Source organism: Rhizobacter terrae, from assembly GCF_003852895.1.
Classification (GTDB): domain Bacteria; phylum Pseudomonadota; class Gammaproteobacteria; order Burkholderiales; family Burkholderiaceae_C; genus Albitalea; species Albitalea terrae.
Genome location: NZ_QUSW01000002.1, coordinates 1 through 56,648, shown reverse-complemented (window position 1 = coordinate 56,648; position 56,648 = coordinate 1). Strand labels below are relative to the sequence as shown.

The window sequence follows — 56,648 nt, the reverse complement described above, 5'->3', positions numbered from 1 at the left end:
GGAGCCGGGCAGCCATCGATGACGATGTGTCATTCCACCGACGTTTCCACCTTCGGGAGCATCGCTGGAATGGCATCGCGCCAGGAGGCTTGGGTTCCGGGGACAAGGGCACACCCGAAAACGTGCTCCGCATAACCGGAGATAAGAACCATGAGCATGTTCAACAAAGTCACCAAGACCTTCCAATGGGGTCAGCACACCGTCACGATGGAAACGGGCGAGATCGCCCGCCAGGCGTCGGGCGCTGTCATCGTCAACGTGGAAGACACGGTCATCCTCGCCACCGTGGTGGGCGCCAAGAACGCCAAGCCCGGCCAGGACTTCTTCCCCCTGACCGTCGACTACATCGAGAAGACCTACGCCGCCGGCAAGATCCCCGGCAGCTTCTTCAAGCGTGAAGGCCGCCCGAGCGAACTCGAGACGCTGACCTCCCGCCTGATCGACCGCCCGCTGCGTCCGCTCTTCCCGGACGGCTTCTACAACGAAGTGCAGGTCGTCATCCACGTGCTGTCGCTGAACCCTGAAGTCGCGGCCGACATCCCCTCGCTGATCGGCGCGAGCGCGGCGCTGGCCATCTCCGGCATCCCGTTCAACGGCCCCATCGGCGCGGCGCGCGTGGGCTACCTCAACGGCGAATACGTGCTGAACCCGACCAAGGCCCAGCTCGAACAATCGCAGATGGATCTCGTCGTCGCCGGCACGCAAGCCGCCGTGCTGATGGTGGAATCCGAAGCCCAGCAGCTCAGCGAAGAAGTGATGCTCGGCGGCGTGGTGTTCGGCCACGAGCAGGGCAACATCGCCATCGCGGCGATCAACGACCTGGTGCGCGACGCCGGCAAGCCGGCCTGGGACTGGCAGCCGCCGGCCAAGGACGAAGCCTTCATCGGCAAGATCAACGCGCTGGCTGAAGAAAAGCTGCGCGCGGCCTACCAGATCCGCTCCAAGCAGGCTCGCACGCAGGCCACGCGCGAAGTGGCGGCCTTCACCGTCGCCGCGCTGACCGAAGAGGGCGTGGAGTTCGACAAGGTCAAGGTCGACAACGTCCTGTTCGACATCGAAGCCAAGATCGTGCGCAGCCAGATCCTGTCGGGCGAGCCCCGCATCGACGGCCGCGACACCCGCACGGTGCGCGCCATCGAGATCCGCAACGGCGTGCTGCCGCGCGTCCACGGCTCGGCGCTGTTCACCCGCGGTGAAACGCAGGCCCTCGTCGCCGCCACGCTGGGCACCGACCGCGACTCGCAGAAGATCGACGCGCTGGCCGGCGAGTTCAGCGAGCATTTCATGCTCCACTACAACATGCCTCCGTTCGCCACCGGCGAAACCGGTCGCGTGGGCAGTCCCAAGCGCCGCGAGATCGGCCACGGCCGGCTGGCCAAGCGCGCCCTGGTCGCCGTGCTGCCGGGCCGCGACGAGTTCCCGTACTCGATGCGCGTGGTGAGCGAGATCACCGAGTCCAACGGCTCCTCGTCCATGGCGTCCGTCTGCGGCGGCTGCCTGGCGCTGATGGATGCCGGCGTGCCGCTGAAGGCACACGTGGCGGGCATCGCCATGGGCCTGATCAAGGAAGGCAACCGCTTCGCCGTGCTGACCGACATCCTGGGCGATGAAGATCACCTGGGCGACATGGACTTCAAGGTGGCCGGCACGACCACCGGCGTGACCGCCCTGCAGATGGACATCAAGATCCAGGGCATCACCAAGGAAATCATGCAGGTCGCACTGGCCCAGGCCAAGGAGGCGCGCATGCACATCCTGGGCAAGATGGTGGACGCCATGGGCGGCGCGAAGACCGAGGTCTCGCAGTTCGCTCCGCGCCTGTACACCATGAAGATCAATCCGGAGAAGATCCGCGACGTCATCGGCAAGGGCGGCGCGACCATCCGCGCTCTTACGGAAGAGACCGGCACCACCATCGACATCGCCGAAGACGGCACCATCACCATCGCCTCGACCGATGCCGGCAAGGCCGAAATGGCCAAGAAGCGCATCGAGGAGATCACCGCGGAAGTGGAAGTGGGCAAGGTCTACGAAGGCCCCATCACCAAGATCCTCGACTTCGGTGCGCTCGTGAACCTGCTGCCCGGCAAGGACGGCCTGCTGCACATCAGCCAGATCGCCCACCAGCGTGTCGAGAAGGTCACCGACTTCCTCAAGGAAGGCCAGATCGTGAAGGTCAAGGTGCTCGAGACCGACGAGAAGGGCCGCGTCAAGCTGTCGATGAAGGCACTGCTCGACCGCGAACCGCAGCAACCGTCGCACGAGTAAGGCCGACAAGGCCGGCTTGCGGATTGCTCCGCATGCCGGTCATGCCACCTTGCCCGGAGCCTGCCGATGAAAGCCATCGAGATCACCCAATTCGGCGCACCTGATGTGTTGCGCGCCGCTGTTCGCCCGGACCCGGTTGCGGGGGCTGGCGAGGTGTTGATCCGCGTGGCGGCGTCAGGCGTGAACCGGCCGGACGTGCTCCAGCGCAAAGGGATGTACCCCGTGCCGCCGGGCGCTTCGGATCTGCCGGGGCTGGAGGTGGCGGGTGTCATCGAGAGCGGTGACGCTGCGGCCATGGCTGAAGCGGGGCTGAAGGTCGGCGATCGCGTTTGCGCCCTCGTGGCCGGCGGCGGCTATGCCGAGCTGTGCGTGGCGCCTGCGGGCCAGTGCCTGCCGGTGCCTGCCGCGCTCAGCGACATCGATGCCGCAAGCCTGCCCGAGACCTTCTTCACCGTCTGGTCCAACGTCTTCGACCGTGCGCATCTGCAAGCGGGCGAGACGCTGCTGGTGCAAGGCGGCAGCAGCGGCATCGGTGTCACGGCGATCCAGCTCGCGAAGGCGGCCGGCGCCAGGGTGATCGTCACCGTGGGCTCCGACGACAAGGCCGCGGCCTGCCGGGCCCTGGGTGCTGACGAAGCCATCAACTACAAGACCCACGACTTCGTGGCCGAGGTCAGGCGCATCACCGGCGGCCGCGGCGTGAACGTGGTGCTCGACATGGTCGCAGGCGAGTACGTTGCTCGGGAACTCGACTGTATGGCCGACGATGGACGTATCGTCATCATCGCCGTGCAAGGTGGTGTGAAGGCGCAGTTCGACGCCGGCATGGTGCTCAGGCGTCGCCTGACCATCACCGGCTCCACGCTGCGTCCTCGCTCGGTGCAGTTCAAGACCGCCATCGCGCAGTCTTTGCGCGAGAAGGTCTGGCCATGGCTGGAGAGCGGTGCCGTCAAGCCCGTGATCCACCAGGTGTTCCCTGCGCATGAAGCTGCTGCAGCCCATGCGCTGATGGAGTCCAACCGCCACATCGGCAAGCTCGTTTTGCAATGGTGATTGAGGAGAACCACGGAATGCGTCGCAAGCTCGTCGTCGGCAACTGGAAGATGAACGGCAACCGCCTGGCCAACACCGAACTGCTGGCCGGCATCGAGGCCGCCGGTCCCTTCGTGGCCGACGTGGCCGTGTGTGCCCCGTTCCCGTACCTGTCCGAGGTGGCACTCGCCCTGCAGGGCAAGCGCATCGCCTGGGGCGCACAGGATTGCTCCTCGCACGAATCGGGCGCCTTCACCGGCGAGGTGTCGGCTGCCATGCTGGCCGAGTTCGCCTGCAAGTACGTCATCGTGGGCCACTCGGAGCGCCGTGCGTACCACGCCGAATCCGACCAGCTCGTGGCGGACAAGGCCAAGGCGGCGCTGGCGCATCACATCACGCCGATCGTGTGCGTGGGCGAGACCCTGGCCGAGCGCGAAGCCGGGCAGACCGATGCGGTCGTGAAGCGCCAGCTGTCGGCGGTGATCCACACCCTGGGGCACTGCATTCCGCAGATCGTCGTCGCCTATGAGCCGGTGTGGGCCATCGGCACGGGCAAGACCGCCACGCCGGAGCAGGCGCAGGCGGTGCATGCCGTGCTGCGCTTGCAACTGCGCGCGGCCACCCCCAAGTCGGACGACATGCAAATCCTCTACGGCGGCAGCGTCAAGCCCGACAATGCCGCGACCTTGTTTTCACAGCCCGACATCGACGGCGGGCTGATCGGGGGCGCGTCCCTCAAGGCGGCGGACTTCGCTGCCATCTGCCGTGCGGCGGCCTGAAGCCGTCGCACTCAAGAACTTTTCCAAGAGCTGAGAGAAACAATGAGCTGGTTGCATAGTTTGGTGGTGGTGATCCAGATCCTCGCGGCACTCGCGATGATTGGCCTGGTGTTGGTGCAGCACGGCAAGGGCGCCGACATGGGTGCGTCCTTCGGCAGTGGCGCATCGGGCAGCCTGTTTGGCGCCACCGGCAGCGCGAACTTCCTGTCGCGCTCCACGGCGGTGTGTGCTGGCCTCTTCTTCATCTGCACGCTGAGCCTGGCCTTCCTGTCCAGCAACTCGGTGCGCAGCACCGGCGGCACCGGCAGCGTGCTCGACCGCGCACCCGTGACGGCACCCGCACCCGCGGCCAGCAGCAACGTTCCGCAGATCCCAACGGGCGTGGCGCCCGCAGGTGGTGCCTCTGCCGCGGGCGCGGCACCTGCCGCCGCTGCGTCCACGGCCCCCGCGATCCCGACCAAGTAAGCCGTCAAAACGTTGACACAAGAGGCGTTCGCCAATCGGTGCTGCAGTGCAGCGCTCACATTGAGAAACGCCTTTCTTTGCGGTTAGAATGCGAGGCTGTTCAGAGAGCAACTCCTCACGCAATCTGGATCATCCGCTTTACAAGTGGCCGTCGTGGTGAAATTGGTAGACACGCTATCTTGAGGGGGTAGTGGCGAAAGCTGTGCGAGTTCGAGTCTCGCCGACGGCACCAGTGTTCTAGAAGGGGGCTTTCACAGCCCCCTTCGACCGCCAAGCCAAGCCACCATGAATCTGGAACCCTACCTGCCCGTCATCCTCTTCATTCTGGTGGGGGTGGCAGTCGGAGTGGCTCCGCAGGTTCTGGGCTTCCTGCTCGGCCCGCGCCGTCCCGACACGGCGAAGAATTCCCCTTACGAGTGTGGCTTCGAAGCCTTTGAAGATGCGCGCATGAAGTTCGATGTGCGCTACTACCTCGTGGCCATCCTGTTCATCCTCTTCGACCTCGAGATCGCCTTCCTCTTCCCGTGGGCCGTCTCGCTGAAGGAAATCGGTGCCACCGGCTTCTGGGCCATGATGATTTTCCTGGGCATCCTCGTCGTGGGCTTCGCTTACGAGTGGAAAAAAGGCGCCCTGGACTGGGAATGACGGAGTACTAGAAGATGGGCATCGAAGGCGTTCTCAAGGAAGGTTTCGTCACCACGAGCCTTGACTCCCTGATCAACTGGTCGAAGACCGGCTCGCTGTGGCCGATGACCTTCGGCCTGGCCTGCTGTGCGGTCGAGATGATGCACGCGGGCGCCGCGCGCTACGACATCGACCGTTTCGGCATGCTGTTCCGGCCGAGCCCCCGCCAGTCCGACCTGATGATCGTGGCCGGCACGCTGTGCAACAAGATGGCGCCGGCGCTGCGCAAGGTGTACGACCAGATGGCCGAGCCGCGCTGGGTGCTGTCCATGGGCTCGTGTGCGAATGGCGGCGGCTACTACCACTACAGCTACTCCGTGGTCCGCGGCTGCGACCGCATCGTGCCGGTGGACGTGTACGTGCCCGGCTGCCCGCCGACCGCCGAAGCCCTGCTGTACGGGATCATCCAACTGCAGGCGAAGATCCGCCGCGAAAACACGATCGCGCGGTGAACGGCATGACCAGACTCGACACACTGAAGGCTGCGCTCGAAGAAGTCCTGGGCGACAAGATCAAGAAGCTCGTCGCGGACCGCGGCGAGATCACCATCACCGTCTCGGCGGGCGACTACGTCGCTTCGTCGCTGGCGTTGCGCGACGACCCCTCGCTGCACTTCGAGCAACTCATCGACCTGTGCGGCGTGGACTACGCCAGCTACAAGGACCAGGCCTGGGACGGCCCGCGCTTCTGCGTGGTGAGCCACCTGCTGTCCGTGCAGAACAACTGGCGCGTGCGCCTGAAGGTCTTCGCGCCTGATGACGACGTGCCCACCGTGGCCTCGCTCGTGGATGTGTGGAGCGCCGCCAACTGGTTCGAGCGCGAAGCCTTCGACCTGTACGGCATCATCTTCGACGGCCACCTCGACCTTCGCCGCATCCTCACCGACTACGGCTTCATCGGCCACCCGTTCCGCAAGGACTTCCCGGTGTCGGGTCACGTCGAGATGCGCTACGACCCCGAGCAAAAGCGCGTCATCTACCAGCCGGTCACCATCGAGCCGCGCGAGATCACGCCGCGAATCATTCGTGAAGACAACTACGGTGGTCTCCAGTAATCATGGCTGAGATCAAGAACTACACCCTGAACTTCGGCCCGCAGCACCCGGCCGCGCACGGCGTGCTGCGACTGGTGCTCGAGCTGGACGGCGAAGTCATCCAGCGCGCCGACCCCCACATCGGCCTGCTGCACCGCGCCACCGAGAAGCTGGCCGAGACACGCACCTACATCCAGTCGCTGCCGTACATGGACCGTCTCGACTACGTGTCGATGATGTGCAACGAGCATGCGTACTGCCTGGCCATCGAGAAGCTGCTGGGCATCGACGTGCCGGTGCGCGCGCAGTACATCCGCGTGATGTTCAGCGAGATCACCCGCCTGCTGAACCACCTGCTGTGGCTCGGCGCGCACGGCCTGGACTGCGGTGCGATGAACATCTTCATCTACTGCTTCCGCGAGCGCGAAGACCTGTTCGACATGTACGAGGCCGCATCGGGCGCCCGCATGCATGCGGCCTACTTCCGTCCGGGTGGCGTGTACCGCGACCTGCCGGATTCGATGCCGCAGTACAAGCACTCGAAGATCCGCAACGCGAAGGCGATGGCGAAGATGAACGAGAACCGCCAGGGTTCTCTGCTCGACTTCATCGACGACTTCGTGAAGCGCTTCCCGACCTACATGGACGAGTACGAGACGCTGCTGACCGACAACCGCATCTGGAAGCAGCGCACGGTGGGCATCGGCGTCGTCTCGCCCGAGCGCGCGCTGAACCTGGGCTTCACCGGCCCCATGCTGCGCGGCTCCGGCATCGCCTGGGACCTGCGCAAGAAGCAGCCGTACGACGTGTACGACAAGATGGACTTCGACGTCCCCGTCGGCGTCAATGGCGACACCTACGACCGCTACCTGGTCCGCATCGAGGAGATGCGCCAGTCCAACCGCATCATCAAGCAGTGCGTGGACTGGCTCAAGGCCAACCCGGGCCTGCCGGTCATCACCGACAACCACAAGGTGGCGCCGCCTTCACGCGTGGACATGAAGTCCAGCATGGAAGAGCTGATCCACCACTTCAAGCTCTTCACTGAAGGCTTCCACGTGCCCGAAGGCGAGGCCTACGCGGCGGTGGAGCATCCGAAGGGCGAGTTCGGCATCTACCTCGTGAGCGACGGTGCCAACAAGCCGTACCGCCTGAAGATCCGCGCCCCGGGCTTCCCGCACCTGGCGGCGCTCGATGAAATGGCCCGCGGCCACATGATTGCCGACGCGGTCGCGGTCATCGGCACGATGGACATTGTGTTTGGAGAGATCGACCGATGATTTCCGAGTCGACCAAGGCGCGCTTCGCCCGCGAAGTCGCCAAGTTTCCGGCGGACCAGAAGCAGTCCGCCGTGATGGCTTGCCTGGCCATCGTCCAGCAGGAGCAAGGCCACGTCTCGCAAGAGAGCGAACTGGCCGTGGCCGACTACCTCGGCATGCCGCCCATCGCGGTGCACGAGGTGACGACCTTCTACAACATGTACAACCAGGCACCGACTGGCAAGTACAAGCTCAACGTCTGCACCAACCTGCCGTGCCAGCTGCGCGACGGCGAGAAGGCGCTGGAGCACGTGTGCTCGCGCCTGAACGTGGAAGAGGGCGGCACGACGGCCGATGGCCTCTTCACCGTGCAGAAGAGCGAATGCCTGGGCGCCTGCGCCGACGCGCCGGTGATGCTGGTCAACGACCGGCAGATGCTGAGCTTCATGAGCAACGAGCGCCTCGACGAGCTGCTCACCCTGCTCAAGAACTCGAAGTAAACAGAGAGCACCAACGACATGCTGGACCTCTCCAAGTTCCAATCGACAGGCAACGAGACCTGTTTCCACGGCCGCCACATCAACCCGCAGATTTATGCAGGGCTGGATGGCAAGAACTGGTCGATCAAGGAGTACGAGGCGCGCGGCGGCTACAAGGCGCTGCGCAAGATCCTCGGCAAGGATGGCAGCGAGGGCATGACGCCCGACCAGGTCATCGCCGAGGTGAAGACCTCCGGCCTGCGCGGCCGCGGCGGTGCCGGCTTCCCGACGGGCCTGAAGTGGAGCTTCATGCCCCGCATGTTCCCGGGCGCGAAGTACCTCGTCTGCAATTCGGACGAAGGCGAGCCGGGCACCTGCAAGGACCGCGACATCCTGATGTTCAACCCGCACATCGTCATCGAAGGCATGGCGATCGCGGCGTACGCCATGGGCATCAGCGTGGGCTACAACTACATCCACGGTGAGATCTTCGAGGTGTACGAACGCTTCGAAGCCGCCCTGGAAGAGGCGCGTGCCGCCGGCTACCTGGGCGACGGCATCATGGGCTCGGGCTACAACTTCCAGCTCCACGCCTCGCACGGCTTCGGTGCCTACATCTGCGGCGAGGAAACCGCGCTGCTCGAATCGCTGGAAGGCAAGAAGGGCCAGCCGCGCTTCAAGCCGCCGTTTCCGGCCAGCTACGGCCTGTACGGCAAGCCCACGACGATCAACAACACCGAGACCTTCGCCGCGGTGCCGTGGATCATCAACAACGGCGGCCAGCCTTACCTGGAGATCGGCAAGCCCAACAACGGCGGCACCAAGATCTTCTCGGTGGTGGGCGACGTGCAGCGTCCCGGCAACTTCGAGATTCCGCTGGGCACGCCGTTCAGCAAGCTGCTGGAACTCGCCGGCGGCGTTCGCCCCGGCCGCACGCTCAAGGCGGTGATCCCCGGGGGATCGTCGGCGCCCGTGCTGCCCGCCAGCATCATGATGGACACGACGATGGACTACGACGCCATCGCCAAGGCCGGCTCCATGCTGGGCTCGGGCGCGGTCATCGTGATGGACGACACGCGCTGCATGGTCAAGAGCCTGCTGCGCCTGAGTTATTTCTACCAGCACGAATCCTGCGGCCAGTGCACGCCCTGCCGCGAGGGCACGGGCTGGCTATGGCGCATGGTCGACCGCATCGAACACGGCAAGGGAAAGATGAGCGACATCGACCTCTTGAACTCGGTGGCCGACAACATCCAGGGCCGCACCATCTGCGCCCTCGGTGATGCGGCGGCGATGCCTGTGCGCGCCATGATCAAGCACTTCCGTGATGAGTTCGTGCATCACATCGAACACAAGACCTGCGTGGTGTCCGCTCATGCTTGAAATCGATCTCGACGGCAAGAAGGTCTCGGTGCCTGAAGGCAGCATGGTGATGCATGCGGCCGACAAGGCCGGCACCTACATCCCCCACTTCTGCTATCACAAGAAGCTGTCCATCGCGGCCAACTGCCGCATGTGCCTCGTTGATGTCGAAAAGGCGCCCAAGCCGATGCCGGCCTGCGCGACGCCCGTCACCAATGGCATGATCGTGCGCACCAAGAGCGACAAGGCGCTCAAGGCCCAGCAGTCGGTGATGGAGTTCCTGCTCATCAACCACCCGCTGGACTGCCCCATCTGCGACCAGGGCGGCGAATGCCAGCTGCAAGACCTGGCCGTGGGCTACGGTGGCTCCTCCTCGCGCTACGAGGAAGAAAAGCGCGTGGTCTTCCACAAGGAAGTCGGCCCGCTGCTGTCTCTCGAGGAGATGAGCCGCTGCATCCATTGCACCCGCTGCGTGCGCTTCGGCCAGGAAGTGGCCGGCGCGATGGAGCTGGGCATGGTCAACCGCGGCGAGCATTCCGAGATCACGACGATTGCCGGCGACACGGTGGACTCCGAGCTGTCGGGCAACATGATCGACCTGTGCCCGGTCGGCGCCATCACGAGCAAGCCCTTCCGCTACCAGGCACGAACCTGGGAACTCTCGCGCCGCAAGAGCGTGAGCCCGCACGATGGCACGGGTGCCAACCTGATCGTGCAGGTGAAGTCCGGCAAGGTGTTGCGCGTGGTTCCGCTGGAGAACGAGGACGTCAACGAGTGCTGGATCGCCGACCGCGACCGCTTCTCGTACGAGGCCGTGAACAGCGACGCCCGCCTGACCTCGCCGATGGTGAAGCAGGGCGGCGAGTGGAAGGCCACCGACTGGACGACTGCGCTCGAATACGTGGCGCGCAGCCTCACGCAGATCAAGGCGGACCATGGCGCGGCCAGCATCGGCGCGCTGGGCTCGGCCCACAACACTGTGGAAGAGCTGCACCTGCTGGCCAAGCTGGTGCGCGGGCTGGGCAGCGAGAACATCGACTACCGCACCCGCCACGCCGAATTCGCGAAGGCCGAGGGCGTTCGCTGGCTGGGCACGTCCATCGCGTCGCTGTCCACCCTGCAGCGCGTGCTGGTGGTGGGTTCCTTCCTGCGCAAGGACCATCCGCTGTTCGCGGCGCGCCTGCGCCAGGCCCAGAAGAAGGGCGGCAAGATCCACAGCATCCATGCAGTGCAGGACGACTGGGCGATTCCGCTGGCGAGCAGCGTGAGCGTGGCGCCGAGCGGATGGGTGAATGCGCTGGCCTCCGTGGCTGCTGCCGTGGCTTCTGCCAAGGGCGTGGCGGCACCGGTGCAAGCCGAAGCCACCGCAGATGCGAAGTCCATCGCGGACTCGCTGCTGTCCGGCGAACGCAAGGCCGTGCTGCTGGGCAACGCTGCCGCGCAGCATCCGCAGGCGTCCAGCCTGCTGGCGCTGGCAAACTTCATCGGCGAGCAGACCGGCGCCACGGTGGGCTACCTCACCGAAGCCGCCAACACGGTCGGCGCGCAGCTCGTGAACGCGCTGCCTGGCGCCAACGGATTGAATGCGGCCGACATGCTGGGCGGCAAGCTCAAGGCGGCCATCCTGTTGAACGTGGAGCCGGCCTTCGACGCTGCCAACCCGGCAGGCGCCATCGCCGCGCTGAACAAGGCCGACATGGTCGTCGCGCTGACGCCGTTCAAGGACGCCGCGCTCGACTGCGCCGACGTGCTGCTGCCCATCGCGCCGTTCACCGAGACCGCGGGCACCTTCGTCAATGCCGAAGGCCGTGTCCAAGGTTTCCACGGCGTGGTGAAGCCGCATGCCGACACCCGCCCCGCGTGGAAGGTGTTGCGCGTGCTGGGCAACATGCTGGGCCTGCAGGGCTTCGACTTCGAGACCTCCGACGAGGTGAAGGCCGAAGCGCTGAAGGGCGACATCACGGCACGCCTGAGCAACAAGACGGGTGCTGCCGTCACCTCGGCGGCTGCTGCGCAAGGCCTGGAGCGTGTCGCCGACGTGGCCATCTACGGCACCGACTCGCTCGTGCGCCGCGCCACCTCGCTGCAGCTCACGGCCGACGCCAAGCCGCCGGTCGTGGGCCTGCCGCAAGCCGTGTGGACGCAGCTCGGCCTGGCCGACGGTGCCAGCGTGCGCGTGACCCAGGGCGACGCCAGCGCCGTGCTGCCGGCCCGCCTGGACACGACGCTTGCGCCCACCGCTGTGCGCGTGACCGCCGGACGCCATGAAACCGCCGCGCTGGGTGCCATGTTCGGCCCCATCGCCGTTGCCAAAGCCTGAGGCCGCCGATGATCGACACCCTCTACAACTTCGGCAGTGAGCATCTGGGCGGCGCCTGGCCGGTGGCCTGGTCGCTGATCAAGATCGTCTGCCTGGTGCTTCCGCTGCTGATCTGCGTGGCCTACCTCACGCTGTGGGAACGCAAGGCCATCGGCTGGACGCAGATCCGTCCCGGTCCGAACCGCGTGGGACCGCTCGGCCTTCTGCAACCCATCGCCGATGCGGTGAAGCTGATCTTCAAGGAGATCATCGTTCCCACGGCGGCCAACAAGGGCCTGTTCTTCCTGGGCCCGGTCATGACCATCATGCCGGCGCTGGCCGCCTGGGCGGTCGTGCCTTTCGGCCCGGATGCGGCGCTGGCCAATGTCAACGCCGGCCTGCTGTTCCTGATGGCCATCACCTCGATGGAAGTCTATGGCGTGATCATCGCCGGCTGGGCATCGAACTCGAAGTACGCCTTCCTCGGCGCGCTGCGCGCCTCGGCCCAGATGGTGAGCTATGAAATCGCCATGGGCTTCGCGCTGGTGGTGGTGCTCATGGTGTCGGGCACGCTGAACACCTCCGAGATCGTGCTGGGTCAGGGCAAGGGCACCTTCGCCAGCATGGGCCTCACGTTCCTGAGCTGGAACTGGCTGCCGCTGCTGCCCATCTTCGTCGTCTACGTCATCGCCGGCATCGCCGAGACCAACCGCCACCCCTTCGACGTGGTGGAAGGCGAATCGGAAATCGTGGCCGGCCACATGGTGGAGTACTCGGGCATGGCCTTCGCCATGTTCTTCCTGGCCGAGTACGCCAACATCATCCTCGTGTCGGCGCTCGCCTCGGTGATGTTCCTGGGCGGCTGGCTGGCGCCGGTTTCGTTCTCGGTGCTGGGCATGAGCACGCCCGAGTGGATCGTCAAGACGTCCTGGCTCTGGAACTGGTTCTGGCTGTTCGCCAAGACCTTCGTCATCTGCACGCTGTTCCTCTGGGTGCGTGCCACGTTCCCGCGCTTCCGCTATGACCAGATCATGCGCCTGGGCTGGAAGATCTTCATCCCGGTCACACTCGTGTGGCTGGTGGTGGTGGGGCTGTGGATCCAATCGCCCTGGAACATCTGGAAGTAAACGCACATGGCTGCTGCAACCACCTTCAAGGATTTCTTCTCGAGCTTCTTCCTGCTCGAGCTCGCCAAGGGCATGAAGCTCACGGGCCGCCACTTCTTCCAGAAGAAGATCACCGTGCAGTTCCCGGAAGAGAAGACGCCGCTGTCGCCGCGCTTCCGTGGCCTGCACGCGCTGCGCCGCTACGAGAACGGCGAAGAGCGCTGCATCGCCTGCAAGCTGTGCGAGGCGGTGTGCCCGGCGCTGGCCATCACCATCGAATCCGATGTGCGTGACGACGGCTCGCGCCGCACCACGCGCTACGACATCGACCTGACCAAGTGCATCTTCTGCGGCTTCTGCGAAGAAAGCTGCCCGGTGGATTCCATCGTCGAGACGCACATCCTCGAATACCACGGCGAAAAGCGGGGCGACCTGTACTTCACCAAGGACATGCTGCTCGCCGTCGGCGACCGCTACGAAAAGGAAATCGCGGCCAACAAGGAGGCTGACGCCCGCTACCGCTGAAGCCTTTCGTGCTTCGCGTGTTCGGCCCGACCAAGCAGTCCGAGGGCCAGGCGCTTCACTACACATGCACACCACCACCGCGCTCTTCTACGTCTTCTCGGCCGTGCTTCTGTTCGCCTCGTTCAGGGTGATCACCGCACGCAGCCCGGTCTATGCCGCGCTCTACCTCGTACTGGCCTTCTTCTCGGCCTCGTGCGTGTGGATGCTCCTGCGCGCCGAATTCCTCGCCATCTCGCTCGTGCTCGTCTACGTGGGCGCAGTGATGGTGCTGTTCCTGTTCGTCGTGATGATGCTGGACATCAACGTGGACAGCCTGCGCGTGGGTTTCTGGAAGCACTTCCCGGTGGCCGCCGCCGTGGGCGTGGTGATCGCGCTCGAAATGGCGCTGGTGCTCATGCCCGGCTTCGACGTGCGCACCGCCCCCGAGGCCGATGCCGCGGCGCTCAAGCTGGGCAACACCAAGCTGCTGGGCATCGAGATCTACACCCACTACCTGTACCCGCTGCAGATCGCGGCGGTGCTGCTGCTGGTGGCCATCGTGGCGGCCATCGCGCTGACCCTGCGCCGCCGCAAGGACTCGAAGTACCTCGACCCGTCCGAGCAGATCAAGGCGAAGAAGGCCGATCGCATGCGCCTGGTGAAGATGGCGCCGACCGTCGAGCTGCCGCCGGCGCCTGAAGCCGCCACTGGAGAGAAAGCATGAGCGTCGGACTCGGCCACTTCCTGTCGCTGGGCGCGATCCTCTTCGCGCTGTCGGTGATCGGCATCTTCCTGAACCGCAAGAACCTCATCGTGCTGCTGATGTGCATCGAGCTGATGCTGCTGGCGGTGAACCTGAACTTCGTCGCCTTCTCGCACTACCTGCCGGTGGGCGCCGACAAGATGGGCGGGCAGGTCTTCGTGTTCTTCATCCTGACCGTGGCGGCGGCCGAGTCGGCCATCGGCCTGGCCATCCTCGTCGTGCTGTTCCGCAACCGTTCGTCGATCAACGTCGATGAACTGGACGAACTGAAGGGCTGAGGCAAAAAGAATGTCTGCACAACTGTCTCAAACGCAGCTCCTGTGGGTTCCGCTGGCGCCGCTCATCGGCGCCGTGGTGGCGGGCTTCTTCGGCAAGACCGTCGGTCGCCGGGGCGCGCACACCGTCACCATCCTGGGCGTGCTGGTGTCCTTCATCCTCTCGGCCATGGTGCTCAAGTCGGTCGCGGCCGACGGCGCACGCTTTTCCGGCACCGTCTATGAATGGATGGTGCTGGGCGGCCTGAAGATGGAAGTCGGCTTCCTGGTCGACGGCCTCACCGCCATGATGATGTGCGTGGTGACCTTCGTGTCGCTGATGGTGCACATCTACACCATCGGCTACATGGAAGAGGATCCGGGCTACCAGCGCTTCTTCTCGTACATCTCGCTGTTCACCTTCTCGATGCTCATGCTCGTGATGAGCAACAACTTCCTGCAGCTGTTCTTCGGCTGGGAAGCGGTGGGCCTGGTGTCGTACCTGCTGATCGGCTTCTGGTACACCAAGCCGACGGCGGTGTTCGCCAACATGAAGGCCTTCCTGGTGAACCGGGTGGGCGACTTCGGCTTCATCCTGGGCATCGGCCTGATCGTGGCCTACGCCGGTACGCTGAGCTACAGCGAAGCCTTCGCCAAGGGGCCGGAGCTGGCCAAGCAGCTGTTCCCAGGCACCGGCTGGCTCATCATCACGGTGACCTGCATTTGCCTGTTCATCGGCGCGATGGGCAAGAGCGCGCAGTTCCCGCTGCACGTGTGGCTGCCTGACTCGATGGAAGGCCCGACGCCGATCTCCGCGCTGATCCACGCCGCCACGATGGTGACGGCCGGCATCTTCATGGTGGCGCGCATGTCGCCGCTGTTCGAGCTGTCGGACACCGCGCTGAACTTCGTGATGGTGATTGGTGCCATCACGGCGCTGTTCATGGGCTTCCTGGGCATCATCCAGAACGACATCAAGCGCGTGGTGGCGTATTCCACGCTCTCGCAGCTGGGCTACATGACGGTCGCGCTGGGCGCGTCCGCCTACTCGGTGGCGGTGTTCCACCTGATGACGCACGCCTTCTTCAAGGCGCTGCTGTTCCTCGGCGCGGGCTCGGTCATCATCGGCATGCACCACGACCAGGACATCCGCAACATGGGCGGCCTGCGCAAGTACATGCCCATCACCTGGATCACTTCGCTGCTGGGCTCGCTGGCGCTGATCGGAACGCCGTTCTTCGCGGGCTTCTACTCGAAGGACAGCATCATCGATGCGGTGCACCTGAGCCACCTGCCGGGCGCGCAATTCGCCTATGCGGCGGTGGTGATCGGCGTGTTCGTCACGGCGTTCTACTCCTTCCGCATGTACTTCCTGGTCTTCCACGGCAAGGAACGCTTCCATCACAAGCCCTTCCCGGGCGAGCATGACCACCACGACGACCACGGCGAGCACCACGACCCGCACGAGTCGCCCTGGGTCGTCACCGCGCCGCTGGTGCTGCTGGCGGTGCCTTCGGTGGTCATCGGCTTCCTCACCATCGGCTCGCTGCTGTATGGCGACTTCTTCAAGGACGCGATCTTCGTCAACGGCGAACTGCATCCGGCCATGGAAGAAATGGGCAAGGAATTCGGTGGTGCCGTGGGCATGGCCGTGCACGGCCTGATGTCGCTGCCGTTCTTCCTGGCGCTGTCCGGCGTGGTCGTCGCGTACTTCTTCTACATGGTCAAGCCCGAGATCCCGGCCGCCATCAAGGCGCGCTCCGGCCTGGTCTACAAGATCCTCGAGAACAAGTACTACATGGACTGGTTCAACGAGAACGTCCTCGCTGCAATGGCACGCGGCCTCGGCCGTGGCCTGTGGAAGGGTGGCGACCAGGGCCTGATCGATGGCATCGCCATCAACGGCTCGGCACGCGTAGTGGGCGGCGTCGCTGCCATCGTGCGCACCTTCCAGACTGGCTACCTGTACTGGTATGCGCTGGTCATGATCCTCGGCGTGATCGGGCTGCTGACCTGGCAGCTCGCACCCTACCTGCGCACCTTCTTCAATTTTGGCCCCTTGCTGGGCGGCTAACGAAGCCCGGAGAACAAGAACATGGGATTGTTGAGCCTTGCCATCTGGCTGCCGATCGTCGCGGGCGTGATCCTGCTGGCGGTCGGCCGTGACGAACATGCGAACACCGTGCGCTGGATGGCGCTGGTGGCTGCGCTGGCCAGCTTCTTCGTCACGCTGCCGCTGATCATCAACTTCAACGCCTCCACCGCTGCGATGCAGTTCGTGGAGAACCTTGCCTGGATCGACCGCTTCAAGGTGCGCTACCACCTGGGCGTGGACGGCCTGTCGCTGTGGTTCGTGCCGCTGACGGCCTTCATCACCGTCATCGTCATCGTCTCCGCCTGGGAGGTGATCGAGGAGCGCGTGAACCAGTACATGGGTTCGTTCCTCATCCTCTCGGGGATCATGGTCGGCGTGTTCACCGCGCTGGACGGCCTGCTGTTCTACGTCTTCTTCGAAGCCACGCTGATCCCGATGTACATCATCATCGGCGTGTGGGGCGGCCCCAACCGCGTGTACGCGGCATTCAAGTTCTTCCTGTACACGCTGGCCGGCTCCTTGCTGATGCTGGTCGCGCTGATCTTCCTTTACTACAAGTCGGGCGGCAGCTTCGAGATCCTCGAATGGCACAAGCTGCCGCTGACGATGAAGTCGCAGGGGCTGCTGTTCTTTGCCTTCTTCGCGGCCTTCGCGGTGAAGGTGCCGATGTGGCCGGTGCACACCTGGCTGCCGGATGCCCACGTGGAAGCGCCCACCGGCGGTTCCGTGGTGCTGGCAGCCATCATGCTGAAGCTGGGTGCCTACGGTTTCCTGCGCTTCTCGCTGCCCATCACGCCCGATGCCTCGCATGAATATGCCTGGTTCATCGTCGCGCTGTCGCTGATCGCCGTGCTGTACATCGGCCTCGTGGCACTGGTGCAGCAGGACATGAAGAAGCTGGTGGCCTACTCGTCCATCGCGCATATGGGCTTTTGCACGCTGGGCTTCTTCATCTTCAACGAGCTGGGCGTGTCCGGTGGCATCGTGCAGATGATCTCGCACGGCTTCATCTCCGGCGCCATGTTCCTGTGCATCGGCGTGCTGTACGACCGCGTGCATTCGCGTGAAATCGCGGCCTACGGCGGCGTGGTCAACACCATGCCCAAGTTCGCGGCGCTGGCGGTGTTCTTCGGCATGGCCAACTGCGGCCTGCCGGCCACCAGCGGCTTCGTGGGCGAGTGGATGGTCATCCTCGGCACGGTGAAGTTCAATTTCTGGCTGGGCGCGCTGGCGGCCACCACGCTGGTGTTCGGCGCGGCCTACACGCTGTGGATGGTCAAGCGCGTGTACTTCGGCGCCGTCGCCAACGACAACGTGCGCTCGCTGACCGACGTCAATTCCCGCGAGTTCGTGATGCTGGCCGTGCTGGCCATCGCCGTGCTGTGGATGGGCGTGTACCCGAAGCCCTTCACCGACGTCATGCACGTGTCCGTCACCGAGCTGCTCAAGCACGTGGCGATCTCCAAGCTCCCGAGCTGACCCGAGGCGGCCCACCCTATGAACTCTTCCATCCTCGATCACTGGCTCAAGGTGGCTCCCAATGCCACCGCCATCGGGCCCCTGACGCTGCTGCTGATCCTCGCCTGCGTGGTGGCACTGGCCGACCTGTTCATCGACGACCCGCGCAAGGTCGTCACCTACCGCCTGACGCAGCTGTCGCTGGCCATCGTGGCCGCGGCCAACCTCTGGTACTTCGACCACGGCTTCACCATCTACGCGATGGACCGCATGGTCGTGGCCGACCCGATGGGCCACCTGCTGGGCTTCTTCGCCAGCGTCGCCACCATGGTGACGCTCGCCTATGCGCGCCCCTATGCCGCGGTGCGCGACATGCTCAAGGGCGAGCTGTTCACGCTGTCGATGTTCTCGCTGCTGGGCATCGGCGTGATGCTCTCGGCCAACAACTTCCTGGTCATCTACCTCGGCCTGGAGCTGATGAGCCTGTCGCTGTACGCGCTGACGGCGATGCGCCGCGACAACCTCAACGCCACCGAAGCGGCGATGAAGTATTTCGTGCTGGGTGCGCTGGCCAGCGGCTTCCTGCTGTATGGCCTGTCGATGATGTACGGCGCCACCGGCTCGCTGGAAATCGGCAAGGTCTTCAAGGCCATCGGCAGCGGCCAGATCAACGAGGCGGTGCTGACGTTCGGCCTCGTGTTCATCGTCGCCGGCCTGGGCTTCAAGCTTGGTACCGTGCCGTTCCACATGTGGGTGCCTGACGTCTATCAAGGCGCGCCCACGGCCATCACGCTGCTGATCGGCGGCGCGCCGGAGTTCGCGGCCTTCGCCATCTGCATCCGACTGCTCGTCGAAGGCATGCTGGGCCTCGCGGTGGACTGGCAGCAGATGCTGGTCGTGCTGTCCATTGGTTCCATGGCGCTGGGCAACCTCGCGGCCATCGCGCAGACCAACGTCAAGCGCATGCTGGCGTACTCCACCATTGGCCAGATGGGCTTCATGCTGCTGGGCCTGTGCTCAGGCGTGGTCAGCGGCAACACCATTTCCGCGGGCAACAGCTACAGCTCGTCGATGTTCTACATCGTGACCTACGTGCTGACCTCGCTGGGCACCTTCGGCACCATCATGCTGCTGTCGCGCCAGGGCTTCGAGTCGGAAGAGATCGACGACTTCAAGGGCCTGGCCAAGCGCAGCCCCTGGTATGCGGCCGTGATGTCCATCTTCATGTTCTCGCTGGCCGGCCTGCCGCCGACGGTGGGCTTCTATGCCAAGCTCGCGGTGCTGCAGTCGCTGGTGTCGACCAACGTGCCGGGCTACCTGTGGCTGGCCATCGCCGCGGTGGTGTTCTCGCTGATCGGCGCGTTCTACTACATCCGCCTGGTGAAGGTGATGTTCTTCGACGAGCCGCGCGAGACGGCGCCCATCGTGGCGACGGCGGACGTGCGCACCATCCTGTCCATCAACGGCGCGGCCGTGCTGATCTTCGGCCTGCTGCCCGGCGGCCTGATGGCCATGTGCGTGGAAGCGATCGTCAAGGCGCTGGCCACCTGACGCTGGCGCCGTGAACCCGCCCATCCCCGACGGCGACGACCACCTGCGCGAAGACCCGCTCGGTTCCGAGCAGGTCTTCAAGGGCAAGCTGCTGGACGTCCGGCGCGACAGCGTTCGACTGCCCGACGGAAGCACCGCGACCCGCGAGTACATCAAGCACTCGGGTGCGGTGCTGGTGGTGCCCATCCTGGATGACGGCTCCCTGGTGGTTGAACGCCAGTACCGCTATCCGCTGTCGAAGGTGATGCTGGAGTTTCCCGCCGGCAAGATCGACCCGGGCGAGTCCACGCTGACCTGCGCGGTGCGCGAGTTGGCGGAAGAGACCGGCTATACCGCGGCCGAATGGGCGAGGGCGGGGCTGCTCAACAACGCCATCGCGTACTCGAACGAAGGCATCGAGATCTGGTTTGCTCGCGGCCTCACGCGCGGCGAGCAGGTGCTCGACGCCGGCGAATTCCTCGACGTGCACACCGCCACCTTCGACGAGCTGATGGCCATGTCGCAGCGCGGCGAGATCACCGACGCCAAGACGCTGATCGCCCTTCTGTGGTTGCAGAATTGGCAGAGCGGCCGCTGGACGCTGGACTGGCGGCCTGCTCCCTGAGCCACACGTGCTCATAATGAGGCCATGAAGGTCCTGGATCTGCGCTGCACGCATGGCCACCGTTTCGAGGGCTGGTTCGCCTCGGACGCGGACCTGCAATCGCAGATGGACCGTGGCCTGCTGGAATGCCCGGTCTGCGCAGACAAGGCGATCACACGGCTGCCGTCGGCCCCGCGCCTGAACGTCTCTGGCGCCCGCGAGCCTCAGCCTCCGGCGAAACCGGCCGAGAAGGCACCCCAGGGTGACCAACCCATCGAGATGACGATGCAGGCCGCCTGGCTTCGTGCGGTGCAGCATGTGATGAACAACACCGACGACGTGGGCGACAAGTTCGCCGAGGAAGCCCGCAAGATCCACTACGGCGAGGCCGACGAGCGCGCCATCCGTGGACGGGCCACGCCGGACGAGGCCGAGGCCCTGCGCGACGAGGGGATCGACGTGATGTCGCTGCCGGTGCCGGCCGCCCTGAAGGGCCCGGTCCAGTAGCTACAGCAGCCGGCCCGGGTTCATCACGGCCTGGGGGTCCAGCGCGCGCTTGATGGCGCGCATCATGCCCAGGGCCACAGGCGATTTGCGTTGAGCCAGCTCATCTCGCTTCAAGGCACCGATGCCGTGCTCGGCCGAGATCGAGCCGCCGTGGGCCACCACCGCGTCGTAGACGATCTCGTTCGCTTCAGCCTCGCGCTCACGCAGGAAGTCGGCGGCGGACCTACCTTCCGGCGCCTGCACGTTGTAGTGCAGGTTGCCGTCGCCCAGGTGCCCGAAGTTCACCAGCCTCACGCCCGGCAGGGCGGCCTGCAGCGCCGCGTCGGTGCCGGCGACGAAAGCCGGGATGCATGACACCGGCAGCGAGATGTCGTGCTTGATGTTCAGGCCTTCCTCGGCCTGCGCCAGCGGGATCGACTCGCGCAGGTGCCACATCGCATGCGACTGCGCGATGTTCTCCGCGATGGCGGCGTCGCTCACCAGTCCCGATTCGAAGGCCGTCTCCAGCAGCGCCTCGAAGAGGCCGCGCGCATGGGCCTCGCTCTGCGCATCCGACTGCTCCAGCAACACGGTCCATGGCGACGCGGGCAGCGGACGGGGCAGGTGCGGGAAGTGCTTGTGCACGAGCGAGAGCGCGAGCTCGCCCATGACCTCGAAACCCGTCAGCCCCGGCCCAAGCCTCGACTGCGCCAGCTGCAGCAGCGAGACCGCCGCCTCCATGGTCGGCACCGAGGCCAGTGCCGTCATCACGGCAGCCGGTGCCGGATACAGCTTCAGTGTCGCGCCGGTGATGATGCCCAGCGTGCCTTCGCTGCCGATGAACAGGTCGCGCAGGTCGTAGCCGGTGTTGTCCTTGCGCAGGCCGCTCAGGCCGTCCCAGACCTCGCCTTGCGGTGTCACCACCTCCAGCCCCAGGCACAGCTCGCGCGCGTTGCCGTAGCGCAGCACCTGCGTGCCGCCGGCGTTGCTCGCCAGGTTGCCGCCGATGGTGCAACTGCCTTCGGCCGCCAGGCTCAGCGGGAACAGCATGCCCTGGGCCGCCGCCGCCTCCTGCACGTGCTGCAGCACGCAGCCGGCGTCCACCGTCATCGTCGAGTTGGCCGCATCCAGCGAACGGACGCGATTCATGCGCGTGAGGCTCAGCAGCACCTGGGTCCCGGAATCGTCAGGCACCGAACCGCCCACCAGCCCGGTGTTGCCGCCCTGCGGCACGATGCCCACGCCGCGGCGCGCACAGGCGGCCACCACCGCTGCGACTTCGGCCGTGCTGCCCGGCTTCACCACGGCAAGGGCGCGGCCTCGCCAGCGCTTGCGCCAGTCCTGCTCGAAGGCCGACAGGTCCCCGTCGACCAGGACATGGCGTTCACCCAGCGCCGCACGCAACTCGTCGATCAGTTCATTCATGGAGCACTCGCTGTCTGTTCATTCGCATGGGCATGCTTGAGGCGCCAGCGCACGTGCGCCGCGCAGGCAGCGAACAGCACCAGGCACAGCACCACTTCCAGCATTGCCAGCCACACTCCCGTGCCGCGGTCGCTCGTGGCCCGCACCACGCCTTCGGTGAAGTACAGCCACACCAGCAGGCTGACCCAGCGGTAGGTGTACATGCGGTTCTTGAGGATGCCCGCCAGCGGGATCGCCAGCGGCAGCACCTTGAAGGCCAGCGTGCCGCGTCCGGTGGGTGCGAGCCACAGCTCCCAGGCCAGGCCCAAGACGATCAAGCCCAGCAGGCTGGCGACGGCCAGGGCTCGCGTGAGCGCAACGACGGGAGGCACAGGGGCGGGCGAGACGGATTCCATTGCTGGCATGATAGCCAGCGCTTTTGCCCCGACCCATGAACCTGAGAACGACCTCCCTGCGTGCGACCTGGCACGGCCACGTCACGCGCCTGCTGCAGACCCTGCACACCTGGCCCTGGCTGGAGACCCTGAAGACCCTGCGCCAGCGCTTTCGCGAAGACCGCCTGGGCGTGACCGCCAGCAGCCTCACCTTCACCACGCTGATCTCGCTGGTGCCGCTGGTGACGGTGATGCTTGCCATCTTCTCGGCCTTCCCGATGTTCTCGAGCTTCCAGGGCGCAGTCGAGAAGTACTTCCTGCAGACGCTGGTGCCCGACACCATCGCCAAGCCGGTGCTGGGCGCGCTCACGCAGTTCGCGAGCAAGGCCAGCCGGCTGGGTACGGTGGGCCTGGTGTTCCTGCTCATCACGGCCATCGCGCTGATGCTCACCATCGACCGCACGCTCAATGCCATCTGGCGCGTGCGCACGCCGCGGCCCATCGCCCAGCGCGTGCTGCTGTACTGGGCCGGCGTCACGCTGGGCCCGCTGCTGCTGGGCGCGAGCCTGTCGGCCACGTCCTATGCGTTCGCGGCGTCCAAGGCGCTCATCGGCGACAGCAGCATCGTCAGCGCGCTGTTCGGCGTGCTGGTGTTCGTGCTGCTCGGCCTGGGCATGGCCAGCCTGTTCCGCTACGTGCCCAACACCAGCGTGCGCTGGACCCACGCCATGGGCGGCGGCTTCTTCGTGGCCATCGGCTTCGAGCTCGCCAAGCGCGGGCTGGGCTGGTACCTGCGGCAGATTCCCACCTACTCGGTGGTGTACGGCGCCTTCGCCACCTTGCCGATCTTCCTCGTGTGGATCTACCTCGGCTGGGTCATCGTGCTGCTGGGCGCGGTGGTGGCGGCCTATGCACCCAGCCTGCAGATGCGCGTGACGCGCCTGCCCGACCTGCCCGGCGCGCGCTTTCAGCTGGCGGTGAACATCCTGCGCAGCCTGTCGACGGTGCGCGAGACGGGCACGCATGGCTACACGCTCACGCAGATGTCCGAGGTGCTGCGCATGGACCCGCTGCAGATCGAGCCCATCCTCGAAACGCTGGTCTCGCTGGACTGGGCCGGCCGGCTCGATGAGTCCGGCTCGCCGCGCTACGTGCTGCTGTGCGATCCGGCGGTCACCAAGGTCGAGCCCTTGCTCAAGCAGACGCTGCTGATGCCATCGCAGACGCTGTCGCGCTTCTGGCAGCAGGCGAGCTTTTCTCAGATGACGCTGCAGGCGGTGATGGACGACGGCGTGGCAGCTTGAGTGGGCCGCAAGGCGCTCAAGGCAGCAATTCCTCCAGGACGACGTCGACGCTTCGAGGCGGTGCGTCCTTGCGCTGGACGCCCAGCCGCACCGTCGTTCCCACCGCCTGCGTCACCTTGGCGAAGAGCTCGCGTCCACCCAGCGTGGATGCGCTCGCGCCATCCACGGCCGTGATGCGGTCTCCTGCCTCGATGCCTGCCCGGGCCGCCGGCGAGCCTGGCGTCACCAGCACCACCCTGAACGCCTCGGGGCCGTCCTTCATCGCCCGCATCCCGGCCCGGTTGAACGGTGGCGGCTGATGCCCCGGCCGGTGCGCAAACCAGATGACGTGCCGCGAGTAGTCGATGTCGACCACGAAGTTCGCAAGCAGGTCAGTGCCGATGTTGGCGGCTTCGGTGCGTGACGAGAATGCCCCTGCGGCATCCTCGGCATAGCGGGCGATCTGGCGATGCACGGCTGTGCCGCCCACCTCGATGCTGTCCACGCGGCTCGCCCAGTTGCGGGATGCGCCGCCCGCGCCGTACGACACGGTTTCCACGCCCCGCTTCATCGTGTCGGCCAGGCCGTTGGCCTTCGCCCACTGGGCCTGCACCACCGTCGTGCCGCTGTTGCCGGTGTCCAGCGCGAAGAGTCCGTCGCGCCCGTTGATGCGGCCCATCAGCAAGGGCATGTCGTCGTCGAACACGATGGGCACGGCCGAGCCCTTGTCCTTCGGGGATTCCTTGCCGGCATCGTCGAACGAACGCAGCGTCATGCGCTGGCCCGGGTAGTCGATGCGCACGGCCAGCCGCTCGAACAACTCCAGGCCGATCAGCCCAGCCAAAGGTTCGCGCTGGCCGCGCTCCGTCGTGGCGTAGGAGAAGGGCAGCACGTAGAAGTGCTGGTCACGCATCAGCGCGTCGCCGATCTGCAGCCTGTCGATGCGCACGTACTGCTGGGCGAGCGTGTCGGCCCCGGCACCACCACTGGCGCCCGAGCCCACCGGCTTCACGCCCAGCGCCTTCGCGGCATCTGGCGTGATGATGTTGTGGCCGCCGGTGTCGAGGATGAAGTCGAAGGCCCGGCCGTTGAGTTTCGCGGTGACCACCACCATGCCGTCGATCTCCAGCGGCACGGTGGTCGCGCCGGCGAGCTGAGTGTCCTCGGGCGGCGTGGGCGCGGCGTAGGTGCTGGCTGGCAGCGCGCGCAGCTTCGTCCATTGGCTGATCTTCAAGGTCTCGGCATCCGGGCTGCCGGAATCGCGCGTTTCGATGGTGAAGGGCAGGCGCAGGCCGCCGACGTCGCGGTAGTCGTCCAGGCGCACCGTCTGCACCGAGATCGGCATCTGCCGCACCGTGCGCGCCAGGTGATGGCTGCCGGTGTCGAACCACAGCTGCACCGGCTCGCCGCCGGGCGGCACGGCCTCCAGCACGGCGTAGCGATTGCCGTCTTCGGTGCGCAGCTCCACCCGGCCCAGCCGCGCATGGGCGGCCTGTGGGCGCAGCCAGCCGCGGCGTGTCAGCCAGGACTCCGTCACCAGTGCGCGCCGCGAGAACGGCGCATCGAGGTGGTGGATGCCCTCGGACGCATCCATGCGCCAGTGGTGCTGGCCGTCGTGCCCATCGCCGACGCGGAAGACGCCGACGTCGGCGTGCAGCGTCCAGCGGCCCGTCTTCAGGTCCTCCGTCTTGCGCCAGCTGCCCGGCAGGCCCGAGGTGATGATCTGTCCTTGCGCCTGCAGCGTGGCCACCTCGTCCCAGGCCTTGCCGCCTGCCGCGGTGCGTGCCTGCGAGAGGACGCTGTGGGCCGTCGGTGCATCGGCGGCATGGCGGGCCACCGCCACCGACCAGGCGCCGCTGCCCAGTGCCGCGCCCAGGCCCCAGGCCATGGCCCATGCGAATCGTTTCATGTGCGTGCTCCGTCGGGTTGGAATGCGCGCAGCGTAGGCACGCCGGCCGGCAGCGTCTTGAACGCTGCAGCGGGTTTTAGAACGGGAGCTGCATCTCGCGCCGCCGCGCACCGGGCGACACGCCGAAGTGCTGGCGGAATACGCGGGTGAAGTGCGCCTGGTCGGCGAAACCCGCCGTGGCGGCGATGTCGGCCAGCGACAGCGACGGATCCGCCAGTGCCCGGGCCGCCTGCTCGACCCGGCGGCGTCGCACGTACTCGCCGAGGGTCTGGCCCTGCGCTTGCCGGAAGGCGCGCGACAGGTGGGCCGGATGCACGCCCACCTCACGCGCCAGTTCGCTCAGCGAGGGCGCATTCGCGAGGTCCGATTCGATGCGATCGAGGATGCGCTGCATCCACTTCGCGCTGGTGGGCACCGCGCCGGCACGCATCGCATCGGCCAGCAGTTCGATGGCCGCCGAGGCCACCGCGAGCGATGCGGCTTCATCGTTGGCGCCCATCTCCAGGGCCAGCCGCCGCAGCGACGGCGCCTGCGCGCCCAGCCGGGTGTGGCGGAAGTCCGCCAGCCAGTCGCGCACGGCACGCTGCGCCGTCCAGGTCGAGCCGACATGGATGTTCACGCAGCGCCCCGGCCGGTCGCTGAACCGGTTGGCGTGCCCGTGGCCTTCGGGATGCGCGATGACCGATCCGGCGGTGCAATCCTGGCTCGTGCGCGCGTTCAACTCGAAACTGCCGGCCACCACGATGCACAGGTAGGCGTTGGCATGCACGTGGTGCGGCACCACCATCCCCGGCGTGTGGTCCGCCGCGTTCACCAGCAAGTCGTTGCCCTGCACGGCATGCGTCATCGCGCCGAAGTTCTGGCCGGGGTCCAGCCGGTCATGCAGCGCCGTGTCCGCCAGTCGCGAGGGGACGAGGATGGTCATCGGCGGATGATAGGTGGCTGGCAAAGTCCCCGCTAGGGCAGCGCCAGCCGTTCGATGCGCTGGCGCAGCGATTTCTCCGGCAACTCCATCTTCAGCGCCTGCATGCAGCGCTTCAGGCGTCCGGGGCGTTCCAGTAGGCCGGTCTTGGCCTTGGCAAAAGCGTCAGCAATGCTGCGTCCGTAGGCTCGTTCCGCCTTGGCCACGCCTTGCGCATCCAATTGTCCGTCGGCGCTGCTCATGGCGAGGTCGATCAGATCCCGGCTCATGACCGCATCGTCGGCCCAGCGGTCGGCATTGGCCATCAGCTTGGTGGCGACGCGGTCGGCAGGGGACAAGGTCCAGATGCCGCAGATGCGTTCGCTCTCCATGGGCGGATCCAGCTCGATCCTCCCCTCGAACACGATCTCGAATTTGACCGCCACCTCGTCCACCAGGAATGCGCAGCGAATGCCGTATTGGTCCACGCGCGGCTGCCTGAGCAGCGGCATCGATTGGGCCATCAAGGGACCGAGATCGTTGCCGTTGATCGCATTCCTGAGTTCACGGTAACCATCGACGAACGAGCAGATGAAGTCGATGTCGACCGACTCGCGGAATTCGTCGTGGCTCAGCGAGATTGCGGTGCCGCCGCCGAACAGGCATCGGAACCTGACGAGGGTGTCGGCGTCCAAGGCTTCCAGCACGCGGGCGATGCGCTGGTGATGGGGCCGCTCAAACAAGCAGCACCCCTCGGCCCACGGTGGCGGTCAAGTGATCCAGCAGGGCCTTCTCATGTGGTTCCATGGTGTCGGGGCTGACGTGACGCCAGTTGCGCTCGTACAGGGCCAGCGCCTCAGCCGGGCTGAGAGTGTCGGCCGGGTCCAGATGCCATGCGATCTGCCGAAGCTGTGGGTAGCTGTCCAGCGCGATGCGTCGCTCGCGGCGAGTCCGGCGAATGGGCAGGCGTTCGTCGGGGATGGTGTCGCGCAACGGCTGGTCCGTGGCGAGGTGATTCAGGTCGTCGTCCAGCCCAAGCACGGCAAGGACCTTTGCCAGGTTGCCGATGCTGATTGCGGGTTCACCGGCCTCTGCACGATGCAAGGTGACTCGGGTGATGCCGGCCTGCTTGGCAACCTCCTGAGCGCTCCACTGCCGGCGAAGCCGTGCCTTGCGCAGGCGCTCGCCCAGGGCGACAAGGGTCTGCGCCTGCTGATCAGGGAGTGCTGCGGGCTTGGCGGGCATGTATCACATTATATGCAATCACATCCGGCGCCACCTCGGCCAATCACCCTCACGCCAACGACACCGGCGCTCCTCGCCCGCAATGCATCACCCGGTTCTTCCCCTGCCGCTTGGCCTGGTACATCGCGTCGTCGGCCAGTTGCACCAGTTTCATCGGATGCTGTGCATCGGCCGGCGCCAGCGCGTAGCCGATGCTCGCGCTGATGAGCGATGAAGAACCCAGCGGCGTGGTGACTTCGCGCACGCCGTCCAGCAGGTGCAGTGCCAGCGCCTCCGCGCCGTGGCTGTCTCGCACCGGTGCCAGCACCAGGAACTCGTCGCCGCCGAAGCGGCCCACCGCATCCTCGGCGCGCACGGACTGCTGCAGCGCAGCGGCCACGTTGATCAGCACCTTGTCGCCCTCGCGGTGCCCCAGCCGGTCGTTCACCTCCTTGAAGCCGTCCAGGTCCACGAAGAAGAGGGCGGACGGCACTTCCGAGGCTTCCAGCATGGCGGCTTCGATGCGGTCCATCATCGTGCGGCGGCTGAGCACGTCGGTGAGCGAGTCGCGCTCCACGCTGCGGCGCAGCTTTTCCTGCGCCATGGTGAGTTCATGCACGTCGATGGTCACGGTGTACAGGCCGCGCACGAATCGGCGGGCGTCGAAGTCGGGCACGTAGCTGGTGCGCATCCAGCGCGGGCCGTTGGGCATGCGGTCCACCAGGCGGGTGTACTGCACGGTCTGGCCGCGCAGGGCTCGCTCGAAGTAAGGCTGGTGCTCGGCCCAGCGCTTGGCGCCGCGCGCCTCGCCAATGTGCCGGCCCAGCAGGTCTGCCGCCTTCTGCCCGGTCACCTCGCAATACGCCTTGTTGACGAAGCGCAGCACGAAGCCGCGGTCCACGTAGGTGAGCGGGTAGGGAATGTTCTCGGTGAAGCGGTCCAGCCGTTCGCGCGCGGCTTCCAGCGCTTCGCGGGCGATCACGTCCTCGTGGATGTCGAAGGCGATGGTGAACACCGCCTCGACGCGGCCGTCGGGCGCCACGTCCGGGAAGACCTGCACGCGCGCCCAGCGGTTGCTCTTGTGGCCGTGCGACAGCTGCCGTTCGTAGTTGACCGTGCGGCCTTCGAAGGCCTGCCGGAATGCGGGCTCGGCGCGTGTCCAGGCGTCGTCGCCGTAGATCTCGCGCAGCGTCTTGCCGATGAGTTCCTCGCGCGGACGCTCCGCCCAGCCCAGGTAGGGCTCGTTGCAGAAGACCAGCCGGCTGTCCCTGTCCCAGCGGCCGATGGGCAGGTCGATCACGTCCACCAGGCGCTCGATGTGCGAGAGCCGGTGTGCCTGCGGAAACTCGCTCTCGGACATGGTGCGTGCTGCCTGGGCGATGGACGAGGCTCCGCTCAGAACGGAATCCGGCCGAGCCAGATGTCGCGGTACATGAACCAGTCGCCGATGAAGCTGTACACCGGCCGCTTGAAGGTCGCCGGTTTGTTCTTCTCGAACACGAAATGCCCGACCCAGGCGAAGGCGTAGCCGCAGACCAGGGCGTACAGCCCATACTGCGGCCGGCCGGTGGCGATGAGCATTCCCAGGCACACCAGCGCCAGCGTCGAGCCGATGAAATGCAGCCGGCGGCAGATGCGGTTGCTGTGCTCGCTGAGGTAGAACGGATAGAACTCCGCGAAGGTCTTGAAGGACCTCGGATCGGCGGCGGTGGTACTGCTCATGGCAATCTCCGTCAGCTCACGCGAGTGTCGCGCGAACGGCATTCAACACCCCGTCCGGCACCTCCTGCATCAGGGAATGCCCACCGGGAAGCGTCACGATCCGGGCCTTCAGCGCCGCGGCGATCTCCTGGGTCGCCTTGGGCGAGGTCATCTGGTCGCGCTCGCCCAGTATGAAGCTCACGGGGCAGCGAACCTGGGCAGCCGCCTCCAATCCGTGCGCATACCGGTCGCAGAGGGTGAAGTCGTGCAGGAAGAGGTTGGTCGAATCGTCCAGCGCCTGCATGCGGCGCATCAAGGCCTGGTTGGCGCCGTGCAGCCAGGTGCCGGGGCCCGGGTAGGACGGCTTGGCTGCCGTGCTGGAGAACGAGAAGGCGTTGACCATGTCGATGGCGCGGTGCGGGTTCTCGCGCGCGGCGTTGAAGAGCGCGTCGGACACCTTCATCGGGTAGGCGGTACCGATCATCACCAGCCGCTGGATGCGATCCGGCGCGCGGCCGGCGGTTTCCAGCGCCACCAGCGAGCCCATGCTGTGGCCCACCAGCGTCGCGTTCTGCACGTCGGCGGCGTCCAGCAGCGCGAGCAGCCAGTCGGCCAGGGCCTGCACGTCGGGCAGCAGCGGGCCTTCGCTGCGCCCATGGCCGGGCTGGTCGATGGCGAGCACGCCGTACCCATGGTGTGCCGCCCAGCGCGCGAGCAGGGTCCACACGCTGTGGTCGTGCATCGCACCATGGATGAACACCATGCAGGGCAGGGTGGGGTCGAAGGGCTTGCCGCCGGTGTAGGCGTAGGCCTGGCGGCCGTTGACGTCGAGCTTCATCAGCGCACCGCCTTCTCGGCCGTCTTCAGGGCGCGCTTGAGGTCGTCGATGAGGTCGTCCGGGTCTTCCAGGCCGATGGACAGCCGGATGGTGCCCGGCGTGATGCCCGCTTGTGCGAGTGCAGCATCGTCCATGCGGAAGTGCGTGGTCGATGCGGGGTGGATGACCAGCGAGCGGCAGTCGCCCACGTTGGCCAGGTGCGAGAAGATCTTCAGCGCTTCGATGAAGGCCTTGCCCTGTTCGCGGCTGCCCTTGAGGTTGAAGCTGAACACCGAGCCGCAGCCGCGAGGCAGAAGCCGTTTCGCCAGCGCATGGCTGGGGTGGCTTTCCAGCTCGGGGTAGCCCACGCTCTCCACCATCGCATGCGAGGCGAGGAAGCCCACCACCTTGCGGGTGTTCTCCACATGCCGCGCCATGCGCAGCGGCAAGGTCTCGATGCCCTGCAGGATGAGCCAGGCCGTGTGCGGGCTCATGCAGGCGCCGAAGTCGCGCAGGCCTTCGCGGCGGGCGCGCAGCGAGAAGGCGCCGACGGTGCTTTCCTCGCTGAAGACCATGCCGTGGAAACCCTCATACGGCTGGGTCAGCTCGGGGAATCGGCCGGAGCGGTCCCAGTCGAAGCGGCCGCCGTCCACCAGCACGCCGCCGATGACGGTGCCGTGGCCGGACAGGAACTTGGTGGCCGAGTGGAAGACGAGGTCGGCGCCGTGGTCCAGCGGCTTCATGAGCCAGGGCGTGGTGAAGGTCGAGTCCACCAGCAGCGGAATGCCCTGGTCGTGGCCGATGGCCGCCACCGTGGGGATGTCCAGCACGTCCAGCCCCGGATTGCCCAGGGTCTCTCCGAAGAGCAGCCTGGTGTTCGGGCGGATGGCGGCGCGCCAGCCGTCGATGTCGCCCGGCTTCACGAAGGTGGTCTCCACCCCGAATCGTGAGAGCGTGTAGTGGAGCAAGTTGTGTGAGCCGCCGTACAGCGCCGAGCTGGCCACGATGTGCGAGCCGGCGCCTGCCAGTGTGCAGATCGCCAGGTGCAGCGCGGCCTGCCCGCTGGCCGTGGCGATGGCGCCCGCGGCGCCTTCCAGCGCCGCCACGCGCTCCTCCAGCACCGCGTTGGTCGGGTTGGAGATGCGGCTGTAGACGTGGCCTGCCCGCTCCATGTTGAACAGCGACGCGGCGTGTTCGCTGTTCTCGAACACGAAGGACGTGGACAGGTGGATGGGCACGGCGCGCGCGCCGGTGGCGGGGTCGGGAGCGGCGCCGGCGTGCAGCGCGAGGGTGTCGAAGGCGGGGTCGGAAGAACCGGGCATGAGGGGTGTCCTCGAAAACGATCTTCAGTCGGAGCAGGGGTGTTGCTCCGCGGCATTGTGGGCTATATTGAGCCGAGTCCGTTTCTGATCCCGCCCAAGGAGATTTCCTATGAAAGTCAGTGACATCCTGCGCGTGAAAGGCGGAACGCTCTTCACCGTCTCGCCCGATCAGGCCCTGGCATTGGCGGTGCAGACCATGGCCGAGAACGACATCGGCTCCCTGGTGGTGATGGAACACGGCGAACTGGCCGGCATGCTCACCTTCCGTGAAGTCATCCAGTCGGTGGTGCGCAACGGCGGCACGGTGGGCAGCACCCTGGTCCGCACGGTGATGGACGACCACCCGCTGACCTGCACCCCCGAGACCGAGATCGACGAAGTCCGCCGCATGATGCTGGGCCGCCACGCCCGCTACATGCCGGTGATGACCCAGCGCACGCTGATGGGCGTGATCTCCTTCTACGACGTGGCCAAGGCGGTGGTGGACAGCCAGGACTTCGAGAACCGCATGCTCAAGGCCTACATCCGCGACTGGCCGGTGGACGAGACGCGCGACGAGCAGCAGCAGGCCGCGGCGGGCTGATCGGACCGGATTCCATGAAACGCCGCCTGCGGGCGGTGTTTTTCTTTGTGGTTTCACCCTGCGGCCACTCAGGCGGGAGCAAGGGGCGGCCCGGTAAAATCAAGAGTTCTTCCTCTCCTCGACCGCATCCATGTCCGGCAGCACCTTCGGCAACCTCTTCAAGGTCACCAACTTCGGCGAAAGCCATGGCCCCGCCATTGGTTGCGTGATCGACGGATGTCCCCCGGGCATGGAGCTCAGCGAGGCCGACATCCAGCCCGAGCTGGACCGGCGGCGCCCCGGCACCTCGCGCCACGTGACGCAGCGCAACGAACCTGATGCCGTGGAGATCCTCTCCGGCGTCTACGAGGGCAAGACCACCGGCACGCCGATCTGCCTCCTGATCCGCAACACCGACCAGCGCAGCAAGGACTACGGCAACATCGCCCAGACCTTCCGCCCCGGCCATGCCGACTACACCTACTGGCACAAGTACGGCATCCGCGATCCGCGCGGCGGTGGGCGTTCTTCCGCCCGCCTGACCGCCCCGATGGTCGGCGCCGGGGCCGTGGCCCGCAAGTGGCTGGCCAAGCAGTACGGCACGCGCTTCGTGGGCTACATGGCGCAGCTGGGCGACATCGCCATTCCGTTCGAGTCGCTGGACCACGTCCCGAACAACCCGTTCTTCGCACCCAACGAGAGCGACATCCCCCAGCTCGAGGCCTACATGGACGAGCTTCGCAAGGACGGCGACAGCTGCGGCGCGCGCATCAACGTGTTCGCCCGCAACGTGCCGGTGGGCCTGGGCCAGCCGCTGTTCGACAAGCTGGACGCCGACATCGCCTACGCGATGATGGGCATCAACGCCGTCAAGGGCGTGGAGATCGGTGCCGGCTTCGGCAGCGTGTCGCAGCGCGGCACCACCCACGGCGACGAGCTGACGCCCGAGGGCTTCATGAGCAACAACGCCGGCGGCGTGCTGGGCGGCATCTCCACCGGGCAGGACATCACCGTGTCCATCGCCATCAAGCCGACCAGCTCCATCCGCAGTCCGCGCCACTCCATCGACCTGGAAGGCCAGCCGGCCATCGTGGAAACCTTTGGCCGCCATGATCCCTGCGTGGGTATTCGCGCCACGCCGATCGCCGAGGCCATGCTGGCCCTGGTGCTGATGGACCATGCGCTCATGTACCGGGCGCAATGCGGCGACGTGCGGGTGGCGACGCCCAAGATCAAGGCCGACGGCCGGCCGAACTGAGGCTCGCAGCCGGCGAGCTTGTCCGCCGATCCGCATTTCATCCCCCGGTTCCACCGTTTTGTCGGCTGTCTCCGCGTCTTGGGGTCCGCAATCTGCACTCTGTCGCAAGGGATGGCGAAGCCCCGGGGGTGTTGCCTAAACTGGCGGCATGACTACATCAGACAACCAAGGTTTCATCGGCTCACAAGGCCTTGAAACGTCAGGAGCGGGTCCGCAGCCGCGTGCGAACAAGCGCCGGCTGTGGGTGGGCGGAACCATCGGCATCGTGCTGGTGGCGGGCATTGCCCTGGCGCTGGCGCCACGATCGGGCAATGGCTCCAAGGGGCCTGGCCCCAAGGACAAACCCGTCGCGCTCGAATTCGTGCCGTCGGAGGTGGTCAAGCCCAGCTTGGCGCCCATGCCGCTGGTCATCGAATTCTCCGGTCCGCTGGTGGCGCCGCGCACGGCGGTCATCCGGGCCAAGGCCTCGGGCACGCTGCTGGGCTTGAGCGTGGCCGAAGGGGCTCGCGTCAAGGCCGGGCAGTCGCTGGGCGACATCGACCTGGCCGACCTGCAGACCCGCGTGGCTGACCGCTCCGCCGCCGTCGAGCAGGCGCAGGTGAACCTGGCCGATGCAGAACGCCAGCACGCCGCCAACAACGGCCTGGCCAGCCAGAACTTCATTTCCACCACTGCCTTGCAGTCATCGCAGGCCAAGCTGGATGCCGCCCGCGCCCAGCTCAAGTCGGCGCAGGCGCAGCTGGCCACCACCAAACTGGGGGTCCGCGAGGCGGCGCTGGTGTCGCCCATCGCCGGCATCGTCGGCAAGCGCCACGTGGTGCCCGGCGAGAAGGTGAGCGCCGAGCAGCAACTGCTGACGGTGGTTGACCTCTCCACCCTGGAACTGGCCGGTACCGTGGGCACGCACGAGGTGTCGCGCCTGTCGCCGGGCCAGCAGGTACTGGTCAAGGTGGAAGGACAGGACAAGCCGGTGAACGGCCGCATCGACCGCATCGCGCCCGCCGCCGAGGCCGGCACGCGGGCCATCGGCGTGGTGGTGGTGCTGGACAACAAGCAGGAGCAGTTCCGCGCCGGCCAGTACGCGCAGGCCACCGTCAAGCTGGGCGACGACACCTCGCGCATGAGCCTGCCGATGTCCGCCGTGGGCCAGGCGTCCGGCCAGGACTACGTGTGGACGGTGGAGAACGATGCCCTGGTGCGCCGCATCATCATCACCGGCCGCCGCGATCCCAACGGCGGCCGCATCGAGGTGACCAAGGGCCTGCAGCCCGACGTGACGGTTCTCGCAGCCCGCTTCGACAACCTCAAGGAAGGCGCGCCGGCCAAGGTGGTCGCGCAGCGCGCCGCACCCAACGCATCGGCCGCCGCCTCCAACGGCACGGCCGGCAAGTCGTAAGCACCGCCTCGGCGCGCGCCCCACGAGGGCGCGCGCTCTCTTGATTCCAACGGGAGCCTCCCATGTGGTTCACCCGCGTCTCCATCAACAACCCCGTCTTCGCCACCATGGTCATGCTGGCGCTGTGCGTGCTCGGGTTGTTCTCGTACAGCCAGCTGCGCGTCGAGCGCCTGCCTGACATCTCGCCGCCCATCGTGTTCGTGAGCGTGGCCTATCCGGGGGCATCGCCCGAGGCCATCGAGACGGAGCTCACCCGGCCCATCGAGCTCGCGCTCAACGGCATCGCCGGCGTGAAGATGATCCGCTCCAACAGCTTCGAGGGTCGCAGCGAAACGGTGGTCGAGTTCCAGCTCAGCGCCGACATGACGCGCGCCGTGCAGGACGTGCGCGACAAGATCGCCGGCGTGCAGGCCGGCTTCCCGCGCGATGCGAAGACGCCCTTCGTCGGCCGCTTCGACGGCGACAACGCGCAGCCGACGGTCTACCTGTCGCTGCTGTCCACCAACCGCAGCTCGCGCGAGCTGTCGCTGCTGGCTGACCAGATCGTGCGCAAGCGCCTGGAGCGCGTGGGCGGGGTGGCACGGGTGGATGTGGGCGGCCTGACTGTGCGGCAGGTGCGCATCGACCTGGACCCGCAGCGCCTGCGCGCCAACCAGCTCACGCCGGCCGATGTGTCGGCGGCGATGGTGCGCGCCAACGCCGACATGCCGGTGGGCCTGCTGAGCGGTCCGCGCGAGGACACCATCGTCCGCGTGGAGGGCAAGATCCAGGACGCGAAGGCCTTCGCCGACGTGGTGGTGGCCACGCGCAATGGCGAGGTCGTGCGCCTGGGCGACCTGGGCACGCTGGTGGAGCGCGAGCGCGAGCCGACGTCCCTCTCTCGGGTGGATGGCGTGCCGGCGATTTCCTTCAACGTGTTCAAGCAGCAGGACGCCAACATCGTCGAGACCGGCGAGGGCATCAAGGAAGCGGCGGAGGAGCTGCGCAAGTCGCTGCCGCCGGGCGTCGAGCTGCGCCTCGTGTACGCCGACAGCGACTGGGTGCGCGACTCGCTCGCGGGCGTGAAGCGCACGCTGATCGAAGGTGCGCTGCTGACGGTGGCGATCGTGTTCCTCTTCCTGCACTCGTGGCGCAGCACGGTCATCACCGGGCTCACGCTGCCCATCGCGGTGATCTCGTCCTTCATCGCCGTGTATGCCTTCGGCTTCACGCTGAATTTCATGACGATGATGGCGCTGAGCCTGTGCATCGGACTCCTGATCGACGATGCCATCGTGGTGCGGGAGAACATCGTGCGGCACGTGCACATGGGCAAGGACCACGTCACTGCGGCCCGCGAAGGCACCGACGAGATCGGCCTGGCGGTGATGGCCACGACCTTCGCCATCTGCGCGGTGTTCGTGCCGGTGGCCTTCATGAAGGGCATCGTGGGCAAGTTCTTCTTCCCCTTCGGCATCACCGTGACGGTGGCCGTGCTGGTGTCGCTGTTCGTGAGCTTCACGCTCGACCCGATGCTGTCCAGCGTGTGGAAGGACCCGCCGAAGAACCCGCTGATGCGCGTGCCGGGCCTGCGCCACCTGATGGTGGGCACGGACAAGGTGCTGGACCTGATGCACACGATCTACGAGAAGCTCATCCGATGGGTGTTCTCGACCAGCCGCTACCGCATCTTCTTCCTGCCCGCGTTCGGCCGCCCGTTCGATGCGCAAGGCCGGCGCGACAAGACGCAAAAGCGCCGCCTGCGGTTTGCCACTCTTACGCACCGAGGGGTGGTGGCGCTGGCGGGCGTGGGTAGCTTCGTCGTTGCGATCATGTTGGCGCCGATGGTGGGCACAGAGTTCATCCCCGAGACGGACAACAGCTACATCCAGATCAACGTGACCATGCCCGTGGGCACCAGCCTGCAGCGCGGCAGCGAGAAGCTCGCGCAGATCGAGGAGGTGGTGCGCAAGTTCCCCGAGGTGCGCATGCTGTCGTCCACGGTGGGCGACACGGGCAGCTCGGCGCGCAATGGTGCATCGCTGAGCATCCAGCTGGTGAAGCCGCATGAGCGCAAGCGCTCGCAGCAGCAGATGGAAGGCGCCCTGCGCGATGCGCTCAAGCCGATTCCCGGCATCGATGTGTCGCTGGGCAACCTGCCGATCTACGTGGCGCTGCTGGGCCCGGACCCGAAGGTGCTGGAGACCGAGGTGCTGCGGCTGCGCGACAAGGTGGCGAAGGTCAAGGGCATTGCCGACCTGACCACCTCGGTGAAGCCTGGCCTGCCGGCTTTCGCGGTGCGGCCCAAGCATGATGCGGTGCGGGAGCTGGGTCTCACCTCGAGCCAGATCGCGGCGAGCCTGCGCAGCTTCGTCAATGGCGACGTGGCGACGTACTGGACGGCGCCCGACGGCGAGCAGGTGGAGGTGGAACTGCGCCTGCCGCAAGGCTCGCGCGAGAGCGTCGCACAGCTGGACAACCTGCCCGTGGCCTACGCGAAGGACGGCACGCCGATCACGCTGTCGCGCGTGGCGGACATCGTGCCGGTGGTGAACCCCGAGGTCATCAAGCGGCAGGATCTGCAGCGCCGCCAGGCGATCTACGCGGGTGCGCAGGGACGGCCCAGCGGTGACGTGGGCGCGGACGTGCAGAAGATCGTCAAGGAGACCCAGCTGCCGCCGGGCTACCGCTTCGACGTGGGCGGGCAGACCAAGGACCAGGCCGAGGCCTTCACCGGTGTACTGATGGCGCTGGCCGCCGCGGTGATCTTCATCTACATCGTGCTGGCCTCGCAGTTCGGCAGTTTCCTGCAGCCGCTGGCGATCATGGCGTCGCTGCCGCTGGCGCTCATCGGGGTGATGCTGGCGCTGCTGATCTCGGGCTCGACGCTGAACCTGTTCTCGATGATCGGGCTGGTGATGCTGATGGGCCTGGTGACGAAGAACGCGATCCTGCTGGTGGACTTTGCCAACCATGCCCGCAAGGCCGGCCTGGGTGTGGCCGATGCGCTCTTGCAGGCCGGCCTGGTGCGGATGCGCCCGATCATGATGACCACCGCGGCGATGGTATTCGGCATGCTGCCGCTGGCGCTGGCCCTGAACGAAGGCGGCGAGATCCAGGCGCCGATGGGGCGGGCGATCATCGGCGGCGTGATCACGTCGACGCTGCTGACGCTGGTGGTGGTGCCGGTGCTCTACAGCTACGTGGAAGGCATCTCGGCTCGCTTCAAGCGCAAGGCTTTGTCTTCGGATGAGGCTGCGGGTGGCGCGGTGCCCGCGCATCGGGATGCCGGGTTCATGCCGGCTGACAAGGAATAGCTTTTCGCTCCTTTTGATGACCGCGCCTCCGATGGGGCGCGGTTTTTCTTTGTGCCTTTGCTGTTGTGGCGTTGGGTTTGGGCAAGGTTCTATGATCCCGGCCCATGTCTGCTGACCCTACTCCCGCACGCCGCAGTCGTCGAGGCACCGGTGCCGTCACCTTGCATGAGGTGGCGCGCATCGCTGGGGTGGCGCCGATCACGGCATCGCGTGCTCTGAATACGCCGGATCAGGTGTCCGAAGAGGTTCGCAAGAAGGTCCAGGACGCGATTGCCAAGACGGGCTATGTGCCCAATCGGCTCGCCGGGTCGCTGGCGTCCTCGCGAAGCAAGCTCGTGGCTGCCGTGGTGCCGACCATCGCGGGGCCGGTGTTCCTGGAGACCATCCAGTCGCTGACCGAGGCTTTGGCGGAGAAGGGCTACCAGCTCATGCTGGGGCAAAGCGGCTATGCCGACTCTCGCGAAGACGCGCTGCTGGACGCGATCATCGGCCGGCGGCCTGATGGCATCGTGCTCACGGGCATCATGCATTCGGAGCAGGGGCGTCAGCGGCTGAAGGCGGCGGGCATTCCGGTCGTGGAAACCTGGGACCTCACGCCATCGCCGATCGACATGCTCGTGGGCTTCTCGCATGAGCAAGTGGGGCGTGCGGCAGTGGCCTACTTCAAGGCGCGGGGCCGGACCAAACTCGCTGTCGTGTCCGGCGACGATGAGCGTGCTGCGCGCCGCACGCAAGGTGTCGTGGCCGCTGCCAGGAGTGCCCACTTGCCTGCGGTCACGGTGATGAATGTGCCTGCGCCGACGACTCTGCGATCCGGCCGCGAGGCGCTGAGCGAGCTGCTGTCGAGCCGGAAGGATTTCGATGCGGTGTTCTGCAGTTCGGACCTGCTGGCCCTGGGCGTCGTGACCGAGGCGCGATCGAGGCGCATTCCTGTGCCGGAGCAGTTGTCGGTGATGGGCTTCGGCGATCTCGACTTCGCCGCCGATGTGCTGCCGTCGCTCACCACGGTGCGCGTCGATGGCACCGCCATCGGCCGCAAGGCAGCGCAGTTCATCGTGGATCGTGCCGAGGGCAGGGCAGTGAAGGATCGCGTCGTGGACATCGGGTTCGAGATCATCGAGAGGCAGAGCGCATGACTGCGCCTGCTGCCATGAAGGGGCTACGTGGAACCCACATCAAACAGCCTTTGCTTTCCTGATTTGGTAGCGCTACCATGGTGGGATTGATGGTTGATTTGAGCGAAACCCACAGGAGACTCCCTTGAAGCAGTTCCTCTCCACACTCGTCTTCACCGCCGCCGCTGCCTTCGCCACCCAGGCCATGGCCTGGCCCGACAAGACGGTGACGATGGTCGTCCCGTTCCCGCCGGGCGGCTCCACCGACACGCTGGCCCGCGCTCTCGGCACCAAGATGCAGGAAAAGCTCGGCCAGACCGTCATCGTCGACAACAAGGCCGGCGCCACCGGCACCATCGGCGCGGCGCAGGTCAAGCGCGCACCGGCCGATGGCTACACGCTGATGGTCACATCGCTCGGTCCGCTGGTGATGGCGCCGCACCTCATCAAGGGCATCCAGTACGACGCGCTCAAGGACTTCGACCTCATCACCGTGCCGGTGCAGGCGCCCAACGTGCTGGTGGTGCCGGCGCAGTCGCCGTACAAGACGGTCGACGATGTCATCGCGGCGCAGAAGGCGCATCCGGGCAAGATGAGCTTCGCCTCTTCGGGCAACGGGTCCAGCGACCACCTCACCGTCGAGCTGTTCTGGCAGCAGACGGGCACCAGCGGCCTGCACGTCCCGTACAAGGGCGGCGCGCCGGCCATCTCCGACCTGCTGGGTGCGCAGGTGGATGCGTCCTTCCAGAACGTCAACGCGGTGCTCCCGCACATCACCGCCGGCAAGCTGCGCGCGCTCGCCGTCACCGGCGACAAGCGCTCGCCTGTGCTGCCCAACGTGCCCACGCTGGCCGAGGCCGGCGTGAAGAACGTCAACGTCTATTCGTGGCAGGCGGTGGTGGCGCCCAAGGGCTTGCCCGCCGACGTGAAGGCCAAGCTGCACGCCGCCATCCTCGCCGCCCTGGCCGACCCGCAGACGAAGAAGCGTTTCACCGAGATCGGCTTCGAGATCGTGGGCAACACACCCGAGCAGTTCGCCGCCTTCCAGCAGCAGGAGTACAGCCGCTGGAAGCAGGTGATCGAGGCCGGCAAGATCACCGCCGACTGAGCACGAGGACGCGCGACCATGGCTCATTCATCCACGCCCGTCATCCGCGAGCTGCGTGTCGTGCCCGTCGCCGGACGCGACAGCATGCTGCTCAACCTCAGCGGTGCACACGGCCCGTTCTTCACGCGCAATCTGCTGATCCTCACCGACAGCGCCGGCCACACCGGCGTGGGTGAGGTGCCCGGCGGCGAGAAGATCCGCCAGACGCTGGAGGACGCCCGCCCACTCGTGGTGGGGCAGCCTGTCGGCTCGCACCTCGCGGTGCTGCAGGCGATGCAGCGCGAGTTCGCCAACCGCGACAGCGGCGGGCGCGGGCTGCAGACCTTCGACCTGCGCACCACCATCCACGCGGTCACGGCCGTCGAATCGGCCTTCCTCGACCTGCTTGGCCAGCACCTGGACGTGCCGGTGGCCGCGCTGCTGGGCGAGGGCCAGCAGCGCGATGCGGTGGAGATGCTGGGCTATCTCTTCTACATCGGCGACCGCCGCAAGACCGACCTGCCGTATCCCGCCGAGCCCGAGGCGGACAACGCGTGGTTCCGGCTGCGCAACGAAGAAGCCATGACGCCCGAGGCCATCGTGCGCCTGGCCGAAGCCGCCCGCGAACGCTATGGCTTCAACGACTTCAAGCTCAAGGGCGGCGTGCTGCGCGGCGAGGAAGAGGTCGACGCCTTGAAGGCCCTGCACGAGCGCTTCCCGCAGGCCCGCGTGACGCTGGACCCCAACGGCGGCTGGCTGCTGAAAGACGCCATCCGCCTCATGCGCGACATGAGCGGCGTGGTGGCCTACGCAGAAGACCCCTGTGGCGCGGAAGACGGCTTCTCCGGCCGCGAGGTGATGGCCGAGTTCCGCCGTGCCACCGGCCTGCCCACGGCCACCAACATGATCGCCACCGACTGGCGCCAGCTCACGCATGCGCTGTCGTTGCAGTCGGTGGACATCCCACTGGCCGACCCGCATTTCTGGACCATGGCCGGCTCGGTGCGCGTGGCGCAGACCTGCCGCGACTGGGGCCTGACCTGGGGCTCGCATTCGAACAACCACTTCGAGGTGTCGCTGGCGATGTTCACGCACGTGGGCGCCGCCGCACCGGGCCGTGTGACTGCCATCGACACGCACTGGATCTGGCAGGACGGCCAGCGTCTCACCAAGGATCCGCTGAAGATCGAGGGCGGCATGGTGCAGGTGCCGAAGAAGCCAGGCCTCGGCATCGAGCTGGACATGGCCGAGGTGGAGAAGGCCCACCAGCTCTACCGGCAGCACGGCCTGGGCGCGCGCGACGATGCCGTCGCGATGCAGTACCTCGTTCCCAACTGGCGCTTCGACCCGAAGCGCCCGTGCTTCGTCCGCTGAATCAACGGGAGGTGCCATGAGACCGAACAAGCTTCGCGAGATGTGGAAGGCCGACCAGGCCGTGGTCAACGGCTGGCTGGCCATTCCCAGTGCCTTCTCCGCCGAGACCATGGCCCACCAGGGCTGGGACTCGCTCACCATCGACCTGCAGCACGGGCTCATCGACTACCAGGCCATGGTGGGCATGCTGCAGGCCATCTCGACCACGGAAACGGTGCCCGTGGTGCGCGTGCCCTGGCTGGAGCCGGGCATCCTCATGAAGACGCTGGATGCGGGCGCCTACGGCGTGATCTGCCCCATGGTGAACACGCGCGAGGACGCGCAGAAGCTCGTGGCCTGGACGCACTACGCGCCGCAGGGCACGCGCAGCTTCGGGCCGGTGCGGGCGCTGCTGTACGGCGGCGCAGACTACCCGCAGCACGCCAACGAGACCATCGTCGCCTTCGCGATGATCGAGACGGCGCAGGCGCTGGACAACCTCGATGCGATCCTCTCGGTGGAAGGGCTGGACGCGATCTACATCGGGCCGTCGGACCTCTCGCTCGCGCTGGGTTGCAGGCCCACCTTCGACGACGTGGAGCCGAAGGTTGCGCAGGCCATCGACCACATCCTCGAGCGCGCGACGGCGCACGGCGTTGCGGCCGGCATCCACAACGGCTCGGCGCCCCATGCGCTGCAACGCGTGGACAAGGGCTTCCGCTTCGTCACCGTCGGCTCGGACGCGCGCTTGATGGCGGCGGGATCGCAGCAGGTGCTCGCGGCCATGCGCTCACGTTGAACCATCACAAGGACTTCATTCCATGCAACTCGGATTCATCGGCCTGGGCATCATGGGCGCGCCCATGTGCGGCCATCTCATCGCGGCGGGCCACCAGCTGTTCGTACACACCCGCAGCAAGGTGCCGGCGGCGATCGGCGAACGCGCGGTGGTGTGCGCCAGCGCGAAAGACGTGGCCGAGCGGGCAGACATCGTCTTCCTCATGCTGCCCGACACGCCGGACGTGTCGCGCGTGCTGTTCGGCGAGAACGGCGTGGCGCAAGGCTTGTCGCGCGGCAAGACGGTGGTGGACATGAGTTCCATCTCGCCCATCGACACCAAGGATTTCGCCCAACGCATCAATGGCCTGGGCTGCGACTACCTCGATGCGCCCGTGTCCGGCGGCGAGGTGGGCGCCAAGGCGGCGAGCCTGACGATCATGGTGGGTGGCCCGGGGGAAGCATTCGCCCGCGCGAAGCCGCTGTTGGAGCTGATGGGCAAGAACATCACGCTCGTGGGCGGCAACGGCGACGGGCAGACCACCAAGGTCGCCAACCAGATCATCGTGGCCCTGAACATCGCGGCCGTGAGCGAGGCACTGGTGTTCGCGAGCAAGGCGGGCGCCGATCCGGCCAAGGTGCGGCAGGCGCTGATGGGCGGGTTCGCTGCGAGCCGCATCCTGGAGGTGCATGGCGAACGGATGATCAAGCGCACGTTCAATCCGGGCTTTCGCATCGGGCTGCACCAGAAGGACCTGAACCTGGCGCTGGCAGGGGCGAAGTCGATTGGCGTCGCGCTGCCGCAGACGGCCAATGCGGCGCAGTTGATGCAGGCCTGCGCCGCGCACGGCTGGGACCAGCTCGACCACTCCGCGCTGGTGAAGGCGTTGGAGCTGATGGCCGGCCATGAGGTGGCCCGGCTGGACTAAGCTTGCCGGCATGAACATCCCACCGCCCCAGCAGCAGCCGCGCGAATTCCTCCGAGCCCTGTTCGATGCCGCCGTAGCCCGGGCCCTGCCCGACGTGGTGATGCGAGAACATCTGCCGCCGCCGCCGAAGGGCCGCACATTGGTGCTCGGCGCCGGCAAGGCTGGCGGCGCGATGGCTGCGGCGCTGGATGCCATGTGGCCGCATGACGCGCCCCTGTCCGGCCTGGTCGTGACCCGCTACGGCCACGTGCCGCCTGCGTACAAGGCCCATGGTGGACGCATCGAGGTGGTCGAGGCCTCGCATCCCGTTCCCGACGACGCCGGCCGTGAAGCGGCCCGGCGCATCGCGGCGTTGACGAAGGGACTCACGCCCGACGACCTCGTGCTGTGCCTCATCTCCGGCGGAGGTTCGGCCCTGCTGTCCCTGCCGGCCGATGGCGTGAGGCTCGAAGAGAAGCAGGCCATCAACCGCGCCCTGCTCAAGAGCGGCGCGGCCATCGACGAGATGAACTGCGTGCGCAAGCATCTGTCGGCCATCAAGGGCGGCCGCCTGGGTGCGATGTGCTCGCCGGCACAGGTGGTGACGCTGCTGATCTCCGACGTGCCTGGCGACGATCCGGCCGTGATCGCCAGCGGACCCACGGTGCCCGACCCGACGACTTGCGCGGATGCGTTGGCCGTGCTCAAGCGCTACGGGATCGATGTGCCGTCCCACGTGCGCGCCGGGCTGGAGGCCGGCCGCTTCGAGACACCCAAGCCCGGCGACGAACGCCTGGCGAATCGCTCGGTGCGCATGATCGCCACGCCGCACCAAAGCCTGGAAGCCGCCGCGGCGCTGGCGCGGCGGGCGGGCATCGAGGCGCACGTGCTGTCCGACGAGATCGAAGGCGAGTCGCGCGAGGTGGCGAAGGTGCACGTCGCGCTGGCCAAGGAGATCGCGCGGCGCGGGTCGCCGTTCAGGAAGCCCTGCGTGATCCTATCGGGCGGCGAGACCACCGTGACGGTGAAAGAGAAGGGCGGCCGCGGCGGCCGCGCCAGCGAGTTCCTGCTGAGCAGCGCGATCGCGCTGCAAGGCGAGCCGGGCATCCACGTGCTCGCGGCGGACACCGATGGCATCGATGGCGTGGAAGACAACGCCGGCGCGATCGTGACGCCCGACACCCTGGCGCGTGCGGAAGCCGCCGGCAAGAAGGCACGGGACTTCCTGGACCGCAACGATGCCTACAGCTTCTTCGATGCGATCGGTGACCTGGTGGTGACGGGGCCGACCTTCACCAACGTGAACGACTTCCGAGCGATCCTGGTCGTGTAGCCGCGATCAAGACTCGTTCCACGGGTCATAGTCCCCGATGCTCCACAGATTGCCCTCCGGATCCAGGCAGGTGAACCCCTTGCCGCCATAGTCCTTGGCCTCGAGCGGCATCACGATCTTCGCCATCGCCGCGACGGCGCGTGCATGCACCGTGTCGACGTCGGAGACCACCAGGTAGACGCTTTGCGTGTTGCCGCCGGCTTCCGACGGCAGCCGCATCAGCTTCCCGTACTCGTTGTCGTTGGTGGCCGAGCCGAGCATCACCATGCCCTGGCCCAGCCGCAACTGCGCGTGGTGGATGACATCGCCTTCACCGGGCACCACCAGCTGCGGCTCCAGCCCGAAGGCCTCGCGCAACCAGGAGATCGCGCCCTTGGCATTGCGGTAGCGAAGGCAGGGGATCAAGGTACTGCCGGGCATGGTGTCCTCCGGGAAGTGGCGGGTGCCGCCGATGATGCACGCATCACGCGGCGGCCCCGTGAAGGCGCGCGGACTACAAGGTCAATTTCCAGTCCGCCACGAGCGCGCCGGGCGTGGTGATGGACATGAGCTGGCGCTCCTTGTAGGTGCCGCTTTCGGGCACCATCTCCGCGGTGTCGGTGAAGTCCACCAGCCCCTCGCCGAACATGCGCAGGAACGAATCGTCGAAGCGCATCACCGGCAGCGGCGCGACGAGCTGGCCACCGTCCACCCAGAAGCAGGCGAAGCGGGTCATGCCGGTCATGCGGCAGGCCTGGCGGTCGGAGTAGTTGAGGTACCAGAGGTTGCTCACGTACAGGCCGGTGTCCAGGGCGCTGAGCACGTCGGCTTCGCGCAGCGTGCCGGTGGCCAGCGACAGGGCCTCGGGCGATTCCTGTGCGTTGGCGCCATTGGCGGCCAGGTTGTACTGGCGTGCCGAGCGCGGCGAATTCAGCGTGCCGGCGGCGCGGCCCGCATCGATGAGGTTGACCGAGGCAGGCTTGGCAAAGCCCTCGGCCGTGAAGGCCGGCGCGATGCTGCCCGCCGTGTCTTCCTTGAGGTGGAAGCTGTCGTGCAGCTGCGCATCGCGATGCTCCAGCCGTGACAGGCTGGACGTGCCCGTGCGGCGCGACTGCGCCCCGAAGCCGCTCCACGCGAGCGTGCCCAGCAGCTCGTTCATCGCAGCCGGCGTGAAGTAGGCGCGGTAAGCCCCCGGCGACAACTTGCGCGGCTCCAGCCCGAGCAGCGGCAGGCGCTGCGCACCGGTGGCCACGCGGCGGGCGAACTCGTCGGGGTCCCAGCGCGTGCCGGCGTACGCGGTCTTCACCGCCTTGTCGGCCTGCTGGTACAGGCACCAGTCGAAGTGGAAGCTCTCCACGTGGTGCCAGTGCCGGCTGCCGCGGCTGTCGGCGAAGGCGCGAACGAGTGCGCCGCCGGCATAGAAGCCGACGAAGTCCAGGCCTCTTGCCGCCGATGTGGTGGCGATCACCAGCGCCTCGGGCGAGGGCAGGGCGCCGGTCTCGTGGCGGCTGCTGGAGGTGACGTCCTCAGGCAGCAGCAGGTAGGGGTCGTCGGGCACCTCGGCCAGCGAAGCGATCAGGTCGGCACGATCGGCCAGCAGTGCCGCCGTGTCCTCGGCCACGCGGCCGGTGAGCGAGCGGCTGGATTCGATGCGCCGCGAGCCCTGCACCACGGCCACGGTGGCGAAGCCCTGCGTGACGTGCGTGGCCTGGCGAACCGCGGCGCGGTTGAAGCGGATGAAGTCCGAGTCCTCGGCGCGCAGGTACAGCGTGACGCGATCGGTTCCGCTCACGCTCTGGCACACGGCCTGAGCCAGCGATTCAAAGAAGTCCTTGCGGGTGATGCTCATGCTCAAGCCTCCCCGCCAAAGACCGCGACGCGGCTGAACTTGCAAGCCGGCGAGGCATGCCCTACGCGGATGACCTGCGACGGCTCGCCCTTGCCACAGTACGGCGTGCCCATCACCTCGAAGGTGGACGCATCGCCCACCATCGCCAGCGAGCGCCAGAAGGTGGCGCTGATGCCGCGGTAGTTGGGGTTGCGCACGACTTCCGCGAGCTGCCCGTTGCGGATGACCCGGCCGTACTCGCAGCCGAACTGGAACTTGTTGCGCGAGTCGTCGATGCTCCAGGAGCAGTTGGTGCGCATCAGCACGCCGGACTCGATGCTGGCGATCATCTGGTCCAGCGAGGAGCTGCCGGGCTCGACGTTGAGGTTGCTCATGCGGTCGATGGGTGCGCGGTTCCAGCTGCAGGCACGGGTCGTTGCCACGCCCTCGATGTCGCCGCGCATGGCCCTGGCGCGCGCCAGGGAGATGCTGCCGCCCAGCGGGCGCTTGAGCAGCCCATGCTCGATGATGAACTGCCGCTCGGCGGGCGTGCCGTCGTCGTCGAAGGCGAAGCTCGCGAGCTGTTCGCTGCGCGTCGGGTCGTAGGTGACGTTCAGCAGGTCGCTGCCGTACTGGTAGCGGCCGAACATGTCCAGGGTGACGAAGCTCGTGCCCGCGAAGTTGCGCTCGTCGCCGAGGATGCGGTCCAGCTCCAGCGGGTGGCCGATGGATTCGTGGATCTGCAGCATCATCTGGTCGGGCATGAGGATGACGTCCATCTCGCCGCTCGGGCACTGCGGCGCCATCGCCAGTTCCAGCGCCTCGCGCGCCACGCGCGGGCCGTCGGTGGCGAAGCGGGCGCGGTCCAGCACCTCCAGGCCGCCTTGCTGGCAAAAGCCGTTGTACTGGCCGTGGGCCGAGCGGGTTTGCGTGACGCCGTTCACGTTTGCCGTGGCCTGCACGTTGGGAATCACCTGGCTGAAGCGCTGCTGGGCGCTGCCGCCGTCGCCCGTCACCAGCAACTGCTCGGTCTCGATGGTCCACAGCGTGGCGCTCCAGTCGACGATGCGCTCGTCGAGCCTGGTGGCAGCGCTGGTGCTGCCCAGCAGGTCGAGCCTGGCCTTGAGGCCGCTCGATGCATTGGGCTTCTCCACCGGGCTGGCGTAGCGGCCCTTGGGTGCCACGGGTGCGAGCTGGCCGTAGTCGAACACCGTGCGGCCGGCCACGGCGTGGGCGAGGTCGGTGGCGCGTGCAAAGGCGGCTTTCAGGCCGGACTCGCTCAGGTCGCTGGTGGCGGCGTAGCCCATGCCGCCGCGGTCGATCACGGTGACCATGGCCCCGGCATCGCGGCTGCGGCTGGGGGCCTGGGCGACCCCTTGGCGCATGGTCAGGTCTTCAGAGGTTTCAGCGACGCCGCGAACGGCCCACTGCTGCACAGCCGGCGCGGATCGTCGCGCCACGGCCTCGAGTTGATCGAGCATTCCTGGACATCCTTTTGAGACGGAAGGCCGAGTGTAGGGGGCCGTGGCGCGGCGCTGCATCCTGAAACGCTTGTATCCGCACCCCTAACACGAAGCGTCACTTGGCCGGGCAATTCGTATCGGCTGGTGACCTGCCTGCCGGCTGACCATGGCGCGGATGGACGGAAAACGAAGAAATCGGGTCTGGCACGGAGGTTGCGCTCGACATGCGCACAAGCACCCTTAGAGCAGTCAGCGAGGCCCACCATGATCCAGCAGTACCTGATCAGCACAGCGTCCAGAGCCCTGGCGGTGTCGTGCCTCCTCGGCATGGGTGGAGCAGCCATGGCCCAGTCGCAGGGCAGCAGCCTGGCGGATCGTGCCCAGCGCAGCCTGGCTGCGTCGCAGGCCAGCAGCTACGACTTCATCGACCTGTCCGGCGCTCCCGGCCAACGCCCGCGCGGCTCGCTGAAGTTCGCGGCCGAAGGCGCCACCAAGGCGCTGCGCGAGATGGGCGTCGCAGCGGACGACTGCCGGACCCTGGTCCGCACGAATTCACAACGCACGCCGCAGATCCAGGGCGGCGACGGCACGCCGCGGCTGGGCGTCAGCGTGTCGCTGAGCTGCAGCTTCTTCTGAGCCTCAAGCGGCCTCCAGGGCCGCCCAGACTTCGTAGCACGCACCCATGGTGTGGTAGTCCACCTTCCCGGCCGGGCTCTTCTCGTCGCTGATCTTCTTGTTGTCCGGCGTGAGGATGCGATACCAGGCCCCGTGCTCGTGGTCGACGAAGTGCTCCCAGCTGTAGTCCCACAGCCGGTCATACCAGTCCCAGTAGCCGCCTTCGCCGGTGCGCAGCGCCAGCAGGGCGGCGGTGGCCAGGCTTTCGGCCTGCACCCAGAAGTACTTGTCGCCGTCGCACACCACCATCTTGCCGTGGTGCTTCTCATCGTCGGCGATGCCGTAGACCAGTCCGCCATGGGCCGTGTCCCAGGCGTGCTCGGTCCCCGCGGCGAAGAGTTCCTGTGAGCGCGGCAGCAGCCAGTCGGCCGGCTGATGGCGATCCAGGATCAGCAGCAGCTTGGACCACTCGGTGTGGTGGCCGGGCTGGTAGCCCCAGGGGCGGAAGATGTTGGTCTTGTCGTGGCGGTTGTAGTCCCAGTCGGGTGTCCAGCCGCCGGTGGCCGGGTCGATGCGGTAGTGCTCCCAGACCATGCCCTTGCCGTGCTGGGCCAGGCGGCGCGTGACCGAATCGGCCAGCACCGCGGCGCGGTCGAGGTAGCGCTGGTCGCTGGTGGCCTCGTAGGCGGCGAGCATGGCCTCGCAGGCATGCATGTTGGCGTTCTGGCCTCGGTAGGGCAGCACCTGCCAGTCGGCGGTGGCCTCGTCGGCATAGAGCCCGTTGGCGGGCTCCCAGAAGCGCTGCTCCATCAGCTCGAAGGTCTCGGCGATGCCCGCGCGTGCCTCGGCGATGCCGGCCATGGCCGCATGCGCGTGGGCCAGCAGCACGAAGGCCAGGCCGTAGCAGTGGTTGGTGGCGTCCAGCACGGTCTTGCGGCCGTTGTCCCACGAGAGCTGCCAGGCGTAGCCGCCGGTGGCCGGGTCGCGGTGCGCTTCGCGCAGGAAGCGCAGTGCGTGGCGCGTGGCGTCCAGGTACTTCGTCTCGCCGAAACGGCGGGCCGCCATGGCCTGGGTGAAGACAAAGCGCGTGCTGCTGACGAGGTGGCGCGTGGTCCGGTCGTAGACCGTGCCGTCGTCCTTGAAGAAATGGAAGAACCCGCCCGTCGGATCCAGGCACCGGCCATCGTAGAAGGCCATGGTGTCGAGGATGTGCGACTCGAGGAAGCTGACCGAGCGGAAGTTCAGGTGGTCGTGCACGATCAGGCCACGCGCTTTTCGCTCTTGGCGTCGAACAGGTGTGCATCGGCGGCCGACCAGCGCAGGAACACGCGGTCGCCCACGCCCTGGTTCACCTTGCCCGGCACACGTGCGGTGAGCTGGCCGACAGCGGTGTCCACGAGCGCATAGGTCTCGGGGCCGGTGGGCTCGATCATGGCCAGCGTGCCCGGCAGGCCGGCATCGCTGAAGGCCAGGCTTTCCGGGCGCAGGCCGTAGGTGACTTCCGCCGCATTGGCCGCGTTCAGCGCGCCTTGCTGCTCGGCCGTGAGCGCAAGGTCATAGCCCGCCGCCTGCAGGCCGTTGGCCGCGCGCTGGCTGCCCACCATGTTCATGGCCGGCGAGCCGATGAACTCGGCCACGAAGCGGGTGGCCGGACGCGAGTAGATGTCGTCGGGCGTGCCCAGTTGCTGGACCACGCCTTCGCGCATCACGGCAATGCGGTCGCCCAGCGTCATGGCTTCCACCTGGTCGTGCGTGACGTACACGGTGGTGGTGCGGGTGCGCTGGTGCAACAGCTTGATCTCGGCGCGCATCTCCACGCGCAGCTTGGCGTCCAGGTTGGACAGCGGCTCGTCGAACAGGAACAGCGCCGGGTTGCGGGCCAGGGCGCGGCCCATGGCCACGCGCTGGCGCTGGCCGCCGGAGAGCTGGCCGGGCTTGCGGTCCAGCAGGTGGCCGATCTGCAGCATCTTGGACACGCGCTGGATGGCCTCTTCGCGCTGCGGCTTGGGCACGTTGCGCATCTCCAGGCCGAAGGCGATGTTCTGCGCCACGTTCATGTTCGGATAGAGCGCGTAGCTCTGGAACACCATGGCGATGTCGCGGTCCTTGGGCAGCGCGTAGGTCACGTCACGGTCGGCGATGTGGATGCTGCCCTGGGTCGGCGTGTCCAGCCCCGCGATCATGTTGAGCAGCGTGCTCTTGCCGCAGCCCGACGGGCCCACGAGGATGAGGAATTCGCCGGCCTCGACCTCAATGTCGATGCCCTTGAGGATGTCCACCGAGCCGAAGCTCTTCTTGACGTTGCGGATGGATAGTGCGCCCATGATCTCTTTCCTTAACCCTTGACTGCGCCGGCGGTCAGGCCGCGCACGAAATACTTGCCAGCGACGATGTAGACGAACAGGGTGGGCAGGCCGGCGATCATCGCGGCGGCCATGTCCACGTTGTATTCCTTCACCGCGCTGGAGGTGTTGGCCAGGTTGTTCAGGCCCACCGTGACCGGCTTGGAGTCGCCGCCGGAGAACACCACGCCGAACAGGAAGTCGTTCCAGATGTTGGTGAACTGCCAGATCAGCGTCACGACGAAGATCGGCGTGGACAGCGGCACGATGATCCGCCAGAAGATGCGCCAGAAGCCCGCGCCGTCGAGCATGGCGGCCTTCACGAGTTCATCGGGCAGGCCCACGTAGTAGTTGCGGAAGAACAGCGTCGTGGACGGCAGGCCGGCGACGATGTGCACCATCACCAGGCCCCAGATGGAACTGGCGATGCCCAGCCAGCCCAGCACCTGCGACATCGGCAGCAGCACGACCTGCAGCGGCATGAACATGCCGAACAGCATCAGCGCGAACATCACTTCGCTGCCCTTGAAGCGCCACTTGCTGAGCACGTAGCCGTTGACCGCGCCGATGGCGGTGGAGATGAGGACGGCCGGCACGACCATCATCACGGAGTTCATGAAGAAAGGCTTCAGGCCGCCGCAGTCGATGCCGGTGCAGGCGCTCCCCCAGGCCTTGGCCCAGGCGTCGAAGCTGGGCGAGGTGGGCAGCGACAGCAGGCTGCCGCCGCGCACCTGCGCCATGTCCTTCAGCGAGGTGGTGACCATCACGTACATCGGCGTGAGGAAGACCAGCGCGAACAACAGGAGCACCGACCACAGTGCGATGCGGTGCCACACGAGGTTGGCGGGCTTGGTGGAGGCGGGGCTGTCGGTTCGCATGGGTCGGACGATGTTCGCCGGTGCTGCATTCACGGGCGCGCTCATCGCTTGCTCCTCAGTTCCGAGTACAGGTAGGGCACGACGATGGCGGCCACGGTCGCCAGCATGATGGTCGCAGAAGCCGCGCCCAGGCCGATCTGGCCGCGCGAGAAAGCCATGGTGTACATGTAGGTGGCCGGCAGGTCGGTGGCGAAGCCGGGGCCGCCCGCGGTCAGTGCCATCACCAGGTCGAAGCTCTTGATCGCGAGGTGGCTGAGCACCATCAGCGTGGAGAAGAAGACCGGGCGCAGGCTGGGAATGATGATGCGCCAGTAGATGCGCGGCAGGCTGGCGCCGTCGATCTGCGCTGCCTTGAGGATGGAGTCGTCGATGCCGCGCAGGCCGGCCAGGAACAGGGCCATGACGAAGCCCGAGCTTTGCCAGACGCCCGCGATGACCACGGTGTAGATGGCCATGTTCGGGTCGATGAGCCAGTCGAACTGGAAGCTGGTGAAGCCCAGGCCCTGGACGACCTTCTCGATGCCCAGGCCAGGGTTGAGGATCCACTTCCAGGCGGTGCCCGTGACGATGAAGCTCAGCGCCATCGGGTACATGTAGATGGTGCGAAGAGCGCCCTCTGCGCGGATCTTCTGGTCCAGCAAGATGGCCAGGAACAGGCCCAGCGCCATGCCGCAGAAGATGAACAGGCCGCCGAAGATGCCCAGGTTCTTCAGGGCCACCCACCAACGTTCGCTCTCGAACAGGTTGTGGTACTGCTCCAGGCCGATGAACTCATAGTTCGGCAGGAGGCGCGAAGCCGACAGTGACAGGTAGCCGTTCCACGCGATGAGGCCGTAGATGAACAGCATCGCGATGATGAAGGACGGCGCGATCACGAGCCGTGGCATCCACTGGCTCAGGCGTGCAGCGTTTGAGATGGGCGAGGTCATGGATATGTGACGCCTCTCCCGTTGCAGGAGAGGGTGGAGGTGGGAGGGGCTCGTGGTCGACAACCGATGCGCAGCGTCGGCATCAGGCCCCCTCACCCCAACCCTCTCCCGCGAGGGGAGAGGGGGTTACTTCGCTGTGAGTGTGGTCGCGAGCTTAGGACTTCGTCTTCGCGGCCGCAACCAGCTTGTCCATCGTGGCGGCCGGCGTGGCCTTGTCGTCGTTCCAGAACTGCGAGACGACGTCCTTGATGGCGCCTTCGGCGGCCGACGGGACAGCCATGCCGTGGGCGATGGACGGAACCAGCGAGCCGGCCTTCGAGGTGGACACGAAGTCGGCGGCCGAGGTCTTGGCGCACTCGTCGAACTTGTCCAGCTTCATGTTCAGGCGAACCGGGATGGAACCCTTGTTCAGGTTGAACACTTCCTGGAAGTCGGTCGACATGATGGCCGCGGCCAGGTCCTGCTGGGCCTTCTGGTTGGCCGGGTCCTTCAGCTTGAACAGGGCGAAGCTGTCCACGTTGTAGGTGTAGGACTTGGCGGTGCCGGGGGCGGCCACGCAACCGAAGTCCTTGCCCGGGACCTTGCCGGCGGCGAGGAATTCGCCCTTGGCCCAGTCACCCATGAACTGCATGCCGGCTTCGCCCTTGATCACCATGGCCGTGGCCAGGTTCCAGTCGCGGCCCGGGGCGTTCTTGTCGGTGTAGTCCTTGATCTTCTTGAAGGTCGTCAGCACCTTTTCCATCGTCGGGCTCTTCAGCGAGGCCGGGTCCAGGTGCACCAGGGCCTTCTTGTAGAACTCGGCACCGCCGACGCCCAGCGCCACGGTTTCGAAGGTGGTGAAGTCCTGCCAGTTCTGGCCACCGTGGGCGACGGCGATCAGGCCGGCCTTCTTCAGCGCGTCAGCAGCGGTGAAGAACTCGTCCCACGTGGTCGGCACCTTGGCGCCGGCCTTCTTGAAGGCTTCGGGGTTGGTCCACAGCCAGTTCACGCGGTGCACGTTGACCGGAGCGGCAACGTAGTGGCCCTGGTACTTCAGGCCGTCGGCGATGGCCTTGGGCAGCAGGCTGTCCCAGTGCTCGGCCTTGGCCACGTCGTCCATGTTGGCCAGCACGCCTTCACGCGCCCATTCCTGGATGGAGGGACCCTTGATCTGCGCAGCAGCCGGGGCGTTGCCCGAGACGACGCGGGACTTCAGGACGGTCATCGCAGAGTCGCCACCGCCGCCGGCAACTGCGAAATCCTTCCAGGTGTGGCCCTTGGATTGCATCGTGGCCTTCAGCGCCGAGGCCGCCTTGGCTTCACCGCCGGAGGTCCACCAGTGCAGCACCTCGACTTCGCCGGCGTGCGCCAGCGTTGCGCCCATCAGGCCGGCGGTGGCCAGGGCAAGAGAAATACGGGTCATAGCCATGCGGATAGTCTCCTGTTCAAAAATTATTCAGCTTGTTGAACCAAGCGGACCGAACTTTAAAATATCGTTAACGAAACGACAAGCTCGGGACTTTCCCTAGGGCACTCCCCTGTCAACCGCTTGGGCTGTCCCGCCAGGCGGTTCAGGCCCGGGGAAGGCGGATGACGGCCCTGAGCCCTTGCGGCTGGGCCTGCTCCAGAACGACGGTGCCGCTGTGGCGGGTGACGATCTCGCGGGCGATGGCCAGGCCCAGCCCGCAGCCGTTACCGTCGTAGGTGGCGCGCACGAAGCGCTGGAAGACGCGCTCGCGATCGGCCTCGGCCAGGCCCGGGCCGTTGTCTTCCACGGTGACGACGATCTTGTCGCCCTGGACCTGGGCATTCACCGTGACCACCTTGCCGCGGCCGGCGTAGCGGATGGCGTTGTCGATGAGGTTGGTCAGCGCCTCGCGCAGCAGCAGCGGATGGCCCATGACGAACAGCGGCGTGGTGTCGGCGGGTTCGTCGCCGTCTTCGCCGAAGCCCAGGTCCACGCCCGCGGCCAGCGCGCGCGGGACGAGCTCGGCACAGAGGTCGGCGGCGAGCTTGCGCATGTCCATGCGCGTCTTGCCCTGCTCGGCCGTCGCGTTGGGTTCGGCCCGGGCCAGCGCAAGCAGCTGATTGACGAGGTGGGCGCTGCGAGCGGCGCTCTGGTGGACCATCTCCAGCCGTGAGCGCAGCTCCGGCTCTTTGGATTCATTCAGCGCCAGTTCAGTCTGGCTCTTGAGGCCGGCCAGCGGCGTGCGCAGCTGGTGCGCCGCATCGTTGATGAAGCGCTTTTGCGCGCTCACGCTTTCCTGCACCTCGGCCAGCAGCGTGTTGATGGCCTTGGCCAGCGCGCGCACTTCCTCGGGCGCGGCGTCGAGCTCGATGGGCGCGAGGTCGTTGGGGGCGCGGTCTTCCACCAGCATGCGCATGCGCCACAGCGGCGACAGGCCGGTGCGTATCCCACCCCACACGATCACCGACATCAGCGCGATGAGCGCCGACAAGGGCAGGGCCGTGTCCACGAGGATCTGGCGCGCGAGCTGTTCGCGACTGGCGCGGCTGCGGGCGATCTGCACCAGCATGCGCTGCATGCTGTCGTCGCCGTAGGCCAGGTACAGCGCCGAGACGCGCACCGCCACGGCGGTGCGGCCCTCACCGATGCTGCCGTCGTAGAAGTAGGGATCTTCCAGCCGCGGGTCCACGATGTGCGGTGGCGCTGGGATCTGCTTGTTGCCGAGGATGAACTGGCCCGGCGGCGTGCTGACCATGTAGTACACGCGGTCGTCGGGGTCGGCCTCGATGATGTCCTGCGCGGCTTTCGGGAAGTCGATGAACAGCCCGTTGCCCAGCGGCTTGACCTGCCTCGCGAGTGCGCGCGTGGCGGTGGTGAGGCTCGCATCGATCGCCTTGTTGGCATAGCGCTCGGCGACGTTGTAGGTGACGTAGGCGGCGGCCAGCCACAGAACGAGCTGCGGCAGCAGCAGCCAGGTCAGCAGGTGGCGCTGCAGCGAACGCGTGCCCGGGCTCACGCCGGGTACGTTCTTGAGCGCTCGCTTGAATGGAGAGAGCATGCGCCGCAGGATGGCCCGCCGCCTCAGGCCGCGGGTTCGGCCTCGAGCAGGTAGCCCAGGCCCCGCACCGTGCGGATGGCCAGGCCCGAGGTTTCCAGCTTGCGGCGCAGGCGGTGGATGTAGACCTCGATGGAGCCCGGGTTCGATTCCGAGCGCTCGACCGCCCAGGTCTCGGCGATCTGGTCTTTCGTGACCACCTTGTCGCGCTGCGTCAGCAGGAGGTCGAAGAGCATCCATTCGCGCGGCGAGAGTTCAAGCATTTCACCGCCCACCGAGGCGCGTCGCGCATCGCGGTCGAAGGTGAGGCGGCCCATCTGCTGGACCGGGCCATTGCCCGTGCGTGTGCGGCGAAGCAGGGCGCGGATGCGCGCTTCGAGCTCGGGGAAATCGAAAGGCTTGGTGAGGTAGTCGTCGGCACCGGCGTTGAGGCCGGCGACACGGTCGTCCAGGCCATCCAGCGCGGTGAGGATGAGCATCGGGAGCGTGGGCCGGGCGGCACGCACGCGCTTGAGCACGGTGAGTCCATCGACGAGAGGAAGGCCGATGTCGAGAACGGCCAGGTCGAAGTTGTGCTTGAGAAGAAGGTATTCGGCGACGGCGCCGTTGTTCGCCACCTCCGGCTCGAAGCCTGCTTTGCGCAGGCTCGAAGCCAAGGCGTCGGCCAGGATGGCGTCGTCTTCCGCTAGGAGCAGTTTCATGCTCCGAGCTTAACGGCTGAACTCTGGCTTAAAGCTAGATTGAAACCCCAGCGTCGGCGGGACGCCCCCCGGCGCCCCGCCGGCCCTTCCGAGGGGGTTGTGGCCTGGCCGAAACCAGTCCACCACAACACGGTACAAGGCGCCACTCTACTGCTGCTCGGGGCGGTGAACCACGAATGGCAAGCAAAGCGACGCCTCCATCAAGCCACGCCCGAGGATCCGGCTACGCCGGTCCGTCGGGTGGCGCCCCTCGGGGGCAGGAGCGCCAGCGACTGGGGGGCTCTACTTCAGAACCAGATCTCGACCTGAGCGCCGTAGCTGGTGCCGCTGGTCTTGCCGTCGCCGTTGCCGGTGAGGCCGCCGGCGCCCGCTGCCGCGTTGGCCGCGTCGTTCCACTTGGCGCTGGTCAC

General features: G+C 66.7%; 52 protein-coding genes, 1 tRNA gene and 1 pseudogene. 33 read left to right on the top strand and 21 right to left on the bottom strand.

Annotated elements, in window-relative coordinates; all coding sequences use genetic code 11:
* Window positions 1-150: 150 nt before the first annotated feature.
* From pnp to DZC73_RS07210, 21 genes are all read left to right on the top strand, one after another.
* Window positions 151-2,268 (top strand): polyribonucleotide nucleotidyltransferase, encoded by a 2,118-nt coding sequence (gene pnp / locus DZC73_RS07310; RefSeq protein ID WP_124539589.1) that lies wholly within the window; start codon window positions 151-153, stop codon window positions 2,266-2,268.
* Window positions 2,269-2,334: 66 nt separating this feature from the next.
* Window positions 2,335-3,321, top strand: coding sequence for an NAD(P)H-quinone oxidoreductase (locus tag DZC73_RS07305; RefSeq protein ID WP_124539588.1), 987 nt, complete (start codon window positions 2,335-2,337; stop codon window positions 3,319-3,321).
* A 17-nt stretch (window positions 3,322-3,338) separates the two neighbouring features.
* Window positions 3,339-4,079, top strand: a complete 741-nt coding sequence (tpiA, locus tag DZC73_RS07300; RefSeq protein WP_124539587.1) for a triose-phosphate isomerase — start codon at window positions 3,339-3,341, stop codon at window positions 4,077-4,079.
* 42 nt (window positions 4,080-4,121) lie between these two features.
* The gene (gene secG / locus DZC73_RS07295) at window positions 4,122-4,544 is read left to right on the top strand and encodes a preprotein translocase subunit SecG (protein WP_124539586.1); all 423 of its coding nucleotides are present in this window, start codon (window positions 4,122-4,124) and stop codon (window positions 4,542-4,544) included.
* 147 nt (window positions 4,545-4,691) lie between these two features.
* Window positions 4,692-4,776, top strand: a tRNA-Leu gene (locus DZC73_RS07290).
* Between the two features lie 53 nt (window positions 4,777-4,829).
* A complete protein-coding gene (locus tag DZC73_RS07285; RefSeq protein WP_124539585.1) occupies window positions 4,830-5,189 on the top strand; it encodes an NADH-quinone oxidoreductase subunit A in 360 nt (119 codons plus the stop codon).
* A gap of 14 nt (window positions 5,190-5,203) precedes the next feature.
* Window positions 5,204-5,680 (top strand): NuoB/complex I 20 kDa subunit family protein, encoded by a 477-nt coding sequence (locus DZC73_RS07280; protein ID WP_124539584.1) that lies wholly within the window; start codon window positions 5,204-5,206, stop codon window positions 5,678-5,680.
* A gap of 5 nt (window positions 5,681-5,685) precedes the next feature.
* The gene (locus tag DZC73_RS07275; protein ID WP_124539583.1) at window positions 5,686-6,282 is read left to right on the top strand and encodes an NADH-quinone oxidoreductase subunit C; all 597 of its coding nucleotides are present in this window, start codon (window positions 5,686-5,688) and stop codon (window positions 6,280-6,282) included.
* 2 nt (window positions 6,283-6,284) lie between these two features.
* Window positions 6,285-7,541: an NADH-quinone oxidoreductase subunit D gene (locus DZC73_RS07270; RefSeq protein WP_124539582.1), complete on the top strand. Its 1,257-nt coding sequence runs from the start codon at window positions 6,285-6,287 to the stop codon at window positions 7,539-7,541.
* Window positions 7,538-8,020 carry an NADH-quinone oxidoreductase subunit NuoE family protein gene (locus DZC73_RS07265; protein ID WP_124539581.1) on the top strand — a complete coding sequence of 161 codons (483 nt, stop codon included), beginning with the start codon at window positions 7,538-7,540 and terminating at the stop codon, window positions 8,018-8,020. Before DZC73_RS07270 ends, DZC73_RS07265 begins: the two co-directional genes overlap by 4 nt.
* Window positions 8,021-8,038: 18 nt before the next feature.
* Window positions 8,039-9,382, top strand: a complete 1,344-nt coding sequence (gene nuoF / locus DZC73_RS07260) for an NADH-quinone oxidoreductase subunit NuoF (protein ID WP_124539580.1) — start codon at window positions 8,039-8,041, stop codon at window positions 9,380-9,382.
* On the top strand, window positions 9,375-11,681 hold the full coding sequence (gene nuoG, locus DZC73_RS07255) for an NADH-quinone oxidoreductase subunit NuoG (protein ID WP_124539579.1): 2,307 nt from the start codon (window positions 9,375-9,377) through the stop codon (window positions 11,679-11,681). Before nuoF ends, nuoG begins: the two co-directional genes overlap by 8 nt.
* An 8-nt stretch (window positions 11,682-11,689) precedes the next feature.
* On the top strand, window positions 11,690-12,787 hold the full coding sequence (gene nuoH, locus DZC73_RS07250) for an NADH-quinone oxidoreductase subunit NuoH (RefSeq protein ID WP_124539578.1): 1,098 nt from the start codon (window positions 11,690-11,692) through the stop codon (window positions 12,785-12,787).
* A 6-nt stretch (window positions 12,788-12,793) separates the two neighbouring features.
* A complete protein-coding gene (gene nuoI / locus DZC73_RS07245; protein ID WP_124539577.1) occupies window positions 12,794-13,291 on the top strand; it encodes an NADH-quinone oxidoreductase subunit NuoI in 498 nt (165 codons plus the stop codon).
* Window positions 13,292-13,355: 64 nt separating this feature from the next.
* Window positions 13,356-13,994, top strand: a complete 639-nt coding sequence (locus DZC73_RS07240; RefSeq protein ID WP_124539576.1) for an NADH-quinone oxidoreductase subunit J — start codon at window positions 13,356-13,358, stop codon at window positions 13,992-13,994.
* Window positions 13,991-14,311, top strand: coding sequence for an NADH-quinone oxidoreductase subunit NuoK (nuoK, locus tag DZC73_RS07235; protein WP_124539575.1), 321 nt, complete (start codon window positions 13,991-13,993; stop codon window positions 14,309-14,311). The genes DZC73_RS07240 and nuoK overlap by 4 nt, the downstream gene beginning before the upstream one ends.
* Before the next feature lie 10 nt (window positions 14,312-14,321).
* On the top strand, window positions 14,322-16,361 hold the full coding sequence (nuoL, locus tag DZC73_RS07230) for an NADH-quinone oxidoreductase subunit L (RefSeq protein ID WP_124539574.1): 2,040 nt from the start codon (window positions 14,322-14,324) through the stop codon (window positions 16,359-16,361).
* Window positions 16,362-16,382: 21 nt separating this feature from the next.
* Window positions 16,383-17,861: an NADH-quinone oxidoreductase subunit M gene (locus DZC73_RS07225; protein WP_124539573.1), complete on the top strand. Its 1,479-nt coding sequence runs from the start codon at window positions 16,383-16,385 to the stop codon at window positions 17,859-17,861.
* Window positions 17,862-17,879: 18 nt separating this feature from the next.
* Complete coding sequence (nuoN, locus tag DZC73_RS07220; protein ID WP_124539572.1) at window positions 17,880-19,391, top strand: NADH-quinone oxidoreductase subunit NuoN; 1,512 nt, start codon at window positions 17,880-17,882, stop codon at window positions 19,389-19,391.
* A 10-nt stretch (window positions 19,392-19,401) separates the two neighbouring features.
* The gene (locus tag DZC73_RS07215) at window positions 19,402-19,995 is read left to right on the top strand and encodes an NUDIX domain-containing protein (protein ID WP_235835030.1); all 594 of its coding nucleotides are present in this window, start codon (window positions 19,402-19,404) and stop codon (window positions 19,993-19,995) included.
* A gap of 24 nt (window positions 19,996-20,019) precedes the next feature.
* The gene (locus tag DZC73_RS07210) at window positions 20,020-20,481 is read left to right on the top strand and encodes a DUF1178 family protein (protein ID WP_124539571.1); all 462 of its coding nucleotides are present in this window, start codon (window positions 20,020-20,022) and stop codon (window positions 20,479-20,481) included.
* Here DZC73_RS07210 and DZC73_RS07205 read toward each other — a convergent pair whose 3' ends face one another.
* A complete protein-coding gene (locus DZC73_RS07205) occupies window positions 20,482-21,885 on the bottom strand; it encodes an FAD-binding oxidoreductase (RefSeq protein WP_124539570.1) in 1,404 nt (467 codons plus the stop codon).
* Window positions 21,882-22,289, bottom strand: coding sequence for a DUF2069 domain-containing protein (locus DZC73_RS07200; protein WP_198414800.1), 408 nt, complete (start codon window positions 22,287-22,289; stop codon window positions 21,882-21,884). The genes DZC73_RS07205 and DZC73_RS07200 overlap by 4 nt, the downstream gene beginning before the upstream one ends.
* A 26-nt stretch (window positions 22,290-22,315) precedes the next feature.
* On the opposite strand from DZC73_RS07200, the gene DZC73_RS07195 reads away from it, so the two are divergent.
* Window positions 22,316-23,563, top strand: coding sequence for a YihY family inner membrane protein (locus DZC73_RS07195; RefSeq protein ID WP_124539569.1), 1,248 nt, complete (start codon window positions 22,316-22,318; stop codon window positions 23,561-23,563).
* A gap of 16 nt (window positions 23,564-23,579) precedes the next feature.
* Here DZC73_RS07195 and DZC73_RS07190 read toward each other — a convergent pair whose 3' ends face one another.
* From DZC73_RS07190 to DZC73_RS07155, 8 genes are all read right to left on the bottom strand, one after another.
* Complete coding sequence (locus DZC73_RS07190; protein ID WP_124539568.1) at window positions 23,580-25,451, bottom strand: aspartyl protease family protein; 1,872 nt, start codon at window positions 25,449-25,451, stop codon at window positions 23,580-23,582.
* A gap of 76 nt (window positions 25,452-25,527) precedes the next feature.
* Complete coding sequence (locus DZC73_RS07185) at window positions 25,528-26,376, bottom strand: helix-turn-helix transcriptional regulator (RefSeq protein ID WP_124539567.1); 849 nt, start codon at window positions 26,374-26,376, stop codon at window positions 25,528-25,530.
* Between the two features lie 32 nt (window positions 26,377-26,408).
* Window positions 26,409-27,047: a nucleotidyl transferase AbiEii/AbiGii toxin family protein gene (locus tag DZC73_RS07180; RefSeq protein WP_235835029.1), complete on the bottom strand. Its 639-nt coding sequence runs from the start codon at window positions 27,045-27,047 to the stop codon at window positions 26,409-26,411.
* Window positions 27,048-27,087: 40 nt separating this feature from the next.
* Window positions 27,088-27,597, bottom strand: coding sequence for a helix-turn-helix domain-containing protein (locus DZC73_RS07175; protein WP_124539565.1), 510 nt, complete (start codon window positions 27,595-27,597; stop codon window positions 27,088-27,090).
* Between the two features lie 49 nt (window positions 27,598-27,646).
* Complete coding sequence (locus tag DZC73_RS07170; RefSeq protein ID WP_124539564.1) at window positions 27,647-28,936, bottom strand: sensor domain-containing diguanylate cyclase; 1,290 nt, start codon at window positions 28,934-28,936, stop codon at window positions 27,647-27,649.
* Window positions 28,937-28,971: 35 nt separating this feature from the next.
* Window positions 28,972-29,298, bottom strand: a complete 327-nt coding sequence (locus DZC73_RS07165; RefSeq protein WP_124539563.1) for a DUF962 domain-containing protein — start codon at window positions 29,296-29,298, stop codon at window positions 28,972-28,974.
* A gap of 16 nt (window positions 29,299-29,314) precedes the next feature.
* On the bottom strand, window positions 29,315-30,115 hold the full coding sequence (locus tag DZC73_RS07160; RefSeq protein WP_124539562.1) for an alpha/beta fold hydrolase: 801 nt from the start codon (window positions 30,113-30,115) through the stop codon (window positions 29,315-29,317).
* Complete coding sequence (locus DZC73_RS07155; RefSeq protein WP_124539561.1) at window positions 30,115-31,416, bottom strand: O-acetylhomoserine aminocarboxypropyltransferase; 1,302 nt, start codon at window positions 31,414-31,416, stop codon at window positions 30,115-30,117. Before DZC73_RS07155 ends, DZC73_RS07160 begins: the two co-directional genes overlap by 1 nt.
* A gap of 109 nt (window positions 31,417-31,525) precedes the next feature.
* Between DZC73_RS07155 and DZC73_RS07150 the strand changes: the two genes are divergently transcribed.
* The 10 genes and pseudogenes from DZC73_RS07150 to DZC73_RS07105 all read left to right on the top strand — a co-directional run bounded on the left by DZC73_RS07150 (window position 31,526) and on the right by DZC73_RS07105 (window position 44,501).
* Entirely contained in the window at window positions 31,526-31,999 is a 474-nt protein-coding gene (locus DZC73_RS07150; RefSeq protein WP_124539560.1) for a CBS domain-containing protein, read from the top strand.
* A 130-nt stretch (window positions 32,000-32,129) separates the two neighbouring features.
* Entirely contained in the window at window positions 32,130-33,236 is a 1,107-nt protein-coding gene (gene aroC, locus DZC73_RS07145; protein ID WP_124539559.1) for a chorismate synthase, read from the top strand.
* A 148-nt stretch (window positions 33,237-33,384) separates the two neighbouring features.
* Window positions 33,385-34,632 (top strand): efflux RND transporter periplasmic adaptor subunit, encoded by a 1,248-nt coding sequence (locus DZC73_RS07140; RefSeq protein ID WP_124539558.1) that lies wholly within the window; start codon window positions 33,385-33,387, stop codon window positions 34,630-34,632.
* Window positions 34,633-34,694: 62 nt separating this feature from the next.
* A complete protein-coding gene (locus DZC73_RS07135; RefSeq protein WP_124539557.1) occupies window positions 34,695-37,928 on the top strand; it encodes an efflux RND transporter permease subunit in 3,234 nt (1,077 codons plus the stop codon).
* Window positions 37,929-38,032: 104 nt separating this feature from the next.
* A complete protein-coding gene (locus DZC73_RS07130; protein WP_124539556.1) occupies window positions 38,033-39,064 on the top strand; it encodes a LacI family DNA-binding transcriptional regulator in 1,032 nt (343 codons plus the stop codon).
* 184 nt (window positions 39,065-39,248) lie between these two features.
* Entirely contained in the window at window positions 39,249-40,151 is a 903-nt protein-coding gene (locus DZC73_RS07125; RefSeq protein ID WP_124540342.1) for a Bug family tripartite tricarboxylate transporter substrate binding protein, read from the top strand.
* Window positions 40,152-40,169: 18 nt separating this feature from the next.
* Entirely contained in the window at window positions 40,170-41,504 is a 1,335-nt protein-coding gene (gene gudD / locus DZC73_RS07120) for a glucarate dehydratase (protein WP_124539555.1), read from the top strand.
* Window positions 41,505-41,520: 16 nt separating this feature from the next.
* Window positions 41,521-42,282 (top strand): HpcH/HpaI aldolase family protein, encoded by a 762-nt coding sequence (locus tag DZC73_RS07115; protein ID WP_124539554.1) that lies wholly within the window; start codon window positions 41,521-41,523, stop codon window positions 42,280-42,282.
* Window positions 42,283-42,295: 13 nt separating this feature from the next.
* A pseudogene (locus tag DZC73_RS07110) lies at window positions 42,296-43,189 on the top strand (2-hydroxy-3-oxopropionate reductase); the annotation flags it as partial.
* 10 nt (window positions 43,190-43,199) lie between these two features.
* Window positions 43,200-44,501, top strand: a complete 1,302-nt coding sequence (locus DZC73_RS07105) for a glycerate kinase type-2 family protein (RefSeq protein WP_124539552.1) — start codon at window positions 43,200-43,202, stop codon at window positions 44,499-44,501.
* Window positions 44,502-44,507: 6 nt separating this feature from the next.
* Here the strand turns inward: DZC73_RS07105 and DZC73_RS07100 are convergent, their stop codons facing one another.
* The 3 genes from DZC73_RS07100 to DZC73_RS07090 all read right to left on the bottom strand — a co-directional run bounded on the left by DZC73_RS07100 (window position 44,508) and on the right by DZC73_RS07090 (window position 47,789).
* A complete protein-coding gene (locus DZC73_RS07100; protein WP_124539551.1) occupies window positions 44,508-44,921 on the bottom strand; it encodes a VOC family protein in 414 nt (137 codons plus the stop codon).
* Between the two features lie 73 nt (window positions 44,922-44,994).
* A complete protein-coding gene (locus DZC73_RS07095) occupies window positions 44,995-46,329 on the bottom strand; it encodes a metallopeptidase TldD-related protein (protein ID WP_124539550.1) in 1,335 nt (444 codons plus the stop codon).
* A 2-nt stretch (window positions 46,330-46,331) separates the two neighbouring features.
* Window positions 46,332-47,789 (bottom strand): TldD/PmbA family protein, encoded by a 1,458-nt coding sequence (locus tag DZC73_RS07090; protein WP_124539549.1) that lies wholly within the window; start codon window positions 47,787-47,789, stop codon window positions 46,332-46,334.
* 246 nt (window positions 47,790-48,035) lie between these two features.
* Between DZC73_RS07090 and DZC73_RS07085 the strand changes: the two genes are divergently transcribed.
* On the top strand, window positions 48,036-48,407 hold the full coding sequence (locus DZC73_RS07085; protein WP_124539548.1) for a hypothetical protein: 372 nt from the start codon (window positions 48,036-48,038) through the stop codon (window positions 48,405-48,407).
* 3 nt (window positions 48,408-48,410) lie between these two features.
* Here the strand turns inward: DZC73_RS07085 and DZC73_RS07080 are convergent, their stop codons facing one another.
* From DZC73_RS07080 to DZC73_RS30665, 8 genes are all read right to left on the bottom strand, one after another.
* Entirely contained in the window at window positions 48,411-49,583 is a 1,173-nt protein-coding gene (locus tag DZC73_RS07080) for an AGE family epimerase/isomerase (RefSeq protein ID WP_124540341.1), read from the bottom strand.
* 62 nt (window positions 49,584-49,645) lie between these two features.
* Window positions 49,646-50,710, bottom strand: a complete 1,065-nt coding sequence (locus tag DZC73_RS07075; protein ID WP_124539547.1) for an ABC transporter ATP-binding protein — start codon at window positions 50,708-50,710, stop codon at window positions 49,646-49,648.
* An 11-nt stretch (window positions 50,711-50,721) separates the two neighbouring features.
* The gene (locus DZC73_RS07070; protein WP_124540340.1) at window positions 50,722-51,606 is read right to left on the bottom strand and encodes a carbohydrate ABC transporter permease; all 885 of its coding nucleotides are present in this window, start codon (window positions 51,604-51,606) and stop codon (window positions 50,722-50,724) included.
* A gap of 41 nt (window positions 51,607-51,647) precedes the next feature.
* Entirely contained in the window at window positions 51,648-52,535 is an 888-nt protein-coding gene (locus DZC73_RS07065; RefSeq protein ID WP_124539546.1) for a carbohydrate ABC transporter permease, read from the bottom strand.
* A 154-nt stretch (window positions 52,536-52,689) separates the two neighbouring features.
* Window positions 52,690-53,937, bottom strand: coding sequence for an ABC transporter substrate-binding protein (locus tag DZC73_RS07060; protein WP_124540339.1), 1,248 nt, complete (start codon window positions 53,935-53,937; stop codon window positions 52,690-52,692).
* 148 nt (window positions 53,938-54,085) lie between these two features.
* Entirely contained in the window at window positions 54,086-55,540 is a 1,455-nt protein-coding gene (locus DZC73_RS07055) for a sensor histidine kinase (RefSeq protein WP_124539545.1), read from the bottom strand.
* Window positions 55,541-55,563: 23 nt separating this feature from the next.
* Window positions 55,564-56,238 (bottom strand): response regulator transcription factor, encoded by a 675-nt coding sequence (locus DZC73_RS07050; protein WP_124539544.1) that lies wholly within the window; start codon window positions 56,236-56,238, stop codon window positions 55,564-55,566.
* A gap of 287 nt (window positions 56,239-56,525) precedes the next feature.
* The gene (locus DZC73_RS30665; RefSeq protein ID WP_407924098.1) at window positions 56,526-56,648 is read right to left on the bottom strand and encodes a hypothetical protein; all 123 of its coding nucleotides are present in this window, start codon (window positions 56,646-56,648) and stop codon (window positions 56,526-56,528) included.

Coding starts and splice junctions, on each gene's coding strand:
- pnp (WP_124539589.1), top strand. CDS start 151: ATGAGCATGTTCAACAAAGTCACCAAGACCTTCCAATGGGGTCAGCAC.
- DZC73_RS07305 (WP_124539588.1), top strand. CDS start 2,335: ATGAAAGCCATCGAGATCACCCAATTCGGCGCACCTGATGTGTTGCGC.
- tpiA (WP_124539587.1), top strand. CDS start 3,339: ATGCGTCGCAAGCTCGTCGTCGGCAACTGGAAGATGAACGGCAACCGC.
- secG (WP_124539586.1), top strand. CDS start 4,122: ATGAGCTGGTTGCATAGTTTGGTGGTGGTGATCCAGATCCTCGCGGCA.
- DZC73_RS07285 (WP_124539585.1), top strand. CDS start 4,830: ATGAATCTGGAACCCTACCTGCCCGTCATCCTCTTCATTCTGGTGGGG.
- DZC73_RS07280 (WP_124539584.1), top strand. CDS start 5,204: ATGGGCATCGAAGGCGTTCTCAAGGAAGGTTTCGTCACCACGAGCCTT.
- DZC73_RS07275 (WP_124539583.1), top strand. CDS start 5,686: ATGACCAGACTCGACACACTGAAGGCTGCGCTCGAAGAAGTCCTGGGC.
- DZC73_RS07270 (WP_124539582.1), top strand. CDS start 6,285: ATGGCTGAGATCAAGAACTACACCCTGAACTTCGGCCCGCAGCACCCG.
- DZC73_RS07265 (WP_124539581.1), top strand. CDS start 7,538: ATGATTTCCGAGTCGACCAAGGCGCGCTTCGCCCGCGAAGTCGCCAAG.
- nuoF (WP_124539580.1), top strand. CDS start 8,039: ATGCTGGACCTCTCCAAGTTCCAATCGACAGGCAACGAGACCTGTTTC.
- nuoG (WP_124539579.1), top strand. CDS start 9,375: ATGCTTGAAATCGATCTCGACGGCAAGAAGGTCTCGGTGCCTGAAGGC.
- nuoH (WP_124539578.1), top strand. CDS start 11,690: ATGATCGACACCCTCTACAACTTCGGCAGTGAGCATCTGGGCGGCGCC.
- nuoI (WP_124539577.1), top strand. CDS start 12,794: ATGGCTGCTGCAACCACCTTCAAGGATTTCTTCTCGAGCTTCTTCCTG.
- DZC73_RS07240 (WP_124539576.1), top strand. CDS start 13,356: ATGCACACCACCACCGCGCTCTTCTACGTCTTCTCGGCCGTGCTTCTG.
- nuoK (WP_124539575.1), top strand. CDS start 13,991: ATGAGCGTCGGACTCGGCCACTTCCTGTCGCTGGGCGCGATCCTCTTC.
- nuoL (WP_124539574.1), top strand. CDS start 14,322: ATGTCTGCACAACTGTCTCAAACGCAGCTCCTGTGGGTTCCGCTGGCG.
- DZC73_RS07225 (WP_124539573.1), top strand. CDS start 16,383: ATGGGATTGTTGAGCCTTGCCATCTGGCTGCCGATCGTCGCGGGCGTG.
- nuoN (WP_124539572.1), top strand. CDS start 17,880: ATGAACTCTTCCATCCTCGATCACTGGCTCAAGGTGGCTCCCAATGCC.
- DZC73_RS07210 (WP_124539571.1), top strand. CDS start 20,020: ATGAAGGTCCTGGATCTGCGCTGCACGCATGGCCACCGTTTCGAGGGC.
- DZC73_RS07205 (WP_124539570.1), bottom strand. CDS start 21,885: ATGAATGAACTGATCGACGAGTTGCGTGCGGCGCTGGGTGAACGCCAT.
- DZC73_RS07200 (WP_198414800.1), bottom strand. CDS start 22,289: ATGCCAGCAATGGAATCCGTCTCGCCCGCCCCTGTGCCTCCCGTCGTT.
- DZC73_RS07195 (WP_124539569.1), top strand. CDS start 22,316: ATGAACCTGAGAACGACCTCCCTGCGTGCGACCTGGCACGGCCACGTC.
- DZC73_RS07190 (WP_124539568.1), bottom strand. CDS start 25,451: ATGAAACGATTCGCATGGGCCATGGCCTGGGGCCTGGGCGCGGCACTG.
- DZC73_RS07185 (WP_124539567.1), bottom strand. CDS start 26,376: ATGACCATCCTCGTCCCCTCGCGACTGGCGGACACGGCGCTGCATGAC.
- DZC73_RS07175 (WP_124539565.1), bottom strand. CDS start 27,597: ATGCCCGCCAAGCCCGCAGCACTCCCTGATCAGCAGGCGCAGACCCTT.
- DZC73_RS07170 (WP_124539564.1), bottom strand. CDS start 28,936: ATGTCCGAGAGCGAGTTTCCGCAGGCACACCGGCTCTCGCACATCGAG.
- DZC73_RS07165 (WP_124539563.1), bottom strand. CDS start 29,298: ATGAGCAGTACCACCGCCGCCGATCCGAGGTCCTTCAAGACCTTCGCG.
- DZC73_RS07160 (WP_124539562.1), bottom strand. CDS start 30,115: ATGAAGCTCGACGTCAACGGCCGCCAGGCCTACGCCTACACCGGCGGC.
- DZC73_RS07155 (WP_124539561.1), bottom strand. CDS start 31,416: ATGCCCGGTTCTTCCGACCCCGCCTTCGACACCCTCGCGCTGCACGCC.
- DZC73_RS07150 (WP_124539560.1), top strand. CDS start 31,526: ATGAAAGTCAGTGACATCCTGCGCGTGAAAGGCGGAACGCTCTTCACC.
- aroC (WP_124539559.1), top strand. CDS start 32,130: ATGTCCGGCAGCACCTTCGGCAACCTCTTCAAGGTCACCAACTTCGGC.
- DZC73_RS07140 (WP_124539558.1), top strand. CDS start 33,385: ATGACTACATCAGACAACCAAGGTTTCATCGGCTCACAAGGCCTTGAA.
- DZC73_RS07135 (WP_124539557.1), top strand. CDS start 34,695: ATGTGGTTCACCCGCGTCTCCATCAACAACCCCGTCTTCGCCACCATG.
- DZC73_RS07130 (WP_124539556.1), top strand. CDS start 38,033: ATGTCTGCTGACCCTACTCCCGCACGCCGCAGTCGTCGAGGCACCGGT.
- DZC73_RS07125 (WP_124540342.1), top strand. CDS start 39,249: ATGGCCTGGCCCGACAAGACGGTGACGATGGTCGTCCCGTTCCCGCCG.
- gudD (WP_124539555.1), top strand. CDS start 40,170: ATGGCTCATTCATCCACGCCCGTCATCCGCGAGCTGCGTGTCGTGCCC.
- DZC73_RS07115 (WP_124539554.1), top strand. CDS start 41,521: ATGAGACCGAACAAGCTTCGCGAGATGTGGAAGGCCGACCAGGCCGTG.
- DZC73_RS07105 (WP_124539552.1), top strand. CDS start 43,200: ATGAACATCCCACCGCCCCAGCAGCAGCCGCGCGAATTCCTCCGAGCC.
- DZC73_RS07100 (WP_124539551.1), bottom strand. CDS start 44,921: ATGCCCGGCAGTACCTTGATCCCCTGCCTTCGCTACCGCAATGCCAAG.
- DZC73_RS07095 (WP_124539550.1), bottom strand. CDS start 46,329: ATGAGCATCACCCGCAAGGACTTCTTTGAATCGCTGGCTCAGGCCGTG.
- DZC73_RS07090 (WP_124539549.1), bottom strand. CDS start 47,789: ATGCTCGATCAACTCGAGGCCGTGGCGCGACGATCCGCGCCGGCTGTG.
- DZC73_RS07085 (WP_124539548.1), top strand. CDS start 48,036: ATGATCCAGCAGTACCTGATCAGCACAGCGTCCAGAGCCCTGGCGGTG.
- DZC73_RS07080 (WP_124540341.1), bottom strand. CDS start 49,583: ATGGCCTTCTACGATGGCCGGTGCCTGGATCCGACGGGCGGGTTCTTC.
- DZC73_RS07075 (WP_124539547.1), bottom strand. CDS start 50,710: ATGGGCGCACTATCCATCCGCAACGTCAAGAAGAGCTTCGGCTCGGTG.
- DZC73_RS07070 (WP_124540340.1), bottom strand. CDS start 51,606: ATGCGAACCGACAGCCCCGCCTCCACCAAGCCCGCCAACCTCGTGTGG.
- DZC73_RS07065 (WP_124539546.1), bottom strand. CDS start 52,535: ATGACCTCGCCCATCTCAAACGCTGCACGCCTGAGCCAGTGGATGCCA.
- DZC73_RS07060 (WP_124540339.1), bottom strand. CDS start 53,937: ATGACCCGTATTTCTCTTGCCCTGGCCACCGCCGGCCTGATGGGCGCA.
- DZC73_RS07055 (WP_124539545.1), bottom strand. CDS start 55,540: ATGCTCTCTCCATTCAAGCGAGCGCTCAAGAACGTACCCGGCGTGAGC.
- DZC73_RS07050 (WP_124539544.1), bottom strand. CDS start 56,238: ATGAAACTGCTCCTAGCGGAAGACGACGCCATCCTGGCCGACGCCTTG.